This window comes from Pseudomonas sp. 9.2(2024) (genome assembly GCF_039695385.1).
Classification (GTDB): domain Bacteria; phylum Pseudomonadota; class Gammaproteobacteria; order Pseudomonadales; family Pseudomonadaceae; genus Aquipseudomonas; species Aquipseudomonas paraglycinae.
In genome coordinates this window covers 282,544-338,176 of the sequence record NZ_CP155585.1, presented here as the reverse complement: position 1 = coordinate 338,176, position 55,633 = coordinate 282,544, and the positions used below count along the sequence as shown (strand labels likewise).

The following is a 55,633-nucleotide window of genomic DNA, read 5'->3' as shown; positions in this document are numbered from 1 at the left end:
TGCGCCCTCATTCGCGACTCATTGCGGCCTATTCACGTCACCGATGAGAAAAATCTTCAAATTCATCCAGAATCCTTGAAAGGCACGGCCTGCAAGGGATTCAACTGGCCATCTGCGACATTCGGTCACGGGATGACTTGTAGTTAATTTTCCGTCACCCGTCATAATCCCTTGAAGGGCATAAACTTCGCCTGCAAAATGCCGCGCCCCGCCCTGATTTGGCGGGATCGTGCTGATCGGCCGCCCCAGTCGCACCATCCGTAGTGCATGGGTTTACTCAATAAGATCACGCAGGAGATTTGACGTGCACATTGGTGTTCCTCTCGAAACCCAGACCGGTGAAACACGGGTTGCTGCAACCCCGGAAACCATTAAAAAGCTGATCAGCCAAGGTCATAAGGTCACTGTGCAAACCGGCGCCGGCGTTAAAGCCAGCGTTGTCGACAGTGCCTATGAAGCGGCAGGCGCAACCATTGGCAGTGCCAATGACGCGTTTGGCGCCGAGCTGATTCTCAAAGTGGTCGCGCCAAGCGATGCCGAACTGACGCTGATCAAGCGCGGAACGGTGCTGGTGGGCATGCTCAACCCGTTCAACAACGACACCATCGCGAAGATGGCCGAGTGCGGGATTACCGCGTTCGCCCTGGAAGCGGCACCACGTACCTCCCGGGCCCAGAGTCTCGACGTGCTGTCGTCCCAGGCGAATATTGCCGGCTATAAGGCCGTGCTGCTGGCCGCTCACTACTATCCGCGCTTCATGCCGATGCTGATGACCGCTGCGGGCACCGTGAAAGCGGCGCGCGTGCTGATTCTGGGTGCCGGCGTGGCCGGGTTGCAGGCGATTGCCACGGCGAAACGTCTGGGTGCCGTCATCGAAGCGTCCGACGTACGTCCGGCCGTGAAGGAACAGATCGAATCCCTCGGCGCCAAGTTCGTCGACGTGCCTTACGAAACCGATGAAGAACGCGAATGCGCGGTCGGCGTCGGCGGTTACGCACGCCCGATGCCGGCGAGCTGGATGCAGCGTCAGGCCCAGGCCGTGCACGAGCGCGCCAAGCAGGCTGACATCGTCATCACCACCGCACTGATTCCGGGCCGCAAGGCACCGACGCTGCTGAGCGCAGACACCGTGGCGCAGATGAAACCCGGCTCGGTGGTCATCGACCTCGCGGCCGCTCAGGGTGGCAACTGCCCGCTGACCGTGGCCGATCAGGTCGTGATCGAGAACGGCGTGACCATCGTCGGCCCGACCAACCTTGCCGGTGAAGTCGCCGCAGATGCCTCGGCGCTGTACGCACGCAACCTGCTGGACTTCCTGAAGCTGGTCTTCACCAAAGAAGGCCAGTTCGAAGTGAACCTCGAAGACGACATCGTCGCCGCGTGCCTGATGTGCCGCGACGGCCAAGTCATCCGCAAAAACGCCTAAGCAGGGATTCAGACGATGGAAGAGCTTATCTCCCCCGGTATCTACAACCTGATCATCTTCGTGCTGGCGATTTATGTCGGTTACCACGTGGTCTGGAACGTTACACCCGCGCTGCACACGCCCTTGATGGCAGTGACCAACGCCATTTCGGCGATCGTGATCGTCGGCGCCATGCTCGCGGCCGCACTGACCGTCACCCCGCTGGGCAAGACCATGGGCACCCTCGCCGTGGCACTGGCCGCGGTCAACGTCTTCGGTGGCTTCCTGGTGACCCGCCGCATGCTTGAGATGTTCAAGAAGAAGGCCCCGAAAGCAAAAGAAGAGGCGCCTAAGTAATGAGCATGAACCTCGTCACGACGCTCTACCTGATCGCGTCGATCTGCTTCATCCAGGCCCTCAAGGGGCTGTCGCACCCGACCACGTCGCGCCGCGGCAACCTGTTCGGCATGCTCGGCATGGCGCTGGCAATCATCACCACTGTCGGCCTCATCTATAAGCTGGGCGCTGAGCTGGCCACCGCCGGTATTGGCTATGTGATCGTCGGCCTGCTGATCGGCGGCACCGCCGGTTCGATCATGGCCAAGCGCGTTGAAATGACCAAGATGCCGGAACTGGTTGCGTTCATGCACAGCATGATCGGTCTGGCAGCGGTGTTCATCGCCATCGCCGCCGTGGTCGAGCCGCAGTCGCTGGGCATCGTCAAGCAACTGGGCGACTCGATCCCGGCGGGTAACCGTCTGGAGCTGTTCCTCGGCGCAGCCATCGGTGCAATCACCTTCTCCGGTTCGGTGATTGCGTTCGGCAAGCTGTCGGGCAAGTACAAGTTCCGTCTGTTCCAGGGTGCACCGGTACAGTTCAGCGGTCAGCACAAGCTGAACGCGGTACTGGGTCTGGCAACGCTGATCCTCGGCGTCACCTTCATGCTGACCGGCAACCTCGCCGCGTTCGCACTGATGCTGGCCCTGGCGTTCGTCATGGGCGTGCTGATCATCATCCCGATCGGCGGCGCCGACATGCCGGTGGTGGTGTCGATGCTCAACAGCTATTCCGGCTGGGCGGCGGCAGGTATCGGCTTCTCGCTGAACAACTCGATGCTGATCATTGCCGGCTCGCTGGTGGGTTCGAGCGGTGCGATCCTCTCGTACATCATGTGCAAGGCGATGAACCGTTCCTTCTTTAATGTACTGCTCGGCGGTTTCGGCAATACAGCAGATGCCGGTCCTGCCGGTGAGAAGGAAGCCCGTCCGGTGAAATCCGGTTCGGCTGACGACGCGACTTTCCTGCTGACCAACGCCGACACCGTGATCATTGTTCCGGGTTACGGCTTGGCGGTGGCTCGCGCACAGCACGCCTTGAAAGAGCTGACCGAGAAGCTGACCCACCATGGCGTGACCGTGAAGTATGCGATCCACCCGGTGGCCGGTCGGATGCCTGGGCACATGAACGTACTGTTGGCCGAGGCCGAAGTGCCGTACGACCAGGTGTTCGAAATGGAAGACATCAACTCCGAGTTCGGCCAGGCCGACGTGGTGCTGGTGCTCGGCGCCAACGACGTGGTCAACCCGGCCGCCAAGAACGATCCGAAATCGCCGATTGCCGGCATGCCGATCCTCGAAGCGTTCAAGGCCAAGACCATCATCGTCAATAAGCGCTCGATGGCCAGCGGCTATGCCGGCCTGGACAACGAACTGTTCTATCTGGACAAGACCATGATGGTCTTCGGCGACGCGAAAAAAGTCATCGAAGACATGGTCAAAGCGGTCGAATAACTCGCTCGCTGCTTCACCGGACGCCCCGACTTGTCGGGGCGTTTTTGTTTACGCAAAACGTCGGACAATTTGCCGCGTTGTTGCAGATCCAGTAACGGTATTTTACTTGAAACCCGCTAAATAGACGCCTCGTTTGCGACCTTGGTAGCGGGACAGGCGCTCGCGAAATTCACTAGACTGCGCATCCTGCTACTCGCTGCCCGAGAAAATAATCCATGTACCGTGACCGTATTCGCCTGCCTTCGTTGTTGGATAAAGTGATGAGCGCCGCCGACGCCGCTGCGCTGATTGAGGACGGCATGACCGTCGGCATGAGCGGCTTCACCCGCGCCGGCGAAGCCAAGGCCGTGCCCCATGCGCTGGCCGAGCGAGCCAAGGTCACGCCGCTGAAGATCAGCCTGATGACCGGCGCCAGCCTGGGCAACGACCTCGACAAACAATTGACCGAGGCCGGCGTGCTGTCGCGGCGTATGCCGTTCCAGGTCGACAGCACCTTGCGCAAGGCGATCAACGCCGGCGAAGTGATGTTCATCGACCAGCACCTGTCGGAAACCGTCGAGCAACTGCGCAACCAGCAACTGAAGCTGCCGGACATCGCCGTGATCGAAGCGGTGGCCATCACCGAACAGGGCCACATCGTGCCGACTACATCGGTGGGCAACTCGGCGAGCTTCGCGATCTTCGCCAAACACGTGATCGTCGAGATCAACCTGGCGCACAACGCCAACCTCGAAGGTCTGCATGACATCTACATCCCGACCTATCGTCCGACCCGCACGCCGATTCCGCTGGTAAAGGTCGACGACCGTATTGGCAGCACTGCGATCCCGATCCCGCCGGAGAAGATTGTCGCCATCGTCATCACCCAGCAGTCGGACTCGCCGTCCACCGTGTCGTCGCCGGATGTCGACACCAAGGCCATCGCCGATCACTTGATCACTTTCCTCAAGCAAGAAGTCGACGCCGGGCGCATGACCAACAAGCTCGGACCGTTGCAGGCCGGGATCGGCAACATTGCCAACGCGGTGATGTGCGGGCTGATCGACTCGCCGTTCGAAGACCTGACCATGTACTCCGAAGTGCTTCAGGACTCGACCTTCGACCTGATCGACGCCGGCAAGCTGAGCTTTGCCTCGGGCAGTTCGATCACCCTGTCTGAGCGGCGCAACAGCGACGTGTTCGGCAACCTGGAGAAGTACAAGGACAAACTGGTACTGCGCCCGCAAGAGATCTCCAACCACCCGGAAGTGGTGCGGCGTCTGGGCATCATCGGCATCAACACGGCCCTTGAGTTCGACATCTATGGCAACGTCAACTCGACCCACGTTTGCGGCACGCGAATGATGAACGGCATCGGCGGCTCAGGCGACTTCGCGCGCAACGCACACTTGGCGGTGTTCGTGACCAAGTCGATCGCCAAGGGCGGCGCGATTTCCAGCGTGGTGCCGATGGTCAGCCACGTCGACCATACCGAGCATGACGTCGACATCCTGGTGACCGAGGTGGGCCTGGCCGACCTGCGCGGCCTGGCGCCACGGGAACGCGCCCGGGTCATCATCGATAATTGCGTGCACCCGGATTACCGCCCGGCGCTGAACGATTACTTCGAAAAAGCCTGTGCGATCGGCGGCCACACTCCGCACATCCTGCGTGACGCCCTGAGCTGGCACATCAATCTGGAAGAAACCGGACGCATGCTGGCGGTGTAATCCGCACAGATTTTCCGCTGGCGCAAACACAGTTTCGTCAGCGGAAATTTGAAAACCGCCGCAGCCGTCAAAAACTGTACTGCTGTACCGGTCTATTCCTACGGCTTTTGCCTACTCGAATCATCGATTTGGGCAAAAATGCACCAAATAAGCGCAGACAGGTACAGTTTGCGCGATTTTGACCCGTACACCCTCTATAAACAGTTAACTGGTCACTCACAATACAGGTGAACTGTATCTAGAGAGTCTGGCTAAACGAGAGGATCATGGGCACCAGTTAAACCACTACCTAATCCCGCCACAAGCGGAAGGATGTCAACCATGGAACGTACACTCAGTTCCGAACTGTTCTTCGAAGACAAAGCTGTAAACACCCAGGCTTCCCTGCCTCTGCGCGTTATCGCCAACCTGATGCTGTGGCAGCGCCGCATCTCCAGCCGCCATCAACTGGCTCGTCTGGATTCGCGTCTGCTGGCTGACGCCGGGATTAGCGAAGCACAACGCTACGAAGAGCTGAGCAAGCCGTTCTGGCGCTAAGCAGCGTCGCTGGCTCTGGTCGCTAGACCCACCGCCAGCAACCCGAATTGAACACACAAGACCCGTCGCGGGAAACCGCGACGGGTTTTGTCGTTTCAGGGCAGAAAAAACTGAATATCCAGTTTGAAACATCAAACAGATACAGTTTTCGAAAAGTTAATAAAGACAAGTACAGTTACGCAAAATGTGTTCAGGCCAGCATCCTGACCACTGTGCGAATCCCGAACGGAGGCCTAAGATCCATGCAGAACGTGGCGAATGCTGTGCGACTGGCGTCTGACCTTCAGACACCGAGCCACCTCTCAATACGGTTTATCCACAGGAGTTCTCCCATGTCCCGTCTTCGTCTGCTCAGCGCCGCCGCACTGCTGGCCGTCGCTGCCAACGCCAGCGCCACCAGCTTCATCGTGACCACCGACGCCGTGGTTGGCGCACTCAAGTCCTCTTCCGATGCCACCTCCGACGTCACCTCGTCCTTCCGTGACGACAAGATCGTGCTCGCCGCCCGTGACGACGCCGCCAGCTTCGTGGCCAGCGAAGGTGAAATCCGTGGCGTGAAACTGGAGAGCGCACTGGATCACATCCGTCATCAGGCTCCGCAACTGAACGCGACCGACGCACAGCTGGCCCAGGCCATTCTGACGATCTAAGCAATGGAACATTACGGGGCACGCCGCTAGTGTCCCGATGTTTCGGCACTGGCTCTAGTCCGGGCATTGCGCTAGCCTTGGGACTCGCCAACAGCTGCCGAGTCCCATGCGTTTTCTTACAAATCTGCTTATCCCCTCTGTACTGATCACCGCCTGCTGGATTCCTCTGGCAGACGCCTTCGATGTGTCCACACAGAACACCGTTGTCAGCGTCTGGGCCACCGGCATGGTGTCTTCCGCGCCGTTCGACCGTAAACTGATCGTCGCCGCGCACGACGATGCTGCAGCGTTCGTTGCCAGTGACGGCCAGATGCGCGGCGCACAGCTCGAATCCGCCCTGCATTACCTGCGCAAGAGCCGGCCAAAACTTCATGTCAGCGACCTTGAACTGGCACAGTCAATTCTCGTCCAATAGTCATCCCTGTCTTTTCGGAGTCGTTCCATGCGTAGCCCGCTGATTGCTGCCGCCCTTGGCCTGCTGTTGTTGGCCGATATGGCCCAGGCACACACCCTGGTAGCCACCAGTAACATCATCGTCCGCGCCTCCCAGCGCACCATCGATTTCACCTCCGACACCACTACGTCGATTCGCGATTCGAAAATCATCCGCGAAGCCCACGACGACGCCGCCAGTTTCGTGGCCAGCGACGGTGATATCCGTGGTGCCAACCTGGAAGCCGCCTTCAACACCTTGCGCACCCGCGTGCCGGAAGCTCGCGACGCCAGTGATCAGGTACTCGCCGAAGCCATCCTCGCACTGTGAAGTCACTCGGCGCCTGGCTGCTGGCCGGGGCGTTGTTGCTGCTTGGCAACAGCGCCCACGCCGGCCTGCAATTGCGGCTCAAGATCGACGGCCTGAGCCCCGCCCAACAGCAGGCCAGCCAGGCACTGCTCGATGAAGCCATGCAGGCGTTGCCGCCGAGCTTCATCGAACGCCTGGACCGGCGTATCGATGTCGGCTGGACCGACGACATGCCCGGCAACGCCTACGGCCAGGCGACGCTCGTCTCCGAGCTGGACCTGAACCGAAAACTGCTCGCCAGCCTCACCGACGGCAGCGCGGCCACGCAAAAAACCAATCGCCCCCACGGCACCGTTCGCCGGGAACTGCTGGCCACGGTGCTGCACGAAATCACCCACATTTACGATCGCGCGCGCTTGTGGCCGGCGGCCGAACGCACGCTGATCCAGCGCTGTACCCGACGCAACAACAGCGCCGGGCTGATCGGCATTCCCGATGAGTGCCGCGGCCAGAACGGTCGGCGCTTCACCCTCAGCGATGATCCACGCCTGCTCGATCTCGCCGGCTGGCAGCAATACGTCGGCCGTCGTGGCGAACGTGAACAGCACAACCGGCAGATCGCTCGCAGCCCCGACCTTTACGAAATCTCCAGCCCGAAGGAGTTTGTCGCGGTCAACATGGAGTATTTCCTCCTCGACCCGAGCTACGCCTGCCGGCGCCCGGCGCTGTATCGCTATTACCAGGAGCACTTCGGCTGGGCACCGCCCGCGAAAGATGAGTGCGCCAAAACCTTCGCTTTCCTCAATGCCGGCAACGACTTTGCCAAACAGCCCCTGGGCCAGGTTGATCCGGAGCGCGTGTACGCGGTGGATTACCTGTTGGCCGAAGCCAACCAGAACTGGGTCAGCCGTTGGGGCCACAGCATGTTGCGTCTGGTGATCTGTGCACCGGGCCGACCACGCGGGCCGGACTGCCGACTGGATCTGGACCAGCATCTGGTGCTCTCATACCGCGCCTTCGTCGGTGACGTACAGCTGTCGAGCTGGGACGGACTGGTCGGCAAATACCCGTCGCGCCTATTTGTGTTGCCGCTGGCGCAGGTGATCGACGAGTACACCAAGACCGAACTGCGCAGCCTGGCGTCGGTGCCGTTGAATCTCTCGCGCAGCGAAATCGAGGGCGTAGTCGAACACGCCGCCGAAATGCACTGGAGCTACGACGGCAATTACTTCTTTCTCTCCAACAACTGTGCGGTCGAAGGCCTGAAACTGCTGCGCAGCGGCAGCAACAACGCCCGGCTCACCGGCCTCGACAGCATCATGCCCAACGGCTTGCTGGAGGTGCTGAAGGGGCGAGGCCTGGCCGACACCAGCGTGCTCGATGATCCGAAAGAGGCGTTGCGCCTGGGTTATCGTTTCGACTCGTTTCGTGACCGTTATCAGGCGATGTTCGATGTCTTGAAAAAGCAATTGCCAATCAAGCAGGCAACCGTTGAAGAATGGCTTTCGCTGTCCGCCGAAGAACGTCGCCCATGGTTCGAACGTGCAGACCTGCGCACCAGCGCCGCGCTGTTATTGCTGGAGCAAGCCAGTTTCCGCCGCCAATTGCTGTTGGCTCAGGATGAGGTCAAGCAACGCTACCTCGGCGCCCGTGAGCTGGAAGACGGTGGCATGGACAAGGCCAACGCGACCTTGCAGCAGATCCTCGCCAACAGCGGCTTCCTCAGCCGACCGGCAGAATTGCTCGACTCCCGAGGTTATGGCCTGCCGCAACCAAGCGAATTCAGCCGACTGGAAGCAGAAAGCAGCCAGCGCCAGAAACAATTGCTGGCCCTGACCGGCGATCTCGATAAGGAAGTACGCGCATTGCTCGAGCCCAAACGAGCAGCCGAAATTGCGGCCAGCGAGGCCAACGTGAAACAGATCGGCGAGCATCTGCGCAAACTGCACAAAGCCTCGGGCGGACTGGAACTGCCCTGAAAAAAACACAGGCCCTGAAAACAAAAGACCGCAGCCGGTAAAGGCTGCGGTCTTTTTTATTGCCTGACGATCAGTACAGAACGCCATCCAGTACTTCGTAAACGACCCCGCTGCCCACCGCGATCAGCACGATGTCACCGCCAGCACGACGCCATTCATAACCCGGGTAATACGGCAGACGACTCAACGCCCGGTTATCCAGCCGCTCGCCGTAATAGCCATGGGGCAGCGGGCGGCCACGGACCAGATGAATGCCTGGAGGCGGCGGCGCACCGCGAACGAAATAGCCATGATTGTCACGGATCACCTGACGCACCGGGCCAAAATCCCGAGGCGGCGGGCCGCCGCGATGGTTGCTTTGCCAATCATGGTGATCGCCACCGCGATTGTCGTAGTGGCCCTGTTGCGGGCCGCCGTGGTCGTGATCGTCGCGCGGATCGGCGCTGGCCAGCAGCGGCGTCGCGCTGATCATCAGCACGCCCAGACTGGCAATCAGACGTTTCGGCATTTTCATCGGGTCTTTCCTCACTGCACTGACAGCAAAAAGGGATTCAGAACGTGGTTCTGAATCCCTCGGTCTTGCTCAATTAGTCTGTGCCGCGAGGCCCTAATTCCTCTGTATCAGGAACTTTACCTTCAGCTGACGCGAGCCTTACGCACGCCTTCGGACAGCGCCGAACACAGGCTCAGCACGCCGTCGATGGCCTGGTCCGGCGTGGTCGCGTTGGCGATGTGATCGATCAGCGCCGAGCCCACCACCACACCATCGGCCAGACGCGCGATGGACGCGGCCTGCTCCGGCGTGCGGATACCGAAACCGATGCTGATCGGCAGATCGGTATGACGACGCAGACGCGCCACCGCTTCCTCGACGTGTTCCAGAGTCGCCGCACCGGCACCGGTCACACCGGCAACCGACACGTAGTAAACGAAGCCGGAGCTGCCGTTCAACACTTTCGGCAGACGCGCATCATCGGTGGTCGGGGTGGTCAGGCGGATGAAGTCGATGCCCGCTGCCTGGGCCGGGTCGCACAGCTCCGAGTTGTGCTCCGGTGGCATGTCGACCACGATCAGGCCATCAACGCCGGCCTCTTTGGCTTCGGCGATGAAGCGCTCGACGCCGAACTTGTGGATCGGGTTGAAGTAACCCATCAGCACCAGCGGCGTGTCGCTGTTGTCCTTGCGGAACTCGCGAACCATTTGCAGGGTTTTGATCAGGTTCTGCTTGGCGCCCAAAGCACGGATGTTCGCCAGCTGAATCGCCGGGCCGTCGGCCATCGGGTCGGTGAACGGCATGCCCAGTTCGATCACGTCGGCACCGGCTTTCGGCAGGCCTTTGAGGATTGCCAGCGAGGTGTCGTAGTCCGGGTCGCCAGCAGTGACGAAGGTCACCAGGGCGGCGCGATTCTGTTCCTTGAGTTCGGCAAAACGGGTTTGCAGGCGGCTCATCAGTGTTTCTCCTGCTTCGATTGCTCTTGTTGAGAGTGTTCCATGTGGTGCATGACGGTCTGCATGTCTTTGTCGCCGCGGCCGGACAGGTTGACCACCATCAGGTGATCCTTCGGCAGTTTCGGTGCGCGTTTGAATACTTCGGCCAACGCATGAGCGCTTTCCAATGCAGGGATGATCCCCTCGAGGCGGCAGCATTTGTGGAACGCATCAAGGGCTTCGTCGTCGGTCACCGAGGTGTACTGGACGCGGCCGATGTCATGCAACCACGCGTGCTCAGGGCCGATGCCCGGATAGTCGAGGCCGGCGGAAATCGAGTGGGCGTCGATGATCTGGCCATCGTCGTCCTGCAGCAGGAAGGTACGGTTGCCGTGCAGCACACCCGGTACGCCGCCGTTGAGGCTGGCCGCGTGTTTGCCGGTCTCGATGCCGTAACCGGCGGCTTCGACGCCGATGATCTCGACGCTCTTGTCATCGAGGAACGGGTGGAACAGGCCCATGGCGTTGGAACCGCCACCGATGCACGCCACCAGGCTGTCCGGCAGACGACCTTCCTGAGCTTGCAACTGATCGCGGGTTTCCTTGCCGATCACCGCCTGGAAGTCGCGAACCATGGCTGGATAAGGGTGCGGGCCGGCCACGGTGCCGATCAGGTAAAAGGTGCTGTCGACGTTGGTCACCCAGTCACGCAGCGCTTCGTTCATCGCGTCTTTCAGGGTGCCGGTGCCGGCGACCACCGGGATCACCTCGGCGCCCAGCAGCTTCATGCGGAATACGTTCGCCTGCTGACGCTCGATGTCGGTGGTGCCCATGTAGATCACGCAGTCCAGACCGAAACGCGCAGCCACGGTGGCGGTAGCCACGCCGTGCATGCCGGCGCCGGTCTCGGCGATGATGCGTTTCTTGCCCATGCGCCGCGCCAGCAGGATCTGGCCGATGCAGTTGTTGATCTTGTGCGCGCCGGTGTGGTTCAGCTCTTCGCGCTTGAGGTAGATCTTGGCGCCACCGCAGAACTCGGTCAGGCGCTCGGCGAAATACAGCGGGCTCGGACGTCCGACGTAGTCGCGCTGGAAGTAGGCCAATTCTTCTTTGAACGCCGGATCTTCCTTGGCCGCTTCGTATTCACGAGCCAGGTCGAGGATCAACGGCATCAGGGTTTCGGCGACGTAACGGCCGCCGAACGAGCCAAACAGGCCGTTGGCGTCAGGGCCGTTACGCAGATCGGAGGTGTTCGAAGTCTGGGTCATGGTTCGCTCCAGCGGATTTCACGAGAAGACAATGGCGTTCACTCTACCCCTGACCTTCCAGACTGAAAACCGATAAGATCGCCACAACCTGTCAGGAAAACTCACAGATATCATGAGCCATGACCTCCCCCCGCTGAACGCCCTGCGCGCCTTCGAAGCCACCGCCCGCCTGAACAGTGTCAGCCAGGCTGCGGAGCAACTGCACGTGACTCACGGTGCGGTCAGCCGCCAGCTCAAGGTGCTGGAAGAGCATCTCGGCGTCAGTCTTTTCGTCAAGGACGGTCGTGGCCTGAAACTCACAGATGCCGGCATCCGTCTGCGCGATGCCAGCGGCGAGGCGTTCGACCGCTTGCGCAGCGTTTGCGCCGAACTGACCCAAAGCACCGCCGATGCGCCGTTCGTACTCGGTTGCTCCGGTAGCTTGCTGGCGCGCTGGTTCATTCCCCGACTGGGAAGGCTGAATGCCGATCTGCCGGACTTGCGTCTGCACCTGTCCGCCGGTGAAGGCGATCTCGACCCGCGTCGCCCGGGACTGGATGCATTGCTGCTGTTCGCCGAACCGCCATGGCCGGCGGACATGCAGGTGTACGAGCTGGCCAGCGAGCGAATCGGCCCGGTCATGAGTCCGCTGTTCAGCGGCTACCAGCGCCTGCAATCGGCACCGCCCATTGCCCTGCTCGACGAACCCTTGCTGCACACGACTTCACGCCCGCAAGCCTGGCCGAGCTGGGCGCAGCAAAGCGGCCTCGACGCCAAGGCGTTGAAGCTGGGGCAGGGTTTCGAGCATTTGTATTACTTGCTGGAAGCGGCCGTCGCCGGGCTGGGCGTGGCGATCGCGCCGGAACCGCTGGTGACCGAAGACTTGAAGGCCGGTCGCCTGGTCGCGCCATGGGGCTTCAGTGAAACCCCGGCGCAACTGGCGTTGTGGCTACCCAAGCGCGCCGCAGACGGGCGCGCCCGGCAATTGGCGCAGTGGCTCAGGAACGAGCTGCGCCAGGCAGATCACTCGCCGCGCTTGAACAGCAAGTAAGCGGCCAGCAGACCCAGCGCACCGACCGCCACACCGGCGGTCGTCCACGGATGTTCCTGCGCGTAATCGCGGGTGGCGATCCCGGTCTCGCGGGTTTTGACTTTGACTTCTTCGTAGGCATCGCTGAGCAGGCTGCGCGAATGTTTCAGCGCACTTTCGGCATTGCTTTTCAGCGCCTTGAGGGTCTTGCGCGACTCGTCAGAAGCGTCGTCCTTCAGGCTTTCCAACGACTTGAGCAGACTCTCGATCTCCGCTTCCATGCTTTGCAACGAGGCTTTGCGTAACGAGGTGTTGGCCATTGTGGCTCTCCTGCATTGGTGATGAGTGGCGTGTGTTGGTTGGGACTTCAGCGTTTCTGGAAAGTGCAGAAAATCTGAACTTCCTCTCGCCCGGATCGCCGAAATCAACACGGCAAATCGCTGCTAGGCTCAATTGCACACTTCAAGGAGAACACCATGAGTGACCATCACACCTACAAGAAAGTCGAGCTGGTCGGTTCGTCCACCAGCAGCATCGAAGACGCCATCAACAATGCGTTGGCCGAGGCCAACAAGAGCATCAAGCATCTGGAATGGTTTGAAGTGACCGAAACCCGCGGCCACATCAAGGATGGCAAGGCGGCGCACTTTCAAGTGACCCTGAAAGTCGGGTTCCGGATAGCCAGCAGCTGAGTTTGGTCTACGCTTCTGAACTTGCGCGCTGGCCGAGTGCCATAGGAATGGCAATGCGCTACGAGGTGAGTGCATCGAGCGAACGGCTCGATGCCTGCCTTTTTTAATCCGACCAGGGAGTGCGACCGATGAAGAAGTTCATGTTGGCAGTAGGTTTGTTGAGCCTTGCGGGTGGTGCGTTTGCTGCCGGCAAGCCTTGTGAAGAACTGAAGGCTGAAATCGCGGCCAAGCTGGATGCCAAGGGCGTTTCCGGGTATTCGCTGGAGATTGTCGACAAGGGTGCGGCCAGTGGCGGCAAAGTCGTCGGCACCTGCGAAGGCGGCGCCAAAGAGATCGTCTACACCCGCGGCTGATCACGCCGGAAAAACGAAAGCCGACGCAATGCGTCGGCTTTTTTGTTCGCGGCGATCGGGCTCAGCCCTTCATGACCTGCGCCAGCAGCTCGTAGGAATGCAGGCGATCGGCGTGTTCATACAGGTCGCAGGTGAAGATCAGCTCATCAGCCTGAGTCTGTTCGATCAGCACTTCGAGTTTCGCGCGGATTTTCTGCGGACTGCCGACCATCGCCAGACCGAGGAAATCACCCACCGCCTCACGCTCGTGGGGCAGCCACAGGCCGTCCATGGTTTTCACCGGTGGGCGCTGCACCAGACTTTGCCCACGCATCAGCGCGAGAATTCGCTGGTACACCGAGGTCGCCAGGTAATCAGCCTGTTCATCGGTATCGGCCGCCACCAGCGGCACGCCGAGCATCACGTACGGTTTGTCGAGTACCGCCGATGGCTTGAAGTGATTGCGGTAGACGCGAATCGCCTCATGCATGAAGCGCGGTGCGAAATGCGAGGCGAAGGCGTAGGGCAAACCGCGCTCGCCGGCCAGTTGTGCACTGAACAGACTGGAACCGAGCAGCCAGATCGGCACGTTGGTGCCGGTGCCCGGCATCGCGATCACGCGCTGATCCGGGGTGCGCGGACCGAGGAAGCGCGCCAGCTCAGCCACGTCTTCCGGGAAATCATCGGCACTGCCGGAGCGCTCACGGCGCAAGGCGCGGGCGGTCATCTGGTCGGAACCCGGCGCACGCCCCAGACCGAGGTCGATCCGTCCCGGATACAGGCTTTCGAGGGTGCCGAACTGCTCGGCGATCACCAATGGTGCGTGGTTGGGCAGCATCACGCCGCCGGAGCCGACCCGGATGGTCGACGTGCCGCCGGCCAGATAGCCCAGCAACACCGAGGTGGCAGAACTGGCGATGCCGTCCATGTTGTGGTGCTCGGCAACCCAGAACCGGGTGTAGCCGAACTTCTCGACGTGCTGCGCCAGATCCAGCGAGTTGCGCAGCGACTGCGCCGGGCTGCCGTTCTCGCGCACCGGCACCAGATCAAGGGTGGAAAACTTTACGTCGGACAGTTGCTTCATAAACCTGCATCTCCGATTGAGGGCGCAGGTGTGTTCTTGGCGAACGCAAACCTGCCCAATTCATAAGCGTGTTCTGTGCAATGAGGGCATATACCCGAGTTTCAATAGCCGATCCGAAATTTCCTACTAAAAAAGTCAACGATTCACTTGGGCTGAACTTTGTTCCGGCGTCTATCCTCAGAAGCCTTGCAGGCAAAAACCACGACGGCGCGGCGTCTCGCGCCCGATTTGAAGGAGGCACACATGGCTATCGTGAAGAAGGCATCCGCGCATTGGGAAGGTGACCTGAAAACCGGCATCGGCTCGATTTCCACCGAAACCGGCGTCCTGCGCGAAGCGCCCTACGGCTTCAAGGCCCGCTTCGAAGGCGGCAAGGGCACCAATCCGGAAGAACTGATCGGCGCCGCCCATGCGGGCTGTTTCTCCATGGCGTTCTCGATGATTCTCGGTGACGCCGGGCTCAAGGCCGACAGCATCGACACCCAGGCCGAGGTCACGCTGGACCAGGTGGATGGCGGCTTTGCGATCACCGCAGTGAAACTGATCCTCAAGGCAAAAATTCCGGGAGCGACCCAGGCGCAGTTCGAAGAGCTGAGCAACAAGGCCAAGGAAGGTTGCCCGGTGTCCAAGGTGCTGAATGCGAAGATCAGTCTCGACGCATCGCTGGTCAGCTGACTGCTTTGAGCCTAATCAGAACCCGCCAGGCAAAAATGTGGTCGAATAAATGACAGCAGCTTTCGCGCATCTTCGTGCGCGCTGCTTCGATGGAGCTTCAACCATGAAACGTTTTGCCTTGGCGGTTATCTGTGGCGTGCTGGCAACGTCGGCCTTCGCAGCGCCCAAAGACTGCGAAGAACTCAAGCAAGAGATCGAAATCAAGATTCAGGCGAACGCCGTGCCCTCCTACACCCTGGAGATAGTCTCCAAGGAAGAGGCTGAAAAACACGACATCGCCATGATCGTCGGCACCTGCGACAACGGCACCAAAGCCATCATCTATCAGAAGAACGACCGCTGATACGCATCAGATGATGCAGTTGACTTCGCGGTCCTCGGCGACGATTTCCCGCTTGTCGTTGTACAGGCGGGCACTCGGGGTAAACGCCAGCGAACGGCCTTCGAGCAAGTAACGCTGGCCCGCCTCGAAATGATCGTAGCGGATGGTCAGGTAGCACAGACGCTCCACGGGGCCGGTCATCAGGCTGCCGCCTCCGCCGAACACTTCAAAGTCGAAGCGTACCCGTAGCTCGTGGCTGCCGGGCGTGACCTGGAAGAAGCGCCCGTCAGTCAGCCGCCTGTTGTCGAGACGCTCGGCCATCAGCAGTTTTCCGCCGGGGGTTGGCGTGGAGAATTCGACCCAGGCCATGTTCGGATCGACGGGGGGCAACGATGTCTGGCACCCGGCGAGTACGCCTGCGGCCAGCAACAGCATCAACGTGCGCATGATGGATGTCCGTGAGTTCGGACATCCAGCATAACGCCGATCAGGTTCGCTGGCAGCCCGCTGGCGTGCCCTGGCCCACCACGTTGCGTTGTTGGTCATAGAGCTTGGCCCACGGACGGAAACCGATGCTACCCGCCTGCAACTGATACCGCTGGCCAGCGTTGAAATCCTTGAATTTCACGTTCAACTGACAATCGCGCCACAGCGGCTCGGCATCCGGGCCGATGTTGGTCGCCTCGACCGGGAATTGATAACGAACCGTCAGTTCATGGCTGCCGGGCTGCACTTCGAAGTAACGATGATCGACGGAAGCCTTGTTGTCGACTTCCAGCGCCTGCAACGCCGTGTCCTGTTGCCGGGCATCCAGATCGATCCAGGCTTGCGAGGGGTCAGGGGTCGGCATTCCGAATCCGGCACAACCGGCCAGCGTCAGCACGCTTCCTGTCAGTATCAACATGCGCATAGCGGAGCTCCAATGGGCGGGATAGTCTTGGGCAGACTTTCCGGGGGGATTTCTTATTTTGATCAGGCCGCTTCCAAGCCATGGGTTACTTGATCGCGTTTTGCGGGTTTTGTTTCCGGGTGTGATGATTTTGTTGCTCAACGGTTGCTCAAGCCTGAGCTATTACAGCCAGCTGGCCAGCGGTCAGCTGCAGCTTTTGCGGGCGCGGGAGCCGGTGGCCAAGGTGATCGCCGACCCGACCCGCGACGCCAGACTGCGCACTCACCTGGCCCAATCCCAGAAAGCCCGGGCTTTTGCCAGCGAACATTTGCACCTGCCGGACAACCAAAGCTATCGCCTCTACGCCGACATCGGTCGGCCGTTTGTCGTGTGGAATGTGTTCGCCACCCCGGAGTTTTCCCTGAGCCCGCAGAACCATTGCTTCCCGATTGCCGGTTGCGTGGCCTATCGCGGCTATTACAGCCAGAGCGCGGCGCGGGGCGAAGCAGCGATTCAGCGCCTGCAAGGCATGGACGTGTCGATCGGCGGCGTCGAGGCCTACTCGACCCTCGGCTGGTTCAACGATCCGATCCTCAATTCGATGATGGGCTGGGGCGACGAGCGTCTGGCGACGCTGATCTTCCATGAACTGGCCCACCAACGTTTCTATGTGAAGGATGACACCGAGTTCAACGAGTCCTTCGCGACCTTCGTCGAGCAGGAAGGTACGCGGCAGTGGCGAGCGTTTCGTGGCTTGCCCCCGGAAAACGACTCGAAACTGAAGCAGCGGGATCAATTCATTCAGCTGATCCTCGATACCCGTTCACGCCTCGAAAAACTCTATGCACAACCATTGGCGACAGCGCAGATGCGCGAGCGCAAGGCGGCAGAGTTCGAACGGTTTCGACAGGATTACCGAGCGATGCGCGATGACCAGTGGGCCGGCGACAAACGCTATGACGCCTGGGTCAATGCGCCGTTGAACAACGCACGGCTATTGCCGTTCGGGCTGTATGACCAGTGGGTGCCGGCGTTTGCGGCGTTGTTCAGGCAGGTTGGTGGGGATTGGGTCAGGTTTTACGCAGAGGTCGAAAAGTTGGGTGGCTTGCCGGTCGTTGAGCGTAAGTCGGCTTTGAAAGTGCTGGCAGGCTCATAAATCTACAGCGGCTTTCAGGCCCATCGCGAGCAGGCTCGCTCCCACAGGAAACCGAGTTCCGGTACTGAAACGCGGTCACTGTGGGAGCGAGCCTGCTCGCGATGGCTGATTCATCAGCGCCGCAAAAATGCCTGATGCAATTGATCCAAAGTCTCGAAGTGATAAGCCGGCGCTTCGGCACTCAGCTCTTCATGGCTGCCAAAACCGTAACCCACGGCCGCCGCATCCAGCCCGTTGCTGCGAGCACCGATCAGGTCATGCTTGCGGTCACCGATCATCAGCGTATTGGCCGAATCCAGCCCTTCCTCGGCCATCAGGTGGGCGATCAGATCGACCTTGTTGGTGCGGGTGCCGTCCAGTTCGCTGCCGTAGATCACCTTGAAGTGTTTGGCGAAGTCGAAGTGCCGGGCGATTTCCCGGGCGAACACCCACGGCTTCGACGTCGCGATATACAGCTGGCGGCCTTGGCCGCTCAGGGTTTCCAGCAACGGCGTGACGCCCTCGAACACCCGGTTCTCGTACAGGCCGGTGACCTTGAAGCGCTCGCGGTAGAAATTCACCGCCTCCCACGCCTTCGCTTCATCAAAACCATAAAACTGCATGAACGCCTGCAACAGCGGCGGGCCGATGAAGTGTTCCAGCTTGGTCAGGTCCGGCTCATCGATGCCGAGCTTGCTCAAGGCGAACTGAATGGAACGGGTGATGCCCTCACGCGGATCGGTAAGGGTGCCATCGAGGTCGAACAGTACGGTCTGGTAATGCATGAAAAATCCCGGGCAATAGAGAGAAAAATCAGAGCTGGTCGTAGCCTTCGGCCAGATGCAGGTCCTTGAGCTTCACGTAGTTCGCCGCGCTGTAGGTGAAAAAGGCGTTTTCCTTGTCGGTCAGTGGACGGACCTGTTTCACCGGACTGCCCACGTACAGGAAACCGCTTTCCAGGCGTTTGCCCGGTGGCACGAGACTGCCGGCGCCGATGATCACATCGTCCTCGACCACCGCGCCGTCCATGACGATGCTGCCCATGCCGATAAGTACGCGGCTGCCGACCGTACAGCCATGCAGCATGACCTTGTGGGCGATGGTCACGTCATCGCCAATCAGCAGCGGGAAACCGTCCGGGTTGAACGGGCCAGCGTGAGTGATGTGCAACACACAACCATCCTGCACGCTGGTGCGCGCGCCGATGCGGATGCGGTGCATGTCGCCGCGGATCACGGTCAGCGGCCACACGGAGCTGTCTTCGCCGATTTCGACGTCGCCGATCACCACCGCCGAGCCGTCGACAAATGCGCCTTGGCTCAAGCGTGGGGTGTGATTCTGGTACTTGCGAAGGGACACGATTAGTTCTCTCTCTGTCGCCGATAGCTGCGGTGGGTGTCGATTGTAATTAAGATGGGCGCATGTTTCTTCCAGCCAAGGTGCCAACCGTGAGCGTGAACAACCCTCTTCTGCAGTCCTACGACCTGCCGCCGTTCTCCGCGATCCGTGCCGAACACGTGCAGCCGGCCATCGAAACCATTCTGGCCGACAACCGCGCCGCCATCGCCGAAATCCTCAAGACCCAAGGCCAGAACCCGACCTGGGCCGGGCTGGTGCTGGCGATGGACGAACTCAATGATCGCCTGGGCGCAGCCTGGAGTCCGGTCAGCCACCTCAATGCCGTGTGCAACAGCGCCGAACTGCGTGAAGCCTACGAGTCGTGCCTGCCGGCGTTGAGCGCCTATTCCACCGAAATGGGCCAGAACCGCGAACTGTTCCAGGCTTATGAAGCCCTGGCCAACAGCCCGGAAGCCGCCGGTTTCGACGTGGCGCAAAAAACCATTCTGGAACACGCCCTGCGCGATTTCCGTCTGTCGGGCATCGACCTGCCGGAAGCCGAGCAGAAGCGCTATGCCGAAGTGCAGAGCAAGCTGTCCGAGCTGGGCAGCCGCTTCTCCAACCAGTTGCTCGACGCCACTCAGGCCTGGACCAAGCACTTGACCGACGAAGCCGCCCTCGCCGGCCTGACCGATTCGGCCAAGGCGCAAATGGCCGCTGCGGCACAGGCCAAAGGCCTCGACGGCTGGCTGATCACCCTGGAATTCCCGAGTTACTACGCGGTGATGACCTACGCCCAGGACCGTGCGCTGCGCGAAGAAGTCTACGCCGCCTACTGCACCCGTGCGTCGGATCAAGGCCCGAACGCCGGCCAGAACGACAATGGCCCGGTGATGGGCGAAATCCTCGACCTGCGTCAGGAGCTGGCCAAACTGCTTGGTTTCTCCAGCTTCTCCGAGCTGAGCCTGGCCACCAAAATGGCCGAATCCAGCGATCAGGTGCTGAGCTTCCTGCGCGATCTGGCCAAGCGCAGCAAACCGTTTGCCGCCCAGGATCTGCAACAGCTCAAGGCTTACGCCGCCGAGCAAGGCTGCGCCGATCTGCAAAGCTGGGACAGCGGTTTCTACGGTGAAAAACTCCGTGAACAACGCTACAGCGTCGCCCAGGAAACCCTGCGCGCCTACTTCCCGATCGACAAAGTGCTCGGCGGCCTGTTCGCCATCGTTCAGCGCCTGTACGGCATTGAAATCGCCGAACTGAAAGGCTTCGACACCTGGCACCCGGACGTTCGCCTGTTCGAGATCAAGGAAAACGGCCAGCACGTCGGTCGCTTCTTCTTCGACCTCTACGCCCGCGCCAACAAGCGTGGCGGCGCGTGGATGGACGGCGCCCGCGACCGTCGCCGCACCCTCGACGGGGTGCTGCAAAGCCCGGTGGCCAATCTGGTGTGCAACTTCACCCCGGCCGACAGCGGCAAACCTGCACTGCTGACCCACGATGAAGTGACCACCCTGTTCCACGAATTCGGCCACGGCCTGCATCACCTGCTGACCCGCGTCGAGCATGCCGGCGTTTCCGGTATCAACGGCGTGGCGTGGGACGCGGTCGAGCTGCCGAGCCAGTTCATGGAAAACTGGTGCTGGGAGCCGGAAGGTCTGGCGCTGATTTCCGGCCACTACGAAACCGGCGAGCCGCTGCCGCAGGATCTGCTGGAAAAAATGCTCGCGGCGAAGAACTTCCAGTCCGGTCTGATGATGGTGCGCCAACTGGAATTCTCGCTGTTCGACTTCGAACTGCACGCCACTCACGGTGACGGCCGCAGCGTCGCGCAGGTTCTGGAAGGCGTGCGTGACGAGGTGTCGGTGATGCGTCCTCCGGCCTACAACCGCTTCCCGAACAGCTTCGCCCACATCTTCGCCGGCGGTTACGCGGCGGGTTACTACAGCTACAAGTGGGCGGAAGTGCTGTCGGCGGATGCCTTTTCGAAGTTCGAAGAAGACGGCGTGCTGAATGCCGACACCGGTCGCGCCTTCCGTGAAGCGATCCTGGCCCGCGGTGGCTCGCAGGAGCCGATGGTGCTGTTCGTCGACTTCCGTGGCCGTGAGCCGTCGATTGACGCACTCTTGCGCCACAGCGGCCTGAGTGAGGACGCGGCAGCATGAGTGAGGCACCCGTGAAGACCAAAAAACGCTTTATCGCCGGGGCGGTCTGCCCGGCGTGCAGCGAGCCGGACAAACTGATGATGTGGAGCGAGGACGATGTCCCGCACCGCGAATGTGTGGCGTGCGGCTACAGCGATACGCTCAATGCCCAAGGGCTGTCGGTGCCGAAAGAGCTGGGCACGCGGGTCAACACCAGCGCGCTCAAGCCTGCCCCGGACAAAACGGTTCAGGCGGTGCAGTTCTTCCCGAATCCGAAGTTGAAGAAAAAGCCCGACGAGCAGCACTGATCCTCAATCACCTTCCCCGATTCGTCGGTGGAAGGTGGTATTGGCTTAACACCTGTCCCCCGCACTTGCTTCGTAGGCTGGCCTTTTGCGCCACGCCTCGAAGGAAGCTGCCATGCCCGACACCAATCCCCTCCTGCAACACTGGACGCTGCCACCGTGGCCAGCGATTCGCGCCGAGCACCTGCTGCCGGCGGTCACCAGCATCATTGCGGACAACCAAAGAATCATCGCCCAGGTGATCGCCAGTCAGACCGAACATCCCGGCTGGGATGATCTGGTACTGAGCATCGACGAAGCCGACGCGCGCCTCGGTGAAGTTCGCTCGATTCTTGAAACGTTGTCGATGGTCAGATCCGACGATGCGGTCTGGCTCGTGGAAAGCGCCAAAGCGCATCTGGCGATCAATCAGTATCGCTCTGAAAAAGCCCACAATCGCCGGTTGTACGAGACCTATCAGCGTTTGGCGCAGAGCTCGATCGCCGGCAGTTTCGATGAGGCGCGCAACATCGCACTGTCGCGAATTCTGCGCCGATTCAAGCAGTCGGGCATTGAGCTTCCCACTGAACAGCAGCAGGAGCTGGCGCGGTTGAACCGCGAGATCGGAGGCTTGGAATTCGTATTTCTGGACAACCTCGATCGCTGGACCGAGGCGTGGAGCAAACGTATTGACGATATTGCGCTGCTCGCAGGCTTGTCGCCGGCCATGAAAGATCGGCTGGCACTCGCCGCACGCCAGACCGGGCATGACGGCTGGTTGATCCGGCTGGACCAGAACACCTGCCAGCACATCCTCAAGTACGCCGAGAACCGCGCCTTGCGGGAGGAGTGCTACGTTGCCTACATGACCCGCGCCTCCGATCGGGGCCCACTGGCCGGCCGCTTCGATAACGGCCCGGTGCTGAAGACGCTGCTCGCCTTGCGCCAGCAGAAAGCCCGTTTATTCGGCCACGAAAACGCCGCACTACTGAGTCTGGCCAAAAACAGCGCCGGGACAACGGCATGGGTTAGTAGTTTTCTACAGCGTCAGGCGTCGCAACTGGCACCTACCCTCGCGCAGGATGCAGCGCAACTGGCAGCCTTCGCGCAGCAACGCGGGATCGACCGGGTCCAGCCGTGGGATGAAGACTTCCTGGCCGAACAATGGCGCCAACAGCAGTTTCCCGGTGCGCTGGAAAACCTGCGTGATTACTTTCCGCTCGAGGGCACCCTGCGCAGGCTCTTTCTGTTCTGCGAACGAATGTTCGGGATACGCATCGTCGAGCGGTCCGGTGGCGGCCACTGGCATGACGATGTGCGCCTGCTGGAAATCAGCGAGCATGAACAGGTCATCGGCTACATCTACCTCGACCCGTTTCACCGCGACAACGCGGTGGACTTCCCCGGCACCTCCACGCTGCGCAATCGCCGGATCAACGCCGAAGGCCGCCCGGCGCTGCCGATTGCCCTGCTCTACAGCAATTTCACACCGGCCACCGATACCCATCCGTGCTGGCTCGAAATCGACGATCTGCGGGTGCTGTTTCATGAGTTTGGCCATTGCCTCCAACACGTGCTGACACGCTCGCCCCATCACAGCCTGTCCGGCATCCTGCAACTGGGCCATGAAGCGGCGGAGTTTTCCGGGCAGTTGTTCGAGCAGTGGTGTTTGTCGCGGGAGTTTGTGCTGTGGCTCGGCGCGCATTTTCAGACCGGCGAACGCTTGAGCGCCACACGGGTCGACGCGGCACTGTCAGCTGCTCAGGCCCACTCCAGCCGGCAGCAGGCCTTGTTGCTGATGGGGGCGATGATTGATTTCGAGCTGCACCTGACCCCCGGCGACGGGCGCTCGGTCGAGGAGGTCTGCACCGACGTGCAGCGCAGCCTGAGTCCTCTGCAACTGCCGGGCGATCACCGGTTTGCCAATGGATTCGATTACATGGTGACCCAGTACGACGCTTCGGTTTACGCCTACGTCTGGTCGGGCGCGCTGGCTCAGGAAGCGTTCAAGCGCTTCAACCGGGACTGGGTGTTCAACGCGCAAACCGGCCGAGAGTTCCGCGCCACGTTCTTTGCACCAGGTGCGGGGCGTCCGTTGCTGGACGCGGTAGAAGCGTTCATCGGCCGGCCGGTCGCCGGCCTCGTTGACGTGGAGGCCGGACGGGTCACTTCAGATTGACCGTCTGAAACCAGCTCTTCATCGAGCACGTGGCAAACGCGCTGGTGCTGCAATCGCCATTGGCCAGCGCGGTGCGCAATTTATCGACATCGGCCTGCATCACGTAGCGCACGCTGTCCCGGAAGTGCCCACTCTCCCCAAACCCGCCCTGGGTCATTTCGTTCAGGGCGTCTTCCTTGCTCCAGCCCTGCACGACGATCCGGTACATCGCCGCCATCAGGCCGGTGCGATCGGAGCCGTGCTTGCAGTGCATCAACACCGGGCCGTCGGCTTCGGCGGACTGGATGGCACGCAGGGTCTTGAGCACGTCACTGTCGTCCACGTGATTGGTGCGATAGGGCAATTGCACCTGATGGATACCGGGGGCTTTCAACCAGTTGGAATCCGCTTCCGGCAGGAAGTTGATGACCGTGGCCACCTTCAGGTTGTTCAGCAACGGTACCGCGCCGTCGTCGGGGAGCGCGCTGCGATACAGCGTGGGCGACATCTGGAACAGGTTGTATTGCACTTCTACCGGTTGCGCCCACTCGACGGGACGGGAAGCCGGAGTGTCCGCAGCCTGAGCGGGAATCCAGCTGAACAGCGCAAGCAGCGACAAATAGAGTACGGAGGAAAAACGCGTCAGGAACATGCTTTACGGCGACCGTGTGGGTTTCATCAGTGAGGACCGCAGCTTGCGAGCCTCGCAGTCAAATCCCTGTGAGGCGCTTGTAAAAGAATCGTGAAGACACCGGTTCCCTTGGTCGAAAAGCGGTCTTTTTTTGGCTGAATCGGTTCATCCGGTTGCTTAGCCTGCTACCATTTGTCACATCATGTTGCAGACGCGTCCCCCTTCTCCCGGTCATTCCGGCCACGTCGCAGCCAGAAAATTCTTGAGCCGTTCGCAGAAACGGCTGACAACCATCAATGCCTGATGAGGTGCATACCCATGTCTGATGAAGATCGAGACAACCCGCGGCGTGAGTTTTTGCGCAAATCCCTGACCCTGATTCCGGTCGTGACTCTGGCCGGCAGCGGTCTCGGCAGCACGGTGCTGCAAGCAGCGCCCGAAAGCGCGCCTGCCCCCGCCCCGGCAAAATCGGTCGCGGTTGAAGCCAGCACTTATCAGCCAAGCTACTTCACCGCCGAAGAGTGGGCGTTCATCAATGCCGCCGTCGCGCAATTGATCCCCAAAGATGCGCAGGGTCCAGGTGCGCTCGAGGCCGGCGTGCCGGAATACATCGACCGTCAGATGAACACCCCGTACGCCGCCGGTGCTCTTTGGTACATGCAGGGCCCGTTCAATGCCGACGCCGCGCCAGAGATGGGCTGGCAGAGCAAACTGGTGCCAAAAGAGATCTATCGCCTCGGCATCGCCGCCACGGATCAGTGGGCAAAATCCATCAACGGTAAAACATTTGCCGAGCAAGACAGCGCTACCCGAGACGATCTGCTCAAGCAGCTTGAAGCCGGAAAACCGCAATTCGACGCGGTTCCGGCGAAGATTTTCTTCAGCTTGCTGCTGCAAAACACCAAGGAAGGGTTCTTCTGCGACCCGATCCACGGCGGCAATAAAGGCATGGTCGGCTGGACCATGATCGGCTTCCCCGGCGCCCGCGCCGATTTCATGGATTGGGTGGAACGCAACGAGCAGTACCCCTTCCCGGCAGTTTCGATTCGCGGCGAGAGGGCGTGAGCATGGCAACGGTAATGAAGAAGGTCGACGCAGTGATCGTCGGTTTCGGCTGGACAGGCGCGATCATGGCCAAGGAGCTGACCGAAGCCGGACTCAACGTGCTGGCGCTGGAACGCGGACCGATGCAGGACACCTACCCGGACGGCAACTATCCCCAGGTGATCGACGAACTCACCTACAGCGTGCGGAAAAAACTCTTCCAGGACGTTTCCAAGGAAACCGTCACCATCCGTCACAGCGTCAACGACATCGCCCTGCCGAACCGCCAACTGGGCGCGTTCCTGCCGGGCAATGGTGTGGGCGGCGCCGGTTTGCACTGGTCGGGCGTGCACTTTCGGGTCGACCCGATCGAGTTGCGCATGCGCAGCCACTACGAAGAGCGCTACGGCAAAAGCTTCATCCCCAAGGACATGACCATCCAGGACTTCGGCGTCAGCTATGAAGAGCTGGAACCGTTCTTCGATTTCGCCGAAAAAGTCTTCGGTACCTCCGGCCAGGCCTGGACCGTGAAAGGCCAACTGGTCGGTCAGGGCAAGGGCGGCAACCCGTACGCACCGGATCGCTCGAACCCATTCCCGCTGGAAGCGCAGAAAAACACGGTTTCCGCACAGCTGTTCGGCAAAGCGGCTACGGAGGTGGGTTACAAACCCTACAACCTGCCTTCGGCAAATACTTCAGGGCCGTACACCAACCCTTACGGCGCGCAGATGGGCCCGTGCAACTTCTGCGGTTTCTGCAGCGGTTACGTTTGCTACATGTATTCCAAAGCGTCGCCGAACGTGAACATTCTGCCGGCGCTGAAGCCGCTGCCGAATTTCGAACTGCGGCCGAACGCCCACGTGCTACGGGTCAACCTCGACAGCACCAAAACCAAAGCCACCGGCGTCACCTACATCGACGGCCAGGGTCGCGAGATCGAACAACCGGCGGATCTGGTGATCCTCGGCGCGTTCCAGTTGCACAACGTACGCCTGATGCTGCTTTCCGGCATCGGCAAACCCTACGACCCGGTCAGCGGTGAAGGCGTGGTCGGGCGCAACTTCGCCTACCAGAACATGGCCACCATCAAGGCGTTCTTCGACAAGGACACCCACACCAACAACTTCATCGGCGCCGGCGGCAACGGTGTGGCGGTGGATGACTTCAACGCCGACAACTTCGATCACGGACCGCATGGCTTCGTCGGCGGCTCGCCGATGTGGGTCAACCAGGCCGGCAGCCGACCGATCGCCGGCACCTCCAACCCGCCGGGCACTCCGGCCTGGGGCAGTGCGTGGAAACGCGCCACCGCCGATTACTACACCCACCAAGTGTCGATGGACGCCCACGGCGCGCATCAGTCCTACCGTGGCAACTACCTCGATCTGGACCCGGTGTACCGCGATGCCTACGGCATGCCGCTGCTGCGGATGACGTTCGACTGGCAGGAAAACGACATCAAGATGAACCGCTTCATGGTCGAGAAAATGGGCAAGATCGCCGAGGCCATGGGCCCGAAAGCCATCGCCGTGATCGGCAAGAAAGTCGGCGACCACTTCAACACCGCGTCGTACCAGACCACCCACCTCAACGGTGGCGCGATCATGGGCACCGATCCGAAGACCAGCGCGCTGAACCGCTACCTGCAGAGCTGGGACGTGCACAACGTATTCGTCCCGGGCGCCTCGGCATTCCCGCAAGGCCTGGGCTACAACCCGACCGGCCTGGTTGCCGCGCTGACCTACTGGTCGGCGAAAGCGATCCGCGAGCAATACCTGAAAAACCCCGGCCCGCTGGTTCAGGCTTAAGGAGCGATGACCATGAAGACTCTCGTTATCGCGACCCTCGCGCTGCTCGGCAGCACGGCCGTTCATGGCGCCGAAGTTGATCAATCCTTGATCAAACAAGGCGAATACCTCGCCCGTGCCGGCGACTGCGTGGCCTGCCACACGGCCAAGGATGGCAAGCCGTTCGCCGGTGGCCTGCCGATGGAAACCCCGATCGGCACGATCTACTCGACCAACATCACCCCGGATAAAACCGGCGTCGGTGACTACAGTTTCGAGGATTTCGACCAGGCCGTGCGCCATGGCGTGGCCAAAAACGGCAGTACCTTGTACCCGGCGATGCCGTACCCGTCCTACGCCCGTGTCAGCGAAACCGACATGCAGGCGCTTTACGCCTACTTCATGCACGGCGTGGAACCGGTGGCGCAAGAGAACAAGGCCAGCGACATCCCTTGGCCACTGAGCATGCGCTGGCCACTGATGGGTTGGCGCTGGCTGTTCGCGCCGAAGGTCGAGGATTACAAAGCCGCGTCGGACGATGCCGTCGTCAGCCGTGGGGCGTATCTGGTGGAGGGCCTCGGACATTGCGGCGCCTGCCATACGCCACGGGCCCTGACCATGCAGGAAAAATCCCTGAGCGCGGCCGAAGGCAGCAGTTTTCTGTCAGGCAGTGCGCCGCTGGAAGGCTGGATCGCCAAGAGCCTGCGCGGCGACCACAAGGACGGTCTCGGCAGCTGGAGCGAAGAACAACTGGTGCAATTCCTCAAGACCGGTCGCAGCGACCGCAGCGCGGTGTTCGGCGGCATGAGCGACGTGGTCACCCACAGCATGCAGTACATGACCGACGCCGACCTGACCGCGATTGCCCGCTACCTGAAATCGCTGCCAGCCAATGATCCTGCCGACCAGCCGCACCAGTACGACGAGAAAGCTGCCAAGGCCTTGTGGAACGGTGATGACAGTCAGCGTGGCGCGTCTGTGTACATCGACAACTGCGCGGCGTGCCACCGCACGGACGGCCACGGCTACACCCGGGTGTTCCCGGCGCTGGCAGGCAATCCGGTGCTGCAATCGGACGACCCGACCTCGCTTATCCACATTGTGCTCAAGGGCGGCACCTTGCCTGCGACGCACGCAGCGCCATCGACCTTCACCATGCCGGGTTTCGCCTGGCGTCTGTCGGATCAGGAAGTGGCGGATGTCGTGAGCTTTATTCGTGGAAGTTGGGGTAACAAGGGCTCCACCGTCACCGCAAAAGATGTTGCCAAGTTACGTACCGACGATATGACTACAACATCAGCCGGTGATCTTGGACAAGTAACAAACCACAACTAAACGCAGTAACCCCTGCATGATTAATCATGCAGGGGTTATTTATTTAATGGCTGTTACGGATTGGTAATACTGGCATAGGCTTTGGCCAGAGCAACCAGTTTGGCTCGATCCTGCTCACCGATTTCACCGTCACGATCCACATCGTGCTCCAGACGGCCGATGCTGAAGGTATGGCCGCCATCCCGGGAGGTCGCGGTAACAAAGATCGGGTCAACCAGCATTTCGGTCTGCACGCCAGCCTCCGCATCCCAGCCCAGTTCCTTGCGCGCCAGTTGCATGGAAACCAGTGTATTGGGCTCCGATGGGCCGGGCTGCATCAGTTGCAGAAAAATACCGCGCGAATTAAAAAACGACATCATCAAATCCTTTTGTCTTTTATATAGTCAAGTGGTGTGAAGCGAAGTGGATACTACGAACTTGAACAGTAAACGAACAGCCAACTTATGTTTCTTCAATTTGCACAACTACAACTTTAGCTCTAGACAAACTTGCAACTAACCGCTCGATTTATTGATCGACGGCTGAACGGTAGTGGATCATCCGCCACCTTGCGGATACTGTATGCATGTACAGACCAAGGACACCCGTGATGACCAGCCCCTTGCCCCCGCGCGGTCGCGGCACCGCGACCAACCCGCACAACCGCTTCGCGCCGAGTCGTTCGGTGGCCGAGGATGACGGCTGGTTTCAGGAAGTGCCTTTGACCCAGGGCACCGAAGTCAGCTTCGAAACCGCGAAGACCATCATCACCCGCAACACCTCGCCGGACCTGCCCTTCGACCGCTCGATCAATCCCTATCGCGGCTGCGAGCACGGCTGCATTTATTGCTATGCACGACCCAGCCACGCCTATTGGGACATGTCGCCGGGGCTGGATTTCGAAACCAAACTGATCGCCAAAACCAACGCCGCCCAGGTGCTGGAAGAACAGCTGGGGAAAAAAGGCTATCAATGCGCGCCGATCAACCTCGGCTCCAATACCGATCCCTATCAGCCGATCGAACGCGAACGCCGGATCACACGCCAGACCCTCGAAGTGCTGCTGCGCTACCGGCATCCGGTGACCATCGTCACCAAGGGCTCGCTGATCCTGCGCGACCTCGACCTGCTCACCGAACTGGCGCAACAACGGCTGGTGGCGGTGATGATCAGCCTGACCACCCTGGACGACGAACTTAAACGCATTCTCGAGCCCCGCGCCGCCGCGCCCAAGGCCCGGTTGCGGGCAATCCGGGTCATGCGCGAGGCGGGGATTCCGGTCGGTGTGCTGTGTTCGCCGATGATTCCGATGATCAACGACAGCGAAATCGAAAGCCTGCTGACCGAAGCCCACGCCGCCGGTGCCCAGAGCGCGGCCTACATGATGCTGCGCCTGCCGCTGGAGGTGGCGCCGCTGTTCGAGGAATGGCTTGAGGCACACTACCCGCAACGTGCGGCGCATGTGCTAAGCCTGATCCGCCAGAGCCGTGGCGGCGAGCTTTACGACAGCCGTTTCGGTGCCCGGATGCGCGGCGAGGGTCCGTTCGCCGATCTGCTCGCCCAGCGCTTCGCCAAAGCGATCAAGCGCCTGGGGCTCAATCACCGCGAAGGCTTCAACCTCGACTGCACAGCCTTCTGTCCGCCGGGTCGCCAGATGGCGCTGATTTAGGGTCAATTGGCCTATGGTTGAGAGGAAGGAATGCTTGGCCCGGTTTACGCCGGTCACGTTTTTTGTGACCTGGAACACACGTTCTAGAGCGCTTGATTCAGTTTGAGTTAAGTTTCGGCGGTTACCTTGTTCATCGAGTGACTGATGGGTCGGGATGACCCGGATGTTCTAAACAGCCACTGGCTTCACACCGGAATACACGGGAACGACTCCCCGAATCCGCCAATGAGGATGAATCATGAGTGACAAGGATAAACAGCCGTTGGCTGCGTCGGCGCAAGCCGCCCCTGTGGCGGAATCCGCCGATGCAGCGTTGAATCGTATCGTTGACGGCTTTTTGCATTTTCATCATGAGGTCTTTCCGCAGCAGGAAGAACTCTTCAAGAAACTCGCCACGGCCCAGTCGCCACGGGCCATGTTCATCACCTGCGCCGATTCGCGCATCGTGCCCGAACTGATCACCCAGAGTTCGCCCGGCGATCTGTTCGTGACGCGGAACGTCGGCAACGTGGTGCCACCCTACGGCCAGATGAACGGCGGCGTTTCCACCGCCATCGAATATGCGGTTCTGGCACTTGGCGTGCAGCACATCATCATCTGCGGCCACTCCGACTGCGGCGCCATGCGCGCGGTGCTCAACCCGGACAGCCTGGAAAAGATGCCGACGGTCAAAGCCTGGCTGCGCCACGCCGAAGTCGCGAAAACCATGGTGCATGACAACTGCAACTGCGCCGACGAAAAAGAAAGCATGCCGATCCTCACCGAGGAAAACGTCATCGCCCAACTGCAGCACTTGCGTACCCATCCTTCGGTAGCCTCGCGCATGGCGAACGGTCATCTGTTCATCCATGGCTGGGTCTACAACATCGAAACCAGCGAAATCAAAGCTTACGACGCGGATCAGGGATGCTTCCTGCCGCTCGACGGCAGCCATCCGATCCCGGTGGCGACGCCCAAAGCGCGCTTCTAAATCCTCCTAAAAATCTGTGTGGTTTGACGCCGGCCGCTGTTTCAGCGGCCAGGCCTTGCCACGCCTGAAGAAAACTTCGGGAGTATCGCCATGCGTGCGGCTCAATTGAAAGCTGTGTTGCCACGGGAGCTGCTCGCTTCAGTGGTTGTGTTTCTGGTCGCGTTGCCGCTGTGCATGGGCATTGCCATTGCGTCAGGGCTGCCGCCGGCCAAAGGCCTGATCACCGGGATCATCGGCGGTCTGGTGGTGGGCTGGCTGGCGGGGTCGCCGTTGCAGGTCAGCGGGCCGGCGGCGGGTCTGGCGGTGCTGGTGTTCGAGCTGGTGCGCCAGCACGGCATCGAAATGCTCGGGCCGATCCTGCTGCTCGCCGGTTTTCTGCAACTGGTGGCCGGACGGCTGAAGCTCGGTTGCTGGTTTCGGGTCACGGCGCCAGCGGTGGTGTACGGCATGCTCGCGGGGATTGGCGTGCTGATTGTGCTGTCGCAAGTGCATGTGATGCTCGATGCGTCACCGAAACCCTCCGGCCTCGACAACCTCACGGCATTCCCCGGCGCAGTGGCGCAGGCCTTGCCGTCCTTAGGCTGGCAGGCCGGGTTGCTCGGGCTGTCGACCATAGCCGTGATGTGGTTGTGGGAGAAATTCCGCCCGCATTCGCTGCGCTTTATTCCGGGCGCGCTGCTCGGGGTCGGGCTGGCGACAGGCGCCAGCCTGCTGTTGGCGTTGCAAGTGAAACGGGTTGAAGTGCCAGAGAATCTCGCCGAAGCCATCGACTGGCTGAAACCGGCGGATCTGCTCAGTCTCGCCGATCCAACGCTGCTGATCGCCGCATTCGCCGTCGCCTTCATCGCCAGCGCCGAAACCCTGCTGTCCGCCGCTGCGGTGGATCGCATGCACAGCGGCCCGCGTTCGGATTTCGACCGGGAGCTGTCCGCGCAAGGCGTCGGCAACATGCTTTGCGGTCTGGTCGGCGCGCTGCCGATGACGGGGGTGATCGTGCGCAGTTCGGCCAACGTCCAGGCCGGCGCCACCACACGCTACTCGACGATTTTCCATGGCCTGTGGCTGCTGGCGTTCGTGCTGTTGCTGTCGAGCGTGTTGCAGAGCATTCCGGTGGCGAGTCTGGCGGGCGTTCTGGTCTACACCGGCTTCAAACTGGTGGACCTCAAGGCATTCCGTGGTCTGGCCCGATATGGCCGGATGCCAATGTTCACCTACGCCGCCACAGCACTGGCGATCATCTTCACCGACCTGTTGACCGGCGTGCTGATCGGTTTCGGTCTGACCCTGGTGAAACTGGCGTTCAAGGCCTCACGCCTGAAAATCAGCCTGATCGATCTGCCGCAGGACGGGGAAATGGAGTTGCGCCTGGTGGGCGCCGCGACGTTCCTCAAGGTGCCGGCGCTGACTCAGGTACTGGGCAGCATTCCGCCGGGCACCACGGTGCATGTGCCGCTCAATAACCTGAGCTACATCGACCATTCGTGTCTGGAACTGCTCGAAGAGTGGGGCCGGGCGAATGCGGCCAAGGGGGCGAAGCTGTTGATCGAGTCGCGCGGGTTGAAACGGCGGCTCGAAGGGCGGATCCGCACCACCACCGGGATCGGAGCGGCGGGCTGAAAACATTTGGGGGAACAGAGCAATCTGTTCCCCCAATCGTTTGCGCCGGGATCAAGCCGCAGGCTGATCCAGCTCCAGGCCCACGCCCAGACGGCGGCTCATGCACGGCCAGCGTTTCCACGCCGCACCGGTGTCCGGGCTGCTGAGTTTCTCGCGGTAGGCTTCCACCGACTCCAGCGCAAAGCTGTCGTCGTCGAGCATGCTGTCCACCGCGTGATGCACCACTTCGTCGAGTTGGTTGGCAAATTCCTCACCGATCAACTGGTGAGCAATCAGATTGGCGACCGTCATGTCCAAGGGGATCAGTGGCTGGCCGAAATGCTTGATGTACAGGTCGTTGACCTCTTCGACAAAACGGTGCGCCAGATAGGCTTCGTCCAGCAGACTGTCCAGGCCCACGGGTGGCTGGAGGAAGTACTGCTCGGCGATTTTCAGCACCGGTTTGATCTGCGATTCGATTCCCGCTTCCCTGGCGACTTCATTGGCTGCATCCAGCAGGTCTGGCACTTCGTCGATGTAGGCGGCGACAAAACGCGTCAGCACGCCGTTGGCGTCGGTTTCCGGCAACTGGATGGCCGGGTGCAGGTGTTGCAGTTGGGCTTCCAGCTGACGGGTCAGCTTTCCGGTTTCAATCTCGTGTTGTCGGGCTATGTGGATCTGCTCGCGCAATGCGGCGGTGTTCATGAAAACTCCAGGAAACAAGGCAATGAAATAGGGAAGACATAACTTAGCTGGCTTACGAAAAATGCTAAGACGCATTTGTCATAATTATTTCATCCTTGATGCAACGGCGTTATATCGGTTTGCCACCACTCGTCTGCATCCTTCTCCATTCGTGCCCTGGAACGCAAGCGTCAGCTGTTTCATTCGATTTACGTCCGCACATTGCATTTCTCGGTGGCTGTCTATACTCGCCATTGAATGGAGTTAGCTGATGACGCCCGACTGCCCACGCAGCAAGGCCCGGCGATTCAAGTTCGTAGTCTGATGCAGCCGCTCCCTTGCCTCTGGTGAAAGCCGGCGGGATAACAAGAACTATAAGGGGAACCCGCAATGATGCGACATCCACACGTCTGGATGGGCCTCCTGTTGTGGTCGATTTTCAGCCCGGTGCAAGCTGCCTGGACTGTGAATATGGCGCCTGGAGCGACTGAAATCAGTCACGCAGTATTCGACCTGCACATGACCATTTTCTGGATCTGTGTGGTGATCGGGATCATCGTCTTCGGCGCCATGTTCTGGTCGATGATGGTGCACCGCCGTTCTACCGGGCAGGTCGCCGCAAAATTCCACGAAAGCACCACCGTCGAAATTCTCTGGACCGTCGTCCCGCTGCTGATCCTGGTGGCGATGGCCGTTCCGGCGACCGCGACCCTGATCAAGATGTACGACACCAGTGAGCCGGATATCGATATCCAGATCACCGGTTATCAGTGGAAGTGGCACTACAAATACCTGGGCCAGGACGTCGAGTTCTTCAGCAACCTGGCCACGCCCGCCGAACAGATTCACAACAAGGAAGCCAAGGGCGAGCATTACCTGCTCGAGGTCGACAAGCCGCTGGTGCTGCCGACAGGGGCCAAGGTGCGCTTCCTCGTGACCTCCGCCGACGTGATCCACTCCTGGTGGGTGCCGGCCTTCGCGGTCAAGCGCGATGCGATCCCCGGGTTCGTCAACGAAGCCTGGACCCGCATCGACAAGCCCGGCCTCTACCGTGGTCAGTGCGCCGAGCTGTGCGGCAAGGACCACGGCTTCATGCCGATCGTGGTCGACGTCAAGGAGAAGGCCGACTACGAAAAATGGCTCGCCGAGCGCAAGGCTGAAGCATTGCAGCTCAAGGAGCTGACCAGCAAGGAATGGACCCTCGACGAACTCAAGGAACGTGGCGACAAGATCTACCACACCACCTGCGTCGCCTGTCACCAGGCTGAAGGCCAGGGCCTGCCGCCGATGTTCCCGGCCCTCAAGGGCTCGAAAATCGCCACCGGCCCGAAAGAAGGCCACTTGAGCATTGTCTTCCACGGCAAGCCCGGCACCGCCATGGCGGCGTTCGGCAAGCAGCTGTCGGAAGTCGATATCGCAGCGGTCGTGACCTACGAACGTAACGCCTGGGGCAACAACAAGGGCGACATGGTCACGCCAAAAGAAGTGCTGGAGCTGAAACAGGCGGAAAGCAAATGAGCCGGTCTATTGCGTACTTCGTGAACCGGTCGGGGCAATGCGCTCCGACCTGCCCAGTCCACTCACTTGAAGGAGACCGGCCATGAGCGCTGTCATCGATGACCACGGTCATGCCGACCACGACCACGCCCACGGCCCCGCCAAAGGCCTGATGCGCTGGGTACTGACCACCAACCACAAGGACATCGGCACGCTGTACCTGTGGTTTGCGTTCTGCATGTTCCTGCTCGGCGGCTCGTTCGCCATGGTGATCCGCGCCGAGCTGTTCCAGCCCGGCCTGCAGATCGTGGAGCCTGCGTTCTTCAACCAGATGACCACCATGCATGGTCTGGTGATGGTGTTCGGTGCGGTGATGCCGGCGTTCGTCGGCCTCGCCAACTGGATGATCCCGTTGATGGTCGGCGCACCGGACATGGCCCTGCCGCGGATGAACAACTTCAGCTTCTGGCTGCTGCCGGCGGCGTTCCTGCTGCTGGTCTCGACCCTGTTCACCCCCGGTGGCGGGCCGAACTTCGGCTGGACGTTCTACGCACCGCTGTCCACCACCTATGCCCCGGAAAGCGTGACGTTCTTCATCTTCGCCATCCACCTGATGGGGATCAGTTCGATCATGGGCGCGATCAACGTGATCGCCACCATCCTCAACCTGCGCGCCCCCGGCATGACCCTGATGAAAATGCCGCTGTTCGTCTGGACCTGGCTGATCACCGCGTTCCTGCTGATCGCGGTGATGCCGGTGCTGGCCGGGTGCGTGACGATGATGCTGATGGACATCCACTTCGGCACCAGCTTCTTCAGTGCCGCCGGTGGCGGTGACCCGGTGCTGTTCCAGCATGTGTTCTGGTTCTTCGGCCACCCCGAGGTGTACATCATGATCCTGCCGGCCTTCGGTGCCGTCAGCCAGATCATCCCGACCTTCTCGCGCAAGCCGCTGTTCGGCTACACCTCGATGGTCTACGCCACGGCGAGCATCGCGTTCCTGTCGTTCATCGTCTGGGCGCACCACATGTTCGTGGTGGGCATCCCGCTGGTGGGCGAGTTGTTCTTCATGTACGCGACGATGCTGATCGCGGTGCCGACCGGGGTGAAGGTATTCAACTGGGCCAGCACCATGTGGCAAGGCTCAATGACCTTCGAGACGCCGATGCTGTTTGCCGTGGCGTTCGTGATCCTGTTCTCGATCGGCGGTTTCTCCGGACTGATGCTGGCCATCGCCCCGGCGGACTTCCAGTACCAGGACACCTACTTCGTGGTGGCGCACTTCCACTACGTGCTGGTGCCGGGGGCGATCTTCGGGATCTTCGCGTCGGCCTATTACTGGCTGCCGAAATGGACCGGCCACATGTACGACGAAACCCTGGGCAAGCTGCACTTCTGGCTGTCCTTCGTCGGCATGAACCTGACGTTCTTCCCGATGCACTTCGTGGGACTGGCGGGCATGCCCCGGCGGATTCCGGACTACAACCTGCAGTTCGCCGACTTCAACATGGTCTCGTCGATCGGCGCGTTCATGTTCGGCGCCACGCAGATCTTCTTCCTGTTCATCGTGATCAAGACCATCCGTGGCGGCGAGCCGGCTCCGGCCAAACCGTGGGATGGCGCCGAAGGTCTGGAATGGAGCGTGCCGTCACCGGCGCCGTATCACACCTTCACCACGCCGCCGGAAGTGAAATGAACCCTGTAGCCGTTGAGGGCCGCCACCATGGCTGACTCGATTTCGATGAAGAAGCTGGTCACCCGACTGCTCGGCGTGGTGGTGGCGATGTTCGTCTTCGGCTTTGCCCTGGTGCCGATCTACGACGTGATGTGCAAGGCGTTCGGTATCAACGGCAAGACCGCCGGGCAGTACGAGGGCGAGCAGACCGTCGATGCTACGCGGCAGGTCCGGGTGCAATTTCTGTCGACCAACACCGCCGACATGCCATGGGATTTCTATCCCAAGCATGACGAGCTGACGGCCAACCCCGGCGCGGTGAACGAGATGATCTTCATCGCCCGCAACCCCACCGACAAACCGATGAGCGCTCAAGCCGTACCGAGCATCGCGCCGAGCAATGCGGCGGCGTATTTCCACAAGACCGAATGCTTTTGTTTTACCCAGCAGGTGCTGCAGCCCGGTCAGCAGATCGAGATGCCGGTGCGTTTCATCGTTGACCGCGACATGCCCAAGGACGTGAAGCACCTGACGCTGTCCTACACGCTGTTCGATATCACCGCCCGACATCCTCCGGTGGCTGCAAACACTGGCGGTTAAGCGTGCCCGATAAGGAGAACAATAAATGGCAACTCATGAGCACTATTACGTCCCGGCCCAGAGCAAGTGGCCGATCGTCGCCACGGTGGGGATGTTCGTCACCGTGTACGGTTTGGCGACCTGGTTCAACGATCTGAAGGCAGCGCGTCCGGAATCCCACGGCCCGCTGATCTTTTTCGTCGGCGGCCTGTTGCTGGCGTACATGCTGTTCGGCTGGTTCGGCACAGTGATCAAGGAAAGCCGCGCGGGGTTGTACAGCCCGCAGCTGGACCGCTCGTTCCGCTGGGGCATGAGCTGGTTCATCTTCTCCGAGGTGATGTTCTTCATCGCCTTCTTCGGCGCGCTGTTCTACGTGCGACACATCTCCGGCCCGGCGCTGGGCGGCGAAGGCACCAAAGGCATCGCCCACATGCTCTGGCCGAATTTCCAGTTCACCTGGCCGCTGTTGCACACGCCGGATCCGAAACTGTTCCCGCCGCCCAAGGAAGTCATCAGCCCCTGGGGCCTGCCGCTGATCAACACCATCCTGCTGGTGAGTTCCAGCGTGACCATCACCATCGCCCACCACGCGCTGAAGAAAGGTCATCGCGGCGCGCTGAAACTGTGGCTGGCGATCACCGTGCTGCTGGGTTGCGCGTTCCTCGGCTTCCAGGCCGAAGAATACATCCACGCCTACCACGAACTGGGGCTGACCCTCGGCTCGGGCATCTACGGCGCGACGTTCTTCATGCTCACCGGTTTCCACGGCGCCCACGTGACCATCGGCACGATCATTCTGTTCGTGATGCTGATGCGCATCATGAAGGGCCACTTCGACAACGAACATCAGTTCGGTTTTGAAGCGGCGAGCTGGTATTGGCACTTCGTCGATGTGGTTTGGATCGGCTTGTTCATCTTCGTTTATGTGCTTTAACAGCAGCTGCGAGCCGCGAGCTGCGAGCTTCAAGTCAAAACGGTAAGGCTTGTAGCTTGTAGCTTGTAGCTTGGCGCTTGGCGCTTGGCGCTTGCAGCTACCACGGCACGTGGGACACCAGTTGGCCGCTGTAGAAACCCCAGGCAATCAAGCCGACGGTGCAAGCGGCCAACGCCACCCGAACACTCAAGGCGATCACCAGCCGATTCGAGCTGCTGTCGTCCTTGACCAGGAAAAACAGGCCGCTGAAAAGGCTGACCACCGTGGCAATCAGCATCAGGACGATGGCTGCTTTGAGCATGGGAAGAACTCCGGGGGAACAAGCGATGCAGTTGAGTATAGCGATCGCGTTCACTGATTTTCTGGCGCGACCATGAAGCGCTTCCGGCCGGGTGTGGTGCCGACACTGGTGGTCGGCCTGCTGCTGCCGTTGCTGATTTCGCTGGGCTTCTGGCAACTGGGCCGGGGCGCGGAGAAAACCGCCCTGCTCGCCAGCTACGCCGAACGCCGCACCGCCGAACCGATGGCCAGCACCGAGTTGCTGCACAGCGCCGATCCGGCCTTTCGCCGGGTGCATCTGCACGGCCAGTTCGACGCCGCCCACAGCCTGTTGCTGGACAACCGTCAGCGCAACGGCAAAGTCGGCGTCGAATTGCTGCAACCGTTTCAGGATCAACGCAGCGGCCAGTGGCTGCTGGTCAATCGCGGCTGGCTGCCGTGGCCGGATCGGCGCACGGCCCCGCAATTCAACACACCGACCGACGCCGTGAATGTCGATGCCTGGGTGTACGTCGCCCCCGGCGCCACCTTCCAGCTGCATGCCGATCCGGTCAGCAGCCGCTGGCCGCAAACCGTCACCGCCGTCGAACCCGCGAAATTGTGGAAAACCCTCGAACGCGACGGCTTCGCCTACGAATTACGCGCCGAACCCGGCCCCGCCAGCTATCAGGCCGACTGGCCGGTGGTCGCGATGGGCCCGGAAAAACACCTCGGTTACGCCGTGCAGTGGTTCGCCATGGCCACCGCCCTGTTCGGTCTCTACCTCTATCTCGGCTGGCACAACGCAAAGGAGAAACACCATGGGAGCGGCCATGAATCCACCCAGCATGTCTGAAGCAAAAGCCCCGGCCAGTCGCCGTCGCGGACGTATCCAGCTGCTGCTGATCGTGCTCGGCGTGGTCGGGCCGATGATCCTCGCCACCGGCATGTACAAGTTGCAGTTCTGGGTGCCGGAAGGTCGCAGCTACCACGGCGAACTGATCGGCAACGGCCAGACCCGCGCCGACCTCGGCATCCAGGCTGACGAAACGCGCTGGCAGATGCTGGTCACCGCACCGAAGGACTGCGCGGTGGACTGCCAGCAGCTGGTGTACCTGGCGCGGCAGATCCAGATCGGCCTGGGCCGCGAAGCCGGGCGCGCCAGCCACGCCCTGGCCGCCGCGCAACCACTGGGCGCCGACTACGAAGCCAAGCTGACCCGCGAATACCCGCAGCTGCAACGCTACCCGCTGGACGCAGCCACCTTCAGCAAGGCCACGGGCGACAAGGCCACGCCGCAACTGTGGATCATCGATCCCCACGGCAACCTCGTGCTGCGCTACGACCCGAGCGTCAAGGGCAAGGATCTGCTCAACGACCTGCGCCACCTGCTGAAACTGTCGAACATCGGATAAGGGCATCGTCATGGCCAAACCTGGATTTCGCCTCGCGCTGTTTGCCACCCTGCTGGCACTGATCGTCGTGCTGCTCGGCGCCTACACCCGCCTGACCCACGCCGGCCTCGGCTGTCCGGACTGGCCGGGCTGCTACGGGTTCATCAGCGTGCCGAAAAGCGAAGCCCAACTGGCCCATGCCGAACTGCATTACCCCGACTCGCCGGTGGAGGCGCATAAAGGCTGGAACGAGATGATCCACCGCTACTTCGCCGGCACCCTCGGCATGCTGATCTCGGTACTGGCCGGGCGCGCGTGGGTCAATCGTCGTCATCCCGGGCAACCGCTGAAACTGCCGCTGTTTCTGCTGGCGGTGGTGTTCGCCCAGGCGGCGTTCGGCATGTGGACGGTGACACTCAAGCTCTGGCCGCAAGTGGTGACCGGGCATTTGCTCGGTGGCTTCGCGACCTTGAGCCTGCTGTTTCTGCTGACCTTGCGACTGTCCGGCGTGCTGCCGGCGCTGACCGTGCCCAAGCGCCTGCAATATTGGGCCACTGCTGGATTGCTGCTGGTGATCGGCCAGATCGCACTGGGTGGCTGGGTCAGCTCCAACTATGCGGCGGTGGCCTGCATCGACTTCCCGACCTGCCACGGCCAATGGCTGCCGCCGGCAGATTTCGCCAACGGCTTTCATCTGACCCAACACATCGGCCCCAACTACCTCGGCGGGCAACTCGACAGCGATGCTCGCACGGCGATTCACCTGACCCACCGCATCGGCGCGTTGCTGGTGACGCTCGTCCTGCTCGGTCTGGCCTGGCAACTGAAAGTGGTGGGCATGACCCGACTGGCCGGACTGGTGCTGATCGCCCTCGCGGCGCAGATCACCCTCGGCATCAGCAACGTGCTGTTCCATCTGCCGCTGCCGGTGGCCGTGGCGCATAACGCCGGCGGTGCGGCGCTGCTGCTGACGATGGTGCTGGTCAACTACCACGCGCGGACCAGTCTGGTTCGGGTCAAGCAGCCGATGATCGCGCGCTGGCGCCTGAGCCCGCGCAAACACTCGGCGGCGCCCATCACTATTAAAGGAGAGACGCCATGGCGATTCTGATCGGCGAACGTCCGGCGCAGGCGCTGTGGCGTGATTATCTGGAGCTGACCAAACCGAAAGTCGTGGTGCTGATGCTGATCACCTCGCTGGTCGGCATGTTCCTCGCAACCCGCGCCGGGGTGCCGTGGACGGTGCTGGTGTTCGGCAACCTCGGGATCGCGCTGTGTGCCGGTGGCGCGGCGGCGGTCAATCATGTGGTGGACCGACGCATCGATGCGGTCATGGCCCGCACCCATAAAAGGCCGCTGGCCGAGGGCCGGGTTTCGCCCACAGGCGCACTGACCTTTGCGCTGGTGCTGGCGCTGCTCGGCCAGGCCTTGCTGCTGACTTTCACCAATCCGCTGACCGCCTGGCTGACCCTGGCCTCGCTGCTCGGCTACGCGGTGATCTACACAGGTTTTCTCAAACGTGCGACGCCGCAGAACATCGTCATCGGCGGCCTCGCCGGCGCCGCTCCGCCACTGCTCGGCTGGACCGCGGCCACCGGCCACGTCAGTGCCGAACCGCTGCTGCTGGTGCTGATCATCTTCGCCTGGACCCCGCCGCACTTCTGGGCGCTGGCCATCCATCGCAAAGAGGAATACGCCAAGGCCGACATTCCGATGCTGCCGGTCACCCATGGCGAGCACTACACCAAGGTGCACATTCTGCTGTACACCTTCGCCCTGCTGGCGGTCAGCCTGTTGCCGTACGTGATCCACATGAGCGGCCTGCTGTACCTGATCTGCGCGCTCGGTCTGGGCGCCAGGTTTCTGCAATGGGCCGTGGTGCTGTACCGTGGCACTCGACCGCACGCGGCGATCAACACCTTCAAGTACTCTATCTGGTACTTGTTTCTGCTGTTCATTGCCCTGCTCGTAGACCACTACTTACTGTTGAACCTATGACTCGAACCCAGAAAACCGTCTTCATCCTCGTCGCCGTGATCGCGCTGATCCTCGGCCTGACCGTCAACAAAGTGCTGAGCGGCAAGGGCCAGGGCGACCCGACCGCACTGATCGACGCCGGCATCATCCTGCTGCCGCAGAGCCGTAACCTGCCGGACGTGACGATGACCAATCAGGACGGCCAACCGGTCACGGTCAACGAGCTCAAGGGCAAGTGGAGCCTGCTGTTCTTCGGCTACACCTTCTGCCCGGACATCTGCCCGACCACCCTCGCCCAGTTGCGCCAGATCAAGAGCGAACTGCCGAAGGACGCTGTGGATAAATTGCAGATCGTGCTGGTCAGCGTCGACCCGAACCGCGACAACCCCGCGCAGTTGAAGCAGTACCTGGGTTACTTCGATCCACAGTTCATCGGCCTCACGCCGAAGTCGATCGACGAGCTGCAGAAGGTGGCGAACGCAGTAAGCATTCCGTTCATTCCAGCGGACACCAGCAAGCCGAACTACACGGTGGATCACAGTGGGAACCTGGCGGTGATCGGGCCTGATGGTACGCAGCGCGGGTTTATTCGGGCGCCGCTGAACAACGCCAAGCTGGTGGCGCAGTTGCCGGTGATGTTGAACCGCAAGTAAGAAGATCAAAAGCTAGCCCTCACCCTAACCCTCCCGAAACGTCGGACCGCCCGGAGGGAGAGGGGACTGAATGGGGAATATTGGCGAGCTACACCAAATTGAACGTACTGCTTCGAATTCATAATCGCCAAGATCTTTCAGGTCGATGCAGGACGCAGGACACCTCGGTCGGCCCCCTCTCCCTTCGGGAGAGGGCTGGGGTGAGGGACGAATACACAGTGGGTCCAAAGCTGAACATCCGGCCACAAAAAAGGGGACGCCACTGGCGTCCCCTTTTTCGTTGCAACTATGTGAATCAGAACGCCGGCAGCACCGCGCCTTTGTACTTCTCGGTGATGAATTTCTTCACTTCCGGGCTGTGCAGCGCAGCGGCCAGTTTCTTCATCGCGTCGCTGTCCTTGTTGTCCGCGCGGGACACCAGGATGTTCACGTAAGGCGAGTCGCTGCCTTCGATGACCAGCGCGTCCTTGGATGGATCGAGCTTGGCTTCCAGCGCGTAGTTGGTGTTGATCAGCGCCAGGTCGACCTGGGTCAGCACGCGCGGGATGGTCGCGGCTTCCAGTTCACGGATCTTCAGGTCTTTCGGGTTCTGGGCGATGTCCTTGACGGTCGACAGGATGTTGGTCGGATCCTTCAGGGTGATCACGCCGGCCTTGGCCAGCAGCAACAGCGCACGACCGCCGTTGGTGGCGTCGTTCGGGATCACCACGTTGGCGCCGCTTGGCAGCTCTTCGATTTTCTTGAACTTGCTGGAGTAGGCGCCCAGCGGTTCCAGGTGCACGCCGGTCACGGACACCAGGCTGGTGCCCTTGGCCTTGTTGAACTCATCGAGGTACGGCTGGTGCTGGAAGAAGTTGGCGTCCAGACGCTTCTCGGCCACCTGGACATTCGGCTGTACGTAGTCGGTGAACACCTTGACCTTCAGATCCACGCCTTCTTTGGCCAGAGCCGGCTTCACGAATTCGAGGATTTCCGCGTGCGGTACCGGAGTGGCAGCAACGGTCAGGGTTTCGTCGGCGTGGGCCGAGAACGCTGCAACGGCAGCCAGGGCAACGATCAGTTTTTTCATTCAGCTAACTCCTTTTTACGGCGCCGGTCTGGCGCCTGCCAGCGAATGGCCGGCTCATGTCATTTCAAAACCGGTTATTTGCGCGAGAAGTGCACGACCAGTCGGTCGCCGACCATTTGCAGCACTTGCACCAGAATCAGCAGCAACACCACGGTGACGATCATCACGTCGGTCTGGAACCGCTGATAGCCGAAACGGATCGCCAGGTCACCCAGGCCACCGGCACCGACCACACCGGCCATCGCCGTGTAGGAAACCAGTGTAATCGCCGTCACCGTAATTGCTGCGAAGATGCCCGGACGGGCCTCCGGCAGCAGGGCGTTCATGATGATCTGGCGAGTGGTCGCACCCATCGACTGGGTCGCTTCGATGATGCCGCGATCGACTTCACGCAGGGCGGTTTCCACCAGCCGCGCAAAGAACGGTGTCGCGCCCACTACCAGCGGCGGAATCGCACCGGCCACGCCCAGCGAGGTGCCGGTGATCAGCACGGTGAACGGGATCATCACGATCAACAGAATGATGAACGGCAGCGAACGCAGGATGTTCACCACCAGCGACAGCAAGGCGTACACGCCTTTGGCTTCGAGCAACTGGCGTGGGCTGCACAGGAACAACAGCACGCCCAGCGGCAGGCCGAGCAGCACGGTGAACAGCAGCGAACCGCCGAGCATCATCATGGTGTCGCCGGTTGCGAGCCAGATTTCGTACCAGTCGATATTGGTGAAGAAACTCATCAGGTCTTCCATTAGCGCAACACCTCCATATGAACGTCAGCGGCGGTGAAGCGGGCGAACGCCGCTTCCATGTCGCCACCGGTGACGGCGAGGGTCAATTGCCCGTAAGGAATGTCTTTGATGCGGTCGATGCGACCGGCCAGGATGCTGTAGTCCACACCGGTTTCCCGGGCGACGGTACCGAGCAACGGCGCGTAGGTCGCTTCGCCCTGGAAGGTCAGACGCACGATGCGGCCCGGCACGTGAGCAAAGTCATCGCGCTGCTCGCTTTCGTCGATCTGCTCGCTTTCCTGAACAAAGCGCTTGGTGGTCGGGTGCTTCGGATGCAGGAACACATCGGCCACCGAACCTTGCTCGACGATCACACCGGCGTCCATCACGCCAACCTGATCGCAAACGCGGCGGATAACATCCATCTCGTGGGTGATCAGGACGATGGTCAGTTTCAGCTCGCGGTTGATCTCGGCCAGCAGCTGCAGGACCGACGCCGTGGTCTGCGGGTCGAGGGCGCTGGTGGCTTCGTCGCACAGCAGGATCTTCGGCTTGGTCGCCAGGGCGCGGGCGATGCCGACGCGCTGCTTCTGACCGCCGGACAGCTGCGCCGGGTACTTTTTGGCGTGATCGGACAGACCGACCCGCGCCAGCAACTCGGCCACACGCTGGTCGATCTCGGCGCGGGACAGTTCACCGGCCAGGGTCAGTGGCAGCGCGACGTTGTCGGCCACGGTCTTGGATGCCAGCAGGTTGAAGTGCTGGAAGATCATCCCGACCTGCTGACGGAAACGGCGCAGGCCGTTGGCGTCCAGCGCGGTGACTTCTTCGCCGTCGACGATGATCTTGCCGCCACTGGATTGCTCCAGGCGATTGATCAGACGCAGCAGGGTACTTTTTCCCGCGCCGGAATGGCCAATCAGGCCGAACACCTGACCGTTCTCGATGGAGAAGCTGGTCGGGTGCAGCGCGGTGATGTCCTTACCGGCGACGCGGTAAGTCTTATGGACGTTTTGAAACTCGATCACGTAGCGAACCTTGTGGGGCGCGTTGGAAAAGGATCAGCGGTTAGCCGGGCGCGCATTTTAGCCTGTCCGTATAGAGGTTCTTAGCATTTATTTCGCAAATAACCTTCGATTTGGCAATAACAGGATCAAAGGTCATAAAAAAGGAACGCCCGAAACCCTCGTCAGTCACTACTTAAGCGACTTGAAAACCCTGGGTGCCGTGCCTGGGAAACACTCAAGCGTTCCGGGGCAATCCCGGGACAAACAGGAGTTCATGACTGATGAGTACCAAGAAACCTGCCAATGACAAAAGCCAACTGGCCGGCACCGATACCCCGGATCGCGCCAACACCAACGCCAAACTCGACAGCCTGGAAAAATTTCGCTCCGACGCTACCGGTCAGGCCCTGCGCACCAACCAGGGCGTGAAAATTGCTGATAATCAGAACACCCTCAAGGTCGGAGCTCGCGGGCCGTCGCTTTTGGAAGACTTCATCATGCGTGAAAAGATCACGCACTTTGACCATGAACGGATTCCCGAGCGCATCGTCCACGCCCGCGGCACTGGCGCCCATGGTTTCTTTCAGAGCTACGAGAACCATTCGACGCTGACCAAGGCCGGTTTCCTGCAGGATCCGGGGAAGAAAACCCCGGTGTTCGTGCGTTTTTCCACAGTGCAGGGGCCGCGTGGTTCCGGCGACACCGTGCGTGACGTGCGTGGTTTTGCCGTAAAGTTCTTCACCGACGAAGGCAACTTCGATCTGGTTGGCAACAACATGCCGGTATTTTTCATACAGGACGCGATCAAGTTTCCCGACTTCGTTCACGCGGTAAAACCCGAGCCGCACAATGAAATCCCCACCGGCGGCTCGGCACACGACACCTTCTGGGACTTCGTGTCGCTGGTGCCGGAGTCGGCGCACATGGTTATCTGGGCCATGTCCGACCGGGCCATCCCGAAAAGCCTGCGCAGCATGCAGGGCTTCGGCGTGCACACCTTCCGGCTGATCAACGCCGAAGGCAAATCGCGCTTCGTCAAATTCCATTGGCGCCCTACCGCCGGCACCTGTTCGCTGGTGTGGGACGAGGCGCAGAAGCTGGCCGGTAAAGACACCGACTACCACCGGCGCGATCTGTGGGAAGCCATCGAGATGGGTGATTACCCGGAGTGGGAACTCGGTGTACAGATCATCGAGGAGGAAAACGAGCACGACTTCGACTTCGACATCCTCGACCCGACCAAACTGATTCCCGAGGAAATCGTTCCGATTACGCCGCTGGGCAAGATGACCCTCAATCGCAACCCGGACAATTTCTTCGCCGAGACCGAGCAGGTCGCGTTCTGTCCCGGCCATATCGTGCCGGGGATCGACTTCTCCAATGACCCGCTGCTGCAAGGTCGGCTGTTTTCCTACACCGACACGCAGATCAGCCGACTCGGCGGGCCGAACTTTCATGAGTTGCCGATCAATCGCCCGGTCGCACCGTTTCACAACGGCCAGCGCGATGCCCAGCACCGCACGGTGATCGACAAGGGCCGTGCCTCTTACGAACCGAATTCCATCGATGGCGGCTGGCCGAAGGAAACCCCACCGGCGGCGCAGGACGGCGGGTTCGAAAGCTATCCGGAGCGCATCGACGCCAACAAGATCCGTCAGCGCAGCGAGTCGTTCAGCGACCACTTCTCCCAGGCGCGGCTGTTCTTCAACAGCATGAGCCCGCACGAGAAAGAGCACATCATCGCCGCCTACAGTTTCGAACTCGGCAAGGTTGAGCGTGAGTTCATCCGGGCGCGGCAAGTGAACGAGATTCTCGCCAACATCGATCTGGAGCTGGCCAAACGCGTGGCGGCCAACCTGGGTCTTCCAGCGCCAGGCAAAGGCACCGTCGACGTACCGAAAACATCACTGGATCGCTCACCATCGTTGAGTCAGGCCAACCTGTTGCCGGAGAACATCAAGACACGAAAAGTCGCGATCCTTGCGGCCAATGGTGTCGATGGTGCGGCAATTGATGCGATGAAGAAGGCGCTGGCGGCAGAAGGTGCGCACGCCAAACTGCTCGGCCCGACCTCGGCGCCGGTGAAAACCGCCGATGGCAAAAGCCTGGCGGTGGATGCGTCGATGGAAGGTTTGCCTTCGGTGGCGTTCGATGCGGTGTTTGTGCCGGGTGGCGCGGCGTCGGTCAAGGCGTTGAGCGGTGACGGCGTGGCGTTGCATTACCTGCTGGAGGCGTACAAACACCTGAAGGCGATTGCGCTGCATGGCGAGGCCAAACAGTTGCTGGACGTGCTGAAGCTGGAGGCGGATGCGGGGTTGCTAGAAGGCAAGGATGTTGGCGCGCTGACCAAGCCATTCTTTGCTGCGATCGGGCAGCACCGGGTTTGGGATAGGGAAGCCAAGGCCAAGGCGATTCCGGCCTGAAAAAAAACCGCAGCCTGCGAAAAGCAGGCTGCGGTTAATTCAAGGTTTGCGCGGGCTCAGAACCATCTGCGCCGGCACCGTGCGCAGAATCTGTTTTTCGATCTTCAGAACGAAATCCGGATCGAGCTTCTTCACGCGCTTGGTGATCAACGTCGCCAGCCAAGGGTAATCATTGGTGCGCGGGGCCTGAATGCTCACCGCACAGTCGTAATTCACCACATCGGCGGCGATCGCATCCAGTTGGCGGCGAAGTTTGCGGCTATCGGTGATATTCAGCGCAACCGTGGTGCTCTCGGCGGTGGGATCGATCACCTTGGCTTTCGGCTTGGCTTCGGCGGCTTGCAGCGCTGCTTCGGCCTTCTCCAGCTCGGCCTTGCGCGCTTCGGTGATGGCACCGTTGACGCCACCGGTCAGTGCCGGGGCCTTGGGCATCAGCACGCGGGCACGGGCCAGCGCGGTCGCGGCCGCATTCACATCGCCCTTCTGCAGGACGATCTGGCTGCGACGCAGATAGGCTTCGGCCAACTGGCGCTGGTATTGCTCAAGGGATTGATCGTTGGGTGTTTCGGCTTGCAAGGCTGCCAGTTGGTCTTCGGCAGTGGCCAGTTCGCTGCTGGCCAGGCTTTGCTCCAGCTGTGCGATGGCCTTGGCCCGCGCATCGGGGACTTCGGCCACCGGCGGCGTGCTTTGGCAGGCGCCCAGCAGCACTGAAAAGGCCACAAGGAGCAGATAACGGGAGGCGAACGGCTTCATTCCTGCGACTCTCTATTTGCGCAAAAAACGAGCAAGTCTACACCCCTCGACGGGGCAGAACAAAACTCAGCAGAAACAGTGCGGCCGCCGTCACAACGATTGACGGGCCAGCCGGGGTGTCCTTGAACCAGGACAGCGCCAGCCCGCCACACACGGCGAGCATGCCCAGCACGCTCGCGCCCAGTGCCATCTGCTCCGGCGAACGGGCGTGACGTTGTGCCGCAGCCGCCGGGATGATCAACAACGAAGTAATCAGCAACACACCGACGATTTTCATCGCCACGGCGATCACCACTGCGATCAACAGCATCAGCGCCATGCGCAAACCGGCCACCGGCAGGCCTTCGACTTTGGCCAGCTCTTCGTGCACGGTGATCGCCAGCAGCGGCCGCCACAGCGTCACCAGCAACACCAGCACCGCCGCGCTACCGCCGAGGATCCACGCCAGATCGGTCGGGCTGATCGCCAGCAGGTCGCCGAACAGATAGGCCATCAGGTCGATCCGCACTTCATGCATGAAGCTTAGTACCACCAGCCCGAGGGAGAGCGTGCTCGGTGCGAGAATTCCCAAAAGCGTGTCGGACGCCAGCGGCTGGCGCTGTTGCAAAGTCACCAGCAACACCGCCAGCAGCAGGCAGCCGACGGTGACCGCGACAGTCGGGCTGACATCCAGCAGAAAGCCCAGCGCCACGCCGAGCAGAGCGGCGTGGGACAGGGTGTCGCCGAAATAGGCCATGCGCCGCCAGACCACGAACGAGCCAAGCGGCCCCGCGACCACCGCCAGCGCCAGACCTGCAAGCAGGGCGTAGAACAGAAAATCAGCCATGCTTGCAGCTATCTCCGTGAACGTGAGGTTGAGCCGACAGGGGCCCTTTGACCACCGAGCCGTGCAGGTCGTGGGCGTGGTCATGATGGTGGTGATAGATCGCCAGGCTCGGCGCATTGTTGCCGAACAGCTCGACGAAGGCCGGGTCGCCGCTGACCTGCTCGGGATGCCCGGAGCAGCAGACGTGACGGTTGAGGCACACCACCTGATCGGTGGTGCTCATCACCAGATGCAGATCGTGGGACACCATCAACACGCCGCAGCCGTGACGGTCGCGAAGGCGAGTGATCAGGCTGTACAGCTCGGCTTGCCCGGCGACATCGACGCCTTGCACCGGCTCGTCGAGCACCAGCAGTTCCGGCTCGCGAAGCAGCGCCCGGGCCAGCAGCACACGCTGCATTTCACCGCCGGAAACGCTTTGCACCGGGCTGTCGATGACGTGCTCGGCACCGACTTCTTTGAGTGCCGCCAGCGCGCGCGGGCGATCGACGCCCGGCACCAGCCGCAGGAAGCGCAGCACTGACAGCGGCAGGGTCGGATCGACGTGAAGTTTTTGCGGCATGTAACCCACGCGCAGTTTCGGCTTGCGCCAGACGCTGCCGCTGTCGGGTTTCAACAACCCGAGCACGGCGCGCACCAGCGTGGTCTTGCCGGCGCCGTTGGGGCCGATCAGGGTGACGATCTGCCCCGGCTCGACGCTCAGGTGAATGTTGTCCAGCACGTTCTGCCCGGCAAACCGGACCGCCACCTGCTCCAGACGGATCAGCGCATTGCTCATCAAGCCCCCCGGCAACCGGAGCAGAGGCCGACCACTTCGACGGTCTGGGCCTCGACGATGAAGCCGACGTCCTTGGCGCTGTGGACGATGGCGTCGCTGATGGTTTTTTGCTCAAGTTCGATGGCGGCGTGGCATTCACGGCAGATCAGGAACTGGCCCTGGTGCGAATGTTTCGGGTGAACGCAGCCGACGAAGGCGTTGAGCGAGGAGATGCGGTGCACCAGGCCGTTTTCCAGCAGGAAATCCAGCGCCCGGTACACGGTCGGCGGCGCAGCGCGGCGGCCGTCCTGCTCGCTGAGCACCGCCAGAATGTCGTATGCACCCAGCGGCTTGTGGCTCTGCCAGACCAGTTCCAGCACCCGCCGGCGCAGCGCGGTCAGGCGCAGGCCTTTCTGTGCACACAGGGCATCGGCCTCGGACAGCGCGCTGTGAACGCAGTGCGAGTGGTCGTGGGGACGGCTGGCAATCGGTGTAATAGGCATGAGCGGCGACGAGTTTGGTTAGAGACGTTATTATGTTACCCGTTCTCGCCTCATTGAGTGGTCATCGTGTCCCGACTTTTTTCTGTTTTTGTCGTATTCATCACCGGTTTTCTGCTGATCGGTCCGGCTCAGGCCGAGGTCAGAGTCCTCACCAGCATCAAGCCCCTGCAACTGATTGCCGCCGCGGTGCAGGACGGCGTGGCGATTCCGGAAGTGCTGCTGCCACCGGGCGCTTCGCCGCATAACTACGCCTTGCGCCCATCCGATGTACGCAAGGTGCAATCGGTGGACCTGCTGTACTGGATCGGCCCGGACATGGAAGGTTTCCTGCCTCGCGTGCTGAACGGTCGTACGTTGCCGAGCGTCGCGGTACAGGACCTGCCGGGCATGAAACTGCGCCGCTTCGCCGCAGACAGTCATTCCCATGCCGAAGAAGCCGACGAACACGACCACGATCATCGTCCGGGCAGCCTCGATGCGCATCTGTGGCTATCGCCGGTGAACGCGCGAGTTATTGCCGACAAAATGGCCGCTGACCTGAGCGCTGCAGACCCGGCCAATGCCGAGCGCTATCAGAGCAACGCCAAAGCGTTCGACGAGCGTCTGGATGCACTGGATCAGCGCTTGAAGAAACGTCTGGCCGGTATTGAAGGCAAACCCTACTTCGTCTTCCACGAAGCCTTCGACTACTTCGAAGACGCCTACGGCCTGAAACACACCGGTGTGTTCAGCGTCGCGGCGGAAGTGCAGCCGGGCGCCCAGCATGTGGCGGCAATGCGCACGCGTTTGCAGGAAGTCGGCAAGACCTGCGTGTTCAGTGAGCCGCCGCTGCGTCCACGTCTGGCCGAAACCCTGGTGGCTGGCCTGCCGGTGAAACTGGCGGAACTGGATGCGTTGGGCGGATACACGCCAGCGACGGCTCAGGGTTATGAGCAAGTGCTGGAGAAGCTGGGGAATGATCTGGCGGGTTGTCTCGAATCGCTCTGATACAAAAAACCGCAGCCTGCACAGGCTGCGGTTTTTTCTTTTACAGGGCGAAAGGTAGCGGCGTACTGACCGTCTGACGCTGTGCCAGACGCTGCTCGAACTCTTTCGGATCGTGGATCAGCACGTCCTGCCCGGCGAACGATTCCGCCGCGATCAGGCGCGACAGCCAGAACCGCACGCATGCCACGCGCAGCATGGTCGGCCACAACTCGGCCTCGGCCGCCGTGAACGGACGCAGTGCCGCGTAGGCACCCAAGAATGCACGCGCACGCGGGCCGTCGATCAGGCCGTCATCGTCCGAGCACCAGTCGTTCAGGGCAATCGCCACGTCATAAAGCATCGGACCAGAGCAGGCGTTGTAGAAGTCGATCAGCCCGGTCAGATGCGTGCCTTCGAACATCGCGTTGTCGCGGAACAGGTCGGCGTGAATGTTCGCCCGTGGCAGTGCGAGAATTTTCTCTTTCTGTCGGGTGATTTCGTCCAGCGCGGTTTGCAGGAGCGCACGAGGTTCATCGCTCAGGTGCGAGAGAAACTGCGTGCCCTCTTCCAGCATCCAGTCCAGGCCACGATCGGTCTTGCGCTTGATCATGTTGTCGCCCTGGGTCGCCAGGTGCAGGTGCGCCTGCAACTCACCGACCTGCGCACAATGCTGGGCGTTGGCCTGCTTGATGTGCTTGCCGGCCAGACGCGGTTGTAGCAGCGCCGGTTTGCCTTTCAGCTCGCGCAGGGCCACGCCGTCAGTGGTGCGCAGTGCGTAAGGCACCGGCAGATCGGCTTCGTGCAACACGTCGAGCAGGTCGATGAAGAACGGCATTTCCTGCACCGGGCCGCGCTCGACCAAGGTCAGGACGAACTCGCCCTTTTCCATGCTGATGAAGAAGTTGGTGTTTTCGCTGCCGGCGGCGATCCCCTGGAAATCGAGCAGACGGCCGAGCCCGTAGGGGGCGAGAAAGGTTTCCAGCTCGGGCCGAGCCAGGGGGGTAAACACAGACATGGTTAAAAACTGCTCAGTTCTGGCGCCGCCATCAAACGGCGCCGATTAAAAGTCAGGAAACTTACTTCCAGGTAAAGATTTCCCACGCTGGAATCAACATATTCGGCTGGTCGGACCGGATGTAATTCGCGTCCGTACCATCGGCGCGCACCAGGAAATAGGGTTTGCCGACCTTCGGTGTGACCTTGATCGCATACACGAATCCACTCCGGCTGTATTCCTGAATGACCTTGTCGCCTTCCGTGTGCGTGCTAATGGTAACTTCCGGCTCCGACGATGGCGCATCATCCGCCGCGATCGCGGCCAGCGGTGAGACAGCAATCAGACTGACCAGCAGCAAGCGATTTAACGTACGCATGATAACCTTGTCCCTTTGTCGTCAACGGTCCCGCTATTCTAGCGCCGGGCCCGCCGAAAAGGTTGATTCTGCTCATGAGCCAAGCCCCCCTCGTCCTGGTGGACGGTTCGTCTTACCTGTACCGCGCCTTTCACGCGCTGCCACCGCTGACCACCTCCAAAGGCCTGCCGACCGGTGCGGTCAAAGGCGTGCTGAACATGCTCAAGAGCCTGCGCAAGCAGTATCCGGACAGCCCGTTCGCCGTGGTGTTCGACGCCAAGGGTGGGACATTTCGCGATGAGATGTACGCCGAATACAAGGCCAACCGCCCAAGCATGCCCGACGACATGCGCGTGCAGATCGAACCGCTGCACCAGAGCGTGATCGCTCTCGGTTTTCCGCTGCTGTGTGTCGAAGGCGTCGAGGCCGATGACGTGATCGGCACCCTGGCCCGCAGCAGCGCGGCCGCCGACCGCCCGGTGATCATCTCCACCGGCGACAAGGACATGGCGCAACTGGTCGACGGGCACATTACCTTGGTCAACACCATGTCCGGTAGCTCGATGGACGTGGAAGGCGTGAAGGAGAAATTCGGCGTCGCTCCCGAGCAGATCATCGATTATCTGGCCCTTATGGGCGATTCTTCCGACAACATCCCCGGCGTTCCCGGCATCGGCCCGAAGACTGCTTCCGGCCTGCTGGTGGGGGTCAACGGCGGTCTGACCGAGCTGTATGCGCAGCTCGACATCGTGCCGACCCTGCCGATTCGCGGCGCCAAGACCCTGCCAGCCAAGCTCGAAGAACACAAGGAGATGGCGTTCCTCTCCTATCAACTGGCGACCATCAAGGTCGACGTGCCACTGGATATCGGCCTCGACGACCTGCAAATGGGCCCGGAAGATCCGGCCAAACTGCTTGAGCTCTACACCCTGCTGGAGTTCAAGAGCTGGATCAACGATCTGGAGCGGGATGCCAAACGTCTGGAACTGAGCGCTGCCACCGAGCCTGCGCCGGCCGGCGATCTGTTCAGCGCGCCTGCCGAAGAAGAAGTGCCTGCCGCTCCGGCTGAAGCCGCGTACGAAACCATCCTCGATCAGGCGCGATTCGACGTCTGGCTGGAAAAGCTGAAAAGCGCCAAGCTGTTCGCCTTCGACACCGAAACCACCGGGATCGATGCCCAGCAGGCACAACTGGTCGGTCTGTCCTTCGCGGTGCAGGCCAACGAAGCGGCCTACATCCCGCTGACCCACTCCTACATCGGCGTACCGGAGCAGCTGGATCGCGACACCGTGCTGCGCGCGCTCAAGCCGATCCTCGAAGACCCGAACAAGCTCAAGGTCGGCCAGCACGCCAAGTTCGACATGAACATCCTGGCCAATTGCGCCATCGGCGGTGATCAGAATGAAGGCATTACCGTACGCGGGATTGCCTTCGACACGATGCTTGAGTCCTACGTACTCAACTCCACCGCCACCCGTCACGACATGGACAGCCTGGCGCAGAAGTACCTGGATCACACCACCGTGAGCTTCCAGGACATCGCCGGCAAAGGCGCCAAACAGCTGACCTTCGACCAGATCGCCCTGGAACAGGCCGGGCCTTACGCCGCCGAAGATGCCGACGTGACCCTGCGCCTGCACCAGACGCTGTTCGAAAAACTCAGCGCCATCCCGAGCCTGGCCAGCGTGCTGACCGATATCGAGATCCCGCTGGTGCCGGTGCTCGCTCGCATCGAGCGCCAGGGCGCGTTCGTCGACGCTGAACTGCTCGGCATCCAGAGCATCGAGCTGGGCAACAAGATGGTCGCGCTGGAGCGCGAAGCGTTCGAGATCGCCGGTGAAGAGTTCAACCTCGGCTCGCCGAAGCAACTGGGCGTGATCCTCTACGAGAAACTCGGCCTCCCGGTGCTGAAGAAGACCGCCAAGGGCCAGCCGTCCACCGCCGAAGAAGTGCTGGCGAAACTGGCCGAAGACGAACACCGCTTGCCAAAAGTGCTGATGGAACACCGCTCCATGAGCAAGCTGAAAAGCACCTACACCGATCGCCTGCCGGAGCAGATCAACCCGCGTACAGGGCGTATCCACACTTCATACCATCAAGCCGTTGCGTCGACCGGTCGCCTGTCGTCGAGCGATCCGAACCTGCAGAACATTCCTGTGCGTACTGCTGAAGGCCGACGCATCCGTCAGGCGTTCGTTGCGCCGAAAGGCTACAAACTGCTGGCGGCGGACTATTCGCAGATCGAACTGCGGATCATGGCCCACCTGTCCCGCGACGAAGGCCTGATGAATGCCTTCCGCAACAATCTGGACGTACACACCGCCACGGCGGCCGAAGTGTTCAAGGTCGAGCTGAACGAAGTGACGTCCGACCAGCGCCGTGGCGCCAAGGCGATCAACTTCGGCCTGATCTATGGCATGGGCGCGCAGAAGCTCGGCAAGGACATCGGCGTCGACACCAAGACCGCCAAGGCCTACATCGACACCTACTTTGCGCGTTACCCGGGCGTGCGCGAGTACATGGATCGCACCCGCGCCCAGGCTGCGGATCAAGGTTTTGTGGAAACAATTTTCGGTCGTCGCCTGTATCTGCCGGACATCAACTCCAACAAGCCGCAGGAACGCGCCGCCGCCGAACGCACGGCGATCAACGCGCCGATGCAGGGCACCGCAGCGGACATCATCAAGAAAGCTATGGTGGCAGTGGATAACTGGCTGAGCGCTTCCGGGCTGGACGCCAAAGTCATCCTGCAGGTGCACGACGAACTGGTGCTGGAGGTTCGCGAGGATCTGGTCGATCAGGTTCGCGAAGAAATTCGTGTGCACATGAGCGAAGCGGCAAAACTGGACGTGCCGTTGCTGGTGGAAGTGGGGATTGGCAACAACTGGGACGAGGCGCACTGAGGCCTCTGGAACGGGACTTTGCCGCGACCGAGCGTCGCGGCAAAGGCATTGAAAAGCGCTTAGGCCTGATCGTTCTTGAGCTTATTCCAAAGTTTTTTGAAAAGAATCTGAACTAAT

58 protein-coding genes are annotated in these 55,633 nt (G+C 61.0%); 36 read left to right on the top strand and 22 right to left on the bottom strand.

Translation table 11 applies throughout. The features are described 5' to 3' along the window. Positions 1-304 precede the first annotated feature (304 nt). The 9 genes from ABFB52_RS01580 to ABFB52_RS01540 all read left to right on the top strand — a co-directional run bounded on the left by ABFB52_RS01580 (position 305) and on the right by ABFB52_RS01540 (position 8,812). Entirely contained in the window at positions 305-1,426 is a 1,122-nt protein-coding gene (locus ABFB52_RS01580) for a Re/Si-specific NAD(P)(+) transhydrogenase subunit alpha (RefSeq protein WP_011331831.1), read from the top strand. Between the two features lie 15 nt (positions 1,427-1,441). After that, positions 1,442-1,762, top strand: coding sequence for an NAD(P) transhydrogenase subunit alpha (locus ABFB52_RS01575; RefSeq protein ID WP_003220416.1), 321 nt, complete (start codon positions 1,442-1,444; stop codon positions 1,760-1,762). Continuing rightward, the gene (locus ABFB52_RS01570) at positions 1,762-3,195 is read left to right on the top strand and encodes an NAD(P)(+) transhydrogenase (Re/Si-specific) subunit beta (RefSeq protein WP_085613551.1); all 1,434 of its coding nucleotides are present in this window, start codon (positions 1,762-1,764) and stop codon (positions 3,193-3,195) included. Before ABFB52_RS01575 ends, ABFB52_RS01570 begins: the two co-directional genes overlap by 1 nt. Positions 3,196-3,410: 215 nt before the next feature. After that, on the top strand, positions 3,411-4,904 hold the full coding sequence (locus ABFB52_RS01565; RefSeq protein WP_074689736.1) for an acetyl-CoA hydrolase/transferase family protein: 1,494 nt from the start codon (positions 3,411-3,413) through the stop codon (positions 4,902-4,904). A 321-nt stretch (positions 4,905-5,225) separates the two neighbouring features. Beyond that, entirely contained in the window at positions 5,226-5,441 is a 216-nt protein-coding gene (locus tag ABFB52_RS01560) for a DUF1127 domain-containing protein (protein WP_007911656.1), read from the top strand. Positions 5,442-5,773: 332 nt separating this feature from the next. Beyond that, entirely contained in the window at positions 5,774-6,091 is a 318-nt protein-coding gene (locus ABFB52_RS01555) for a DUF2388 domain-containing protein (RefSeq protein WP_007953908.1), read from the top strand. A gap of 106 nt (positions 6,092-6,197) precedes the next feature. After that, a complete protein-coding gene (locus tag ABFB52_RS01550) occupies positions 6,198-6,506 on the top strand; it encodes a DUF2388 domain-containing protein (RefSeq protein ID WP_129973314.1) in 309 nt (102 codons plus the stop codon). Positions 6,507-6,533: 27 nt separating this feature from the next. Further along, entirely contained in the window at positions 6,534-6,854 is a 321-nt protein-coding gene (locus ABFB52_RS01545; protein ID WP_007953910.1) for a DUF2388 domain-containing protein, read from the top strand. Continuing rightward, complete coding sequence (locus ABFB52_RS01540) at positions 6,851-8,812, top strand: DUF4105 domain-containing protein (protein WP_129973315.1); 1,962 nt, start codon at positions 6,851-6,853, stop codon at positions 8,810-8,812. Before ABFB52_RS01545 ends, ABFB52_RS01540 begins: the two co-directional genes overlap by 4 nt. Positions 8,813-8,882: 70 nt before the next feature. Here ABFB52_RS01540 and ABFB52_RS01535 read toward each other — a convergent pair whose 3' ends face one another. The 3 genes from ABFB52_RS01535 to trpB form a co-directional block, all read right to left on the bottom strand. Continuing rightward, positions 8,883-9,326 carry an anti-virulence regulator CigR family protein gene (locus ABFB52_RS01535; RefSeq protein WP_007953914.1) on the bottom strand — a complete coding sequence of 148 codons (444 nt, stop codon included), beginning with the start codon at positions 9,324-9,326 and terminating at the stop codon, positions 8,883-8,885. Between the two features lie 122 nt (positions 9,327-9,448). Continuing rightward, complete coding sequence (gene trpA / locus ABFB52_RS01530; protein WP_007953915.1) at positions 9,449-10,261, bottom strand: tryptophan synthase subunit alpha; 813 nt, start codon at positions 10,259-10,261, stop codon at positions 9,449-9,451. Next, positions 10,261-11,508: a tryptophan synthase subunit beta gene (gene trpB, locus ABFB52_RS01525; RefSeq protein WP_085748067.1), complete on the bottom strand. Its 1,248-nt coding sequence runs from the start codon at positions 11,506-11,508 to the stop codon at positions 10,261-10,263. The genes trpA and trpB overlap by 1 nt, the downstream gene beginning before the upstream one ends. 112 nt (positions 11,509-11,620) lie before the next feature. Here trpB and ABFB52_RS01520 point away from each other — a divergent pair, with 112 nt between their 5' ends. Continuing rightward, positions 11,621-12,538 (top strand): LysR family transcriptional regulator, encoded by a 918-nt coding sequence (locus ABFB52_RS01520; protein WP_085748066.1) that lies wholly within the window; start codon positions 11,621-11,623, stop codon positions 12,536-12,538. Here ABFB52_RS01520 and ABFB52_RS01515 read toward each other — a convergent pair. Further along, entirely contained in the window at positions 12,511-12,837 is a 327-nt protein-coding gene (locus tag ABFB52_RS01515; RefSeq protein WP_011331820.1) for a DUF883 family protein, read from the bottom strand. The genes ABFB52_RS01520 and ABFB52_RS01515 overlap by 28 nt on opposite strands. A gap of 156 nt (positions 12,838-12,993) precedes the next feature. Here ABFB52_RS01515 and ABFB52_RS01510 point away from each other — a divergent pair, with 156 nt between their 5' ends. Both ABFB52_RS01510 and ABFB52_RS01505 read left to right on the top strand, forming a co-directional pair. Beyond that, positions 12,994-13,209 carry a dodecin gene (locus ABFB52_RS01510; protein ID WP_007953919.1) on the top strand — a complete coding sequence of 72 codons (216 nt, stop codon included), beginning with the start codon at positions 12,994-12,996 and terminating at the stop codon, positions 13,207-13,209. A 128-nt stretch (positions 13,210-13,337) separates the two neighbouring features. Beyond that, positions 13,338-13,562: a DUF1161 domain-containing protein gene (locus ABFB52_RS01505; protein WP_085748065.1), complete on the top strand. Its 225-nt coding sequence runs from the start codon at positions 13,338-13,340 to the stop codon at positions 13,560-13,562. A gap of 61 nt (positions 13,563-13,623) precedes the next feature. Here ABFB52_RS01505 and ABFB52_RS01500 read toward each other — a convergent pair whose 3' ends face one another. After that, positions 13,624-14,625 (bottom strand): LLM class flavin-dependent oxidoreductase, encoded by a 1,002-nt coding sequence (locus tag ABFB52_RS01500; protein ID WP_039764807.1) that lies wholly within the window; start codon positions 14,623-14,625, stop codon positions 13,624-13,626. A gap of 243 nt (positions 14,626-14,868) precedes the next feature. Between ABFB52_RS01500 and ABFB52_RS01495 the strand changes: the two genes are divergently transcribed. Both ABFB52_RS01495 and ABFB52_RS01490 read left to right on the top strand, forming a co-directional pair. After that, the gene (locus ABFB52_RS01495; RefSeq protein WP_011331817.1) at positions 14,869-15,300 is read left to right on the top strand and encodes an OsmC family protein; all 432 of its coding nucleotides are present in this window, start codon (positions 14,869-14,871) and stop codon (positions 15,298-15,300) included. 103 nt (positions 15,301-15,403) lie between these two features. Further along, positions 15,404-15,643 carry a DUF1161 domain-containing protein gene (locus ABFB52_RS01490; protein WP_007953935.1) on the top strand — a complete coding sequence of 80 codons (240 nt, stop codon included), beginning with the start codon at positions 15,404-15,406 and terminating at the stop codon, positions 15,641-15,643. Positions 15,644-15,649: 6 nt separating this feature from the next. Here ABFB52_RS01490 and ABFB52_RS01485 read toward each other — a convergent pair whose 3' ends face one another. Next, complete coding sequence (locus tag ABFB52_RS01485; RefSeq protein ID WP_102688251.1) at positions 15,650-16,069, bottom strand: hypothetical protein; 420 nt, start codon at positions 16,067-16,069, stop codon at positions 15,650-15,652. 40 nt (positions 16,070-16,109) lie between these two features. Continuing rightward, complete coding sequence (locus tag ABFB52_RS01480; protein ID WP_129973316.1) at positions 16,110-16,532, bottom strand: hypothetical protein; 423 nt, start codon at positions 16,530-16,532, stop codon at positions 16,110-16,112. A gap of 58 nt (positions 16,533-16,590) precedes the next feature. On the opposite strand from ABFB52_RS01480, the gene ABFB52_RS01475 reads away from it, so the two are divergent. Next, on the top strand, positions 16,591-17,667 hold the full coding sequence (locus ABFB52_RS01475) for an aminopeptidase (RefSeq protein ID WP_129973317.1): 1,077 nt from the start codon (positions 16,591-16,593) through the stop codon (positions 17,665-17,667). A 113-nt stretch (positions 17,668-17,780) separates the two neighbouring features. On the opposite strand, the gene ABFB52_RS01470 is transcribed toward ABFB52_RS01475, so the two are convergent. Both ABFB52_RS01470 and ABFB52_RS01465 read right to left on the bottom strand, forming a co-directional pair. Next, positions 17,781-18,431, bottom strand: coding sequence for an HAD family hydrolase (locus ABFB52_RS01470; protein ID WP_129973318.1), 651 nt, complete (start codon positions 18,429-18,431; stop codon positions 17,781-17,783). Between the two features lie 28 nt (positions 18,432-18,459). Then, complete coding sequence (locus ABFB52_RS01465; RefSeq protein ID WP_064379538.1) at positions 18,460-19,005, bottom strand: gamma carbonic anhydrase family protein; 546 nt, start codon at positions 19,003-19,005, stop codon at positions 18,460-18,462. 89 nt (positions 19,006-19,094) lie between these two features. Here ABFB52_RS01465 and prlC point away from each other — a divergent pair, with 89 nt between their 5' ends. From prlC to ABFB52_RS01450, 3 genes are all read left to right on the top strand, one after another. Continuing rightward, positions 19,095-21,146: an oligopeptidase A gene (gene prlC, locus ABFB52_RS01460; protein ID WP_129973319.1), complete on the top strand. Its 2,052-nt coding sequence runs from the start codon at positions 19,095-19,097 to the stop codon at positions 21,144-21,146. After that, positions 21,143-21,433: a YheV family putative zinc ribbon protein gene (locus ABFB52_RS01455; protein WP_007953955.1), complete on the top strand. Its 291-nt coding sequence runs from the start codon at positions 21,143-21,145 to the stop codon at positions 21,431-21,433. Before prlC ends, ABFB52_RS01455 begins: the two co-directional genes overlap by 4 nt. A gap of 112 nt (positions 21,434-21,545) precedes the next feature. Continuing rightward, positions 21,546-23,588 carry a M3 family metallopeptidase gene (locus ABFB52_RS01450; RefSeq protein WP_129973320.1) on the top strand — a complete coding sequence of 681 codons (2,043 nt, stop codon included), beginning with the start codon at positions 21,546-21,548 and terminating at the stop codon, positions 23,586-23,588. On the opposite strand, the gene ABFB52_RS01445 is transcribed toward ABFB52_RS01450, so the two are convergent. Beyond that, the gene (locus ABFB52_RS01445; RefSeq protein WP_129973321.1) at positions 23,575-24,219 is read right to left on the bottom strand and encodes a dual specificity protein phosphatase family protein; all 645 of its coding nucleotides are present in this window, start codon (positions 24,217-24,219) and stop codon (positions 23,575-23,577) included. The two genes, ABFB52_RS01450 and ABFB52_RS01445, sit on opposite strands and share 14 nt — an antisense overlap. 297 nt (positions 24,220-24,516) lie before the next feature. Here ABFB52_RS01445 and ABFB52_RS01440 point away from each other — a divergent pair, with 297 nt between their 5' ends. The 3 genes from ABFB52_RS01440 to ABFB52_RS01430 are packed head-to-tail and all read left to right on the top strand — an operon-like array spanning position 24,517 to position 28,364. Beyond that, positions 24,517-25,263, top strand: a complete 747-nt coding sequence (locus ABFB52_RS01440; RefSeq protein ID WP_129973322.1) for a gluconate 2-dehydrogenase subunit 3 family protein — start codon at positions 24,517-24,519, stop codon at positions 25,261-25,263. A 2-nt stretch (positions 25,264-25,265) separates the two neighbouring features. After that, positions 25,266-27,050, top strand: coding sequence for a GMC family oxidoreductase (locus ABFB52_RS01435; protein WP_007953975.1), 1,785 nt, complete (start codon positions 25,266-25,268; stop codon positions 27,048-27,050). Between the two features lie 12 nt (positions 27,051-27,062). Further along, complete coding sequence (locus ABFB52_RS01430; RefSeq protein WP_102688244.1) at positions 27,063-28,364, top strand: cytochrome c; 1,302 nt, start codon at positions 27,063-27,065, stop codon at positions 28,362-28,364. A gap of 53 nt (positions 28,365-28,417) precedes the next feature. Here the strand turns inward: ABFB52_RS01430 and ABFB52_RS01425 are convergent, their stop codons facing one another. Then, complete coding sequence (locus ABFB52_RS01425) at positions 28,418-28,720, bottom strand: hypothetical protein (protein WP_007953977.1); 303 nt, start codon at positions 28,718-28,720, stop codon at positions 28,418-28,420. 233 nt (positions 28,721-28,953) lie between these two features. Here ABFB52_RS01425 and ABFB52_RS01420 point away from each other — a divergent pair, with 233 nt between their 5' ends. The 3 genes from ABFB52_RS01420 to ABFB52_RS01410 all read left to right on the top strand — a co-directional run bounded on the left by ABFB52_RS01420 (position 28,954) and on the right by ABFB52_RS01410 (position 32,599). Beyond that, on the top strand, positions 28,954-30,012 hold the full coding sequence (locus ABFB52_RS01420) for a PA0069 family radical SAM protein (protein ID WP_129973323.1): 1,059 nt from the start codon (positions 28,954-28,956) through the stop codon (positions 30,010-30,012). Positions 30,013-30,250: 238 nt separating this feature from the next. Next, positions 30,251-30,982 (top strand): carbonic anhydrase, encoded by a 732-nt coding sequence (locus ABFB52_RS01415; protein ID WP_039764830.1) that lies wholly within the window; start codon positions 30,251-30,253, stop codon positions 30,980-30,982. Between the two features lie 90 nt (positions 30,983-31,072). Further along, positions 31,073-32,599 (top strand): SulP family inorganic anion transporter, encoded by a 1,527-nt coding sequence (locus ABFB52_RS01410; protein ID WP_102688243.1) that lies wholly within the window; start codon positions 31,073-31,075, stop codon positions 32,597-32,599. Between the two features lie 51 nt (positions 32,600-32,650). Here the strand turns inward: ABFB52_RS01410 and ABFB52_RS01405 are convergent, their stop codons facing one another. Continuing rightward, positions 32,651-33,283, bottom strand: coding sequence for a hypothetical protein (locus tag ABFB52_RS01405; protein ID WP_129973324.1), 633 nt, complete (start codon positions 33,281-33,283; stop codon positions 32,651-32,653). 369 nt (positions 33,284-33,652) lie between these two features. On the opposite strand from ABFB52_RS01405, the gene coxB reads away from it, so the two are divergent. The 4 genes from coxB to ABFB52_RS01385 all read left to right on the top strand — a co-directional run bounded on the left by coxB (position 33,653) and on the right by ABFB52_RS01385 (position 37,947). Further along, positions 33,653-34,780, top strand: coding sequence for a cytochrome c oxidase subunit II (gene coxB / locus ABFB52_RS01400; RefSeq protein ID WP_064592505.1), 1,128 nt, complete (start codon positions 33,653-33,655; stop codon positions 34,778-34,780). 82 nt (positions 34,781-34,862) lie between these two features. Next, a complete protein-coding gene (ctaD, locus tag ABFB52_RS01395; protein ID WP_007953983.1) occupies positions 34,863-36,455 on the top strand; it encodes a cytochrome c oxidase subunit I in 1,593 nt (530 codons plus the stop codon). A 27-nt stretch (positions 36,456-36,482) separates the two neighbouring features. Next, positions 36,483-37,034, top strand: a complete 552-nt coding sequence (locus ABFB52_RS01390; RefSeq protein ID WP_085606414.1) for a cytochrome c oxidase assembly protein — start codon at positions 36,483-36,485, stop codon at positions 37,032-37,034. Between the two features lie 25 nt (positions 37,035-37,059). Beyond that, positions 37,060-37,947 carry a cytochrome c oxidase subunit 3 gene (locus tag ABFB52_RS01385; protein ID WP_011331798.1) on the top strand — a complete coding sequence of 296 codons (888 nt, stop codon included), beginning with the start codon at positions 37,060-37,062 and terminating at the stop codon, positions 37,945-37,947. Positions 37,948-38,044: 97 nt separating this feature from the next. Here ABFB52_RS01385 and ABFB52_RS01380 read toward each other — a convergent pair whose 3' ends face one another. Beyond that, positions 38,045-38,248, bottom strand: coding sequence for a twin transmembrane helix small protein (locus ABFB52_RS01380; protein ID WP_085748051.1), 204 nt, complete (start codon positions 38,246-38,248; stop codon positions 38,045-38,047). A gap of 72 nt (positions 38,249-38,320) precedes the next feature. On the opposite strand from ABFB52_RS01380, the gene ABFB52_RS01375 reads away from it, so the two are divergent. The 5 genes from ABFB52_RS01375 to ABFB52_RS01355 are packed head-to-tail and all read left to right on the top strand — an operon-like array spanning position 38,321 to position 42,229. Beyond that, a complete protein-coding gene (locus tag ABFB52_RS01375; RefSeq protein WP_102688241.1) occupies positions 38,321-39,061 on the top strand; it encodes an SURF1 family protein in 741 nt (246 codons plus the stop codon). Continuing rightward, positions 39,027-39,620, top strand: a complete 594-nt coding sequence (locus ABFB52_RS01370) for a hypothetical protein (protein ID WP_007953988.1) — start codon at positions 39,027-39,029, stop codon at positions 39,618-39,620. Before ABFB52_RS01375 ends, ABFB52_RS01370 begins: the two co-directional genes overlap by 35 nt. A 10-nt stretch (positions 39,621-39,630) precedes the next feature. Continuing rightward, entirely contained in the window at positions 39,631-40,710 is a 1,080-nt protein-coding gene (locus tag ABFB52_RS01365; protein ID WP_085748048.1) for a COX15/CtaA family protein, read from the top strand. Beyond that, positions 40,698-41,597 carry a heme o synthase gene (gene cyoE / locus ABFB52_RS01360; protein ID WP_007953992.1) on the top strand — a complete coding sequence of 300 codons (900 nt, stop codon included), beginning with the start codon at positions 40,698-40,700 and terminating at the stop codon, positions 41,595-41,597. Before ABFB52_RS01365 ends, cyoE begins: the two co-directional genes overlap by 13 nt. Beyond that, a complete protein-coding gene (locus ABFB52_RS01355) occupies positions 41,594-42,229 on the top strand; it encodes an SCO family protein (protein WP_007953994.1) in 636 nt (211 codons plus the stop codon). Before cyoE ends, ABFB52_RS01355 begins: the two co-directional genes overlap by 4 nt. A 295-nt stretch (positions 42,230-42,524) precedes the next feature. Here ABFB52_RS01355 and ABFB52_RS01350 read toward each other — a convergent pair whose 3' ends face one another. From ABFB52_RS01350 to ABFB52_RS01340, 3 genes are all read right to left on the bottom strand, one after another. Then, a complete protein-coding gene (locus ABFB52_RS01350) occupies positions 42,525-43,298 on the bottom strand; it encodes a MetQ/NlpA family ABC transporter substrate-binding protein (protein ID WP_085647188.1) in 774 nt (257 codons plus the stop codon). Between the two features lie 74 nt (positions 43,299-43,372). Then, positions 43,373-44,047: a methionine ABC transporter permease gene (locus tag ABFB52_RS01345; protein WP_007953997.1), complete on the bottom strand. Its 675-nt coding sequence runs from the start codon at positions 44,045-44,047 to the stop codon at positions 43,373-43,375. Then, a complete protein-coding gene (locus tag ABFB52_RS01340; protein WP_007953999.1) occupies positions 44,047-45,054 on the bottom strand; it encodes a methionine ABC transporter ATP-binding protein in 1,008 nt (335 codons plus the stop codon). Before ABFB52_RS01340 ends, ABFB52_RS01345 begins: the two co-directional genes overlap by 1 nt. 260 nt (positions 45,055-45,314) lie before the next feature. On the opposite strand from ABFB52_RS01340, the gene katE reads away from it, so the two are divergent. After that, entirely contained in the window at positions 45,315-47,456 is a 2,142-nt protein-coding gene (gene katE / locus ABFB52_RS01335; RefSeq protein WP_129973325.1) for a catalase HPII, read from the top strand. Between the two features lie 39 nt (positions 47,457-47,495). Here the strand turns inward: katE and ABFB52_RS01330 are convergent, their stop codons facing one another. The 4 genes from ABFB52_RS01330 to zur are packed head-to-tail and all read right to left on the bottom strand — an operon-like array spanning position 47,496 to position 50,295. Continuing rightward, positions 47,496-48,209: a PA5502 family lipoprotein gene (locus tag ABFB52_RS01330; RefSeq protein WP_129973326.1), complete on the bottom strand. Its 714-nt coding sequence runs from the start codon at positions 48,207-48,209 to the stop codon at positions 47,496-47,498. A 37-nt stretch (positions 48,210-48,246) separates the two neighbouring features. Further along, positions 48,247-49,035, bottom strand: a complete 789-nt coding sequence (gene znuB / locus ABFB52_RS01325; RefSeq protein WP_007954005.1) for a zinc ABC transporter permease subunit ZnuB — start codon at positions 49,033-49,035, stop codon at positions 48,247-48,249. Continuing rightward, complete coding sequence (gene znuC, locus ABFB52_RS01320; RefSeq protein ID WP_129973327.1) at positions 49,028-49,813, bottom strand: zinc ABC transporter ATP-binding protein ZnuC; 786 nt, start codon at positions 49,811-49,813, stop codon at positions 49,028-49,030. The genes znuB and znuC overlap by 8 nt, the downstream gene beginning before the upstream one ends. After that, positions 49,813-50,295 (bottom strand): zinc uptake transcriptional repressor Zur, encoded by a 483-nt coding sequence (gene zur, locus ABFB52_RS01315; RefSeq protein WP_011331783.1) that lies wholly within the window; start codon positions 50,293-50,295, stop codon positions 49,813-49,815. Before zur ends, znuC begins: the two co-directional genes overlap by 1 nt. Before the next feature lie 66 nt (positions 50,296-50,361). Between zur and ABFB52_RS01310 the strand changes: the two genes are divergently transcribed. Beyond that, positions 50,362-51,282, top strand: a complete 921-nt coding sequence (locus ABFB52_RS01310; RefSeq protein WP_102688238.1) for a zinc ABC transporter substrate-binding protein — start codon at positions 50,362-50,364, stop codon at positions 51,280-51,282. A 40-nt stretch (positions 51,283-51,322) separates the two neighbouring features. Here the strand turns inward: ABFB52_RS01310 and ABFB52_RS01305 are convergent, their stop codons facing one another. Together ABFB52_RS01305 and ABFB52_RS01300 are read right to left on the bottom strand one after the other, a co-directional pair. Beyond that, the gene (locus ABFB52_RS01305) at positions 51,323-52,276 is read right to left on the bottom strand and encodes a homoserine kinase (RefSeq protein WP_085748044.1); all 954 of its coding nucleotides are present in this window, start codon (positions 52,274-52,276) and stop codon (positions 51,323-51,325) included. 61 nt (positions 52,277-52,337) lie between these two features. Further along, positions 52,338-52,634 (bottom strand): DUF2782 domain-containing protein, encoded by a 297-nt coding sequence (locus tag ABFB52_RS01300; protein WP_007954026.1) that lies wholly within the window; start codon positions 52,632-52,634, stop codon positions 52,338-52,340. A 74-nt stretch (positions 52,635-52,708) separates the two neighbouring features. Here ABFB52_RS01300 and polA point away from each other — a divergent pair, with 74 nt between their 5' ends. Continuing rightward, the gene (polA, locus tag ABFB52_RS01295; protein ID WP_129973328.1) at positions 52,709-55,516 is read left to right on the top strand and encodes a DNA polymerase I; all 2,808 of its coding nucleotides are present in this window, start codon (positions 52,709-52,711) and stop codon (positions 55,514-55,516) included. The last annotated feature ends 117 nt before the right edge of the window (positions 55,517-55,633 follow it).

Coding starts and splice junctions, on each gene's coding strand:
- ABFB52_RS01535 (WP_007953914.1), bottom strand. CDS start 9,326: ATGAAAATGCCGAAACGTCTGATTGCCAGTCTGGGCGTGCTGATGATC.
- katE (WP_129973325.1), top strand. CDS start 45,315: ATGAGTACCAAGAAACCTGCCAATGACAAAAGCCAACTGGCCGGCACC.
- ABFB52_RS01555 (WP_007953908.1), top strand. CDS start 5,774: ATGTCCCGTCTTCGTCTGCTCAGCGCCGCCGCACTGCTGGCCGTCGCT.
- ABFB52_RS01420 (WP_129973323.1), top strand. CDS start 28,954: ATGACCAGCCCCTTGCCCCCGCGCGGTCGCGGCACCGCGACCAACCCG.
- ABFB52_RS01425 (WP_007953977.1), bottom strand. CDS start 28,720: ATGTCGTTTTTTAATTCGCGCGGTATTTTTCTGCAACTGATGCAGCCC.
- ABFB52_RS01305 (WP_085748044.1), bottom strand. CDS start 52,276: ATGTCTGTGTTTACCCCCCTGGCTCGGCCCGAGCTGGAAACCTTTCTC.
- ABFB52_RS01355 (WP_007953994.1), top strand. CDS start 41,594: ATGACTCGAACCCAGAAAACCGTCTTCATCCTCGTCGCCGTGATCGCG.
- ABFB52_RS01435 (WP_007953975.1), top strand. CDS start 25,266: ATGGCAACGGTAATGAAGAAGGTCGACGCAGTGATCGTCGGTTTCGGC.
- ABFB52_RS01570 (WP_085613551.1), top strand. CDS start 1,762: ATGAGCATGAACCTCGTCACGACGCTCTACCTGATCGCGTCGATCTGC.
- ABFB52_RS01550 (WP_129973314.1), top strand. CDS start 6,198: ATGCGTTTTCTTACAAATCTGCTTATCCCCTCTGTACTGATCACCGCC.
- ABFB52_RS01415 (WP_039764830.1), top strand. CDS start 30,251: ATGAGTGACAAGGATAAACAGCCGTTGGCTGCGTCGGCGCAAGCCGCC.
- ABFB52_RS01350 (WP_085647188.1), bottom strand. CDS start 43,298: ATGAAAAAACTGATCGTTGCCCTGGCTGCCGTTGCAGCGTTCTCGGCC.
- ABFB52_RS01375 (WP_102688241.1), top strand. CDS start 38,321: ATGAAGCGCTTCCGGCCGGGTGTGGTGCCGACACTGGTGGTCGGCCTG.
- ABFB52_RS01545 (WP_007953910.1), top strand. CDS start 6,534: ATGCGTAGCCCGCTGATTGCTGCCGCCCTTGGCCTGCTGTTGTTGGCC.
- ABFB52_RS01505 (WP_085748065.1), top strand. CDS start 13,338: ATGAAGAAGTTCATGTTGGCAGTAGGTTTGTTGAGCCTTGCGGGTGGT.
- ABFB52_RS01405 (WP_129973324.1), bottom strand. CDS start 33,283: ATGAACACCGCCGCATTGCGCGAGCAGATCCACATAGCCCGACAACAC.
- znuB (WP_007954005.1), bottom strand. CDS start 49,035: ATGGCTGATTTTCTGTTCTACGCCCTGCTTGCAGGTCTGGCGCTGGCG.
- ABFB52_RS01510 (WP_007953919.1), top strand. CDS start 12,994: ATGAGTGACCATCACACCTACAAGAAAGTCGAGCTGGTCGGTTCGTCC.
- ABFB52_RS01445 (WP_129973321.1), bottom strand. CDS start 24,219: ATGTTCCTGACGCGTTTTTCCTCCGTACTCTATTTGTCGCTGCTTGCG.
- ABFB52_RS01370 (WP_007953988.1), top strand. CDS start 39,027: ATGGGAGCGGCCATGAATCCACCCAGCATGTCTGAAGCAAAAGCCCCG.
- ABFB52_RS01455 (WP_007953955.1), top strand. CDS start 21,143: ATGAGTGAGGCACCCGTGAAGACCAAAAAACGCTTTATCGCCGGGGCG.
- ABFB52_RS01300 (WP_007954026.1), bottom strand. CDS start 52,634: ATGCGTACGTTAAATCGCTTGCTGCTGGTCAGTCTGATTGCTGTCTCA.
- trpB (WP_085748067.1), bottom strand. CDS start 11,508: ATGACCCAGACTTCGAACACCTCCGATCTGCGTAACGGCCCTGACGCC.
- ABFB52_RS01430 (WP_102688244.1), top strand. CDS start 27,063: ATGAAGACTCTCGTTATCGCGACCCTCGCGCTGCTCGGCAGCACGGCC.
- ABFB52_RS01565 (WP_074689736.1), top strand. CDS start 3,411: ATGTACCGTGACCGTATTCGCCTGCCTTCGTTGTTGGATAAAGTGATG.
- ABFB52_RS01365 (WP_085748048.1), top strand. CDS start 39,631: ATGGCCAAACCTGGATTTCGCCTCGCGCTGTTTGCCACCCTGCTGGCA.
- ABFB52_RS01390 (WP_085606414.1), top strand. CDS start 36,483: ATGGCTGACTCGATTTCGATGAAGAAGCTGGTCACCCGACTGCTCGGC.
- ABFB52_RS01560 (WP_007911656.1), top strand. CDS start 5,226: ATGGAACGTACACTCAGTTCCGAACTGTTCTTCGAAGACAAAGCTGTA.
- ABFB52_RS01385 (WP_011331798.1), top strand. CDS start 37,060: ATGGCAACTCATGAGCACTATTACGTCCCGGCCCAGAGCAAGTGGCCG.
- zur (WP_011331783.1), bottom strand. CDS start 50,295: ATGCCTATTACACCGATTGCCAGCCGTCCCCACGACCACTCGCACTGC.
- ABFB52_RS01330 (WP_129973326.1), bottom strand. CDS start 48,209: ATGAAGCCGTTCGCCTCCCGTTATCTGCTCCTTGTGGCCTTTTCAGTG.
- ABFB52_RS01470 (WP_129973318.1), bottom strand. CDS start 18,431: ATGCATTACCAGACCGTACTGTTCGACCTCGATGGCACCCTTACCGAT.
- coxB (WP_064592505.1), top strand. CDS start 33,653: ATGATGCGACATCCACACGTCTGGATGGGCCTCCTGTTGTGGTCGATT.
- ABFB52_RS01490 (WP_007953935.1), top strand. CDS start 15,404: ATGAAACGTTTTGCCTTGGCGGTTATCTGTGGCGTGCTGGCAACGTCG.
- polA (WP_129973328.1), top strand. CDS start 52,709: ATGAGCCAAGCCCCCCTCGTCCTGGTGGACGGTTCGTCTTACCTGTAC.
- trpA (WP_007953915.1), bottom strand. CDS start 10,261: ATGAGCCGCCTGCAAACCCGTTTTGCCGAACTCAAGGAACAGAATCGC.
- cyoE (WP_007953992.1), top strand. CDS start 40,698: ATGGCGATTCTGATCGGCGAACGTCCGGCGCAGGCGCTGTGGCGTGAT.
- ABFB52_RS01380 (WP_085748051.1), bottom strand. CDS start 38,248: ATGCTCAAAGCAGCCATCGTCCTGATGCTGATTGCCACGGTGGTCAGC.
- ABFB52_RS01440 (WP_129973322.1), top strand. CDS start 24,517: ATGTCTGATGAAGATCGAGACAACCCGCGGCGTGAGTTTTTGCGCAAA.
- ABFB52_RS01515 (WP_011331820.1), bottom strand. CDS start 12,837: ATGGCCAACACCTCGTTACGCAAAGCCTCGTTGCAAAGCATGGAAGCG.
- ABFB52_RS01410 (WP_102688243.1), top strand. CDS start 31,073: ATGCGTGCGGCTCAATTGAAAGCTGTGTTGCCACGGGAGCTGCTCGCT.
- ABFB52_RS01345 (WP_007953997.1), bottom strand. CDS start 44,047: ATGGAAGACCTGATGAGTTTCTTCACCAATATCGACTGGTACGAAATC.
- ctaD (WP_007953983.1), top strand. CDS start 34,863: ATGAGCGCTGTCATCGATGACCACGGTCATGCCGACCACGACCACGCC.
- ABFB52_RS01575 (WP_003220416.1), top strand. CDS start 1,442: ATGGAAGAGCTTATCTCCCCCGGTATCTACAACCTGATCATCTTCGTG.
- ABFB52_RS01495 (WP_011331817.1), top strand. CDS start 14,869: ATGGCTATCGTGAAGAAGGCATCCGCGCATTGGGAAGGTGACCTGAAA.
- ABFB52_RS01485 (WP_102688251.1), bottom strand. CDS start 16,069: ATGCGCACGTTGATGCTGTTGCTGGCCGCAGGCGTACTCGCCGGGTGC.
- znuC (WP_129973327.1), bottom strand. CDS start 49,813: ATGAGCAATGCGCTGATCCGTCTGGAGCAGGTGGCGGTCCGGTTTGCC.
- ABFB52_RS01520 (WP_085748066.1), top strand. CDS start 11,621: ATGAGCCATGACCTCCCCCCGCTGAACGCCCTGCGCGCCTTCGAAGCC.
- ABFB52_RS01480 (WP_129973316.1), bottom strand. CDS start 16,532: ATGCGCATGTTGATACTGACAGGAAGCGTGCTGACGCTGGCCGGTTGT.
- ABFB52_RS01450 (WP_129973320.1), top strand. CDS start 21,546: ATGCCCGACACCAATCCCCTCCTGCAACACTGGACGCTGCCACCGTGG.
- ABFB52_RS01500 (WP_039764807.1), bottom strand. CDS start 14,625: ATGAAGCAACTGTCCGACGTAAAGTTTTCCACCCTTGATCTGGTGCCG.